Here is a 57,671-nt window from a genome sequence, read left to right on the forward strand (position 1 = left end):
ATGGACGATTTTAGCCCACTGTATTTAGACTGAATAAGCACAACCAACTTATAAGGGTTGGTTGATTACATTAAATAAAATTAGACAGAGGTGGATTGTGAAAATATTGTTTTGGTTTTGTCTGGTAGGTACCACCCAAGTTTTGTTGGCTCAACCGGCATTTTTAGGCACTGAAAATGTGGCCAATGGTTTTTCATCGCCGGTCAGTGTGACCCATGCGGGCGATGGCAGTAACCGTTTGTTTGTCACCCAACAAGGTGGGCAAATCAAAGTGGTTGAAAATGGCATCCACCTGCCCACCCCTTTTTTGGACATCAGTGCCCTCATTTCCAGCGGTGGTGAACAGGGCTTATTGGGCTTGGCCTTTCATCCCAACTACAGCAACAATGGATACTTTTATGTTAATTACACCGACAACAACGGTGACACCGTGGTGGCTCGCTACACGGTATCTGATGCAGACATTAACCTCGCAAACCCCAGTTCAGCCTATATAGTTTTGACTTTTGATCAGCCTTTTGGTGCGCACAATGGCGGCGATTTACATTTCAGTCCCAACGATGGCTATTTATATATCAGTTCTGGTGATGGCAGCGGTGACCCGATGGCTTCGCAAGACATCAACAGCTTGTTGGGAAAAATACTGCGAATTGATGTCGATGGTGATGATTTTCCAGCTGATCCCAACAAAAACCATGCCATCCCACCTGACAACCCTTATGTCGGCATCAACGGTGCAGATGAAATCTGGGTCAGTGGTTTAAGAAACCCTTGGCGATTTTCATTTGATCGGCTAAACGGCGATTTATTCATTGGCGATGTGGGCGAAGACACATGGGAAGAATTCAACCATGTACCCGCAACCAGTTCAGGCGGCGAAAACTTCGGCTGGCCCTGTTTTGAAGGTGCTGATGCCTCTGGTTTGAGTGGTTGTGACCCCAATGGACCCAATGAGTTACCCTTTGCAGCTTTACAACACAATCAACCTAACAGCAATTACTGCACAGCCGTTGGCGGCTATCGCTATCGTGGCAGTGAATTTTCAGGTCTTTATGGTTGGTATTTATTTACTGATTGGTGTGATGGTACTTATTTTGTTGCCAGGCCTCTGGGCATGGCTTGGGAAATTCATGACATGGGAACACTCATCGGCGGATTTGCGGTAACCGGCATGGGAGAAGATGAAAATGGTGAACTTTATGCAGTGGCCTGGTCGGCTTTGATGAAAATCACTGGTCCCACTGAAATGGATGATGTCATCTTTATTGATGGCTTTGAGTAAGTGGTTGATTGAATCTCAGCCATCAGAGAAACCAGCGATACAACACTTGTTTCTCTGACCTGAGTCACTTTACTCGGACACGCCATCTGCTGAGTTCAAAGTCCTTTCAGCCAAATCTTCGGCTGACTTTTCTAGCCAAACTGGCCAGTACTTGTTCTTTTTTTTCATGACACTTTCTTGGTGTTTTTCATACCAAGCAAAGTCTTTATCATTTGGGCTACAGAACCTTTATCAGGCAAAACCCAATACCATATCAAGTTCCATTTTTGATGTGTTCAGATTCGAATTGATCATGAAATTTCCTAACAATCATTGACTAAATGCCCCCTGCAACGCATACTTCCAATTTTTAATTTTTCGCTGAATAATGACTGTAAAATCTATCATCAGACACGATTGGACCATTGAAGAAGTTGAACACTTGTTTGCCATGCCTTTTAACGACTTGTTGTTTGAAGCACAGCAAATTCACCGTGAAAACTTCAACCCCAATCACGTTCAAATCAGCACTTTATTAAGCATCAAAACCGGCGCTTGTCCTGAAGATTGTAATTATTGTCCACAGTCCATTCGTTATGAAACTGAAGTCAAAGCCGAGCCATTGATGGCCGTTGATACAGTGGTTGAACAAGCAAGTTTGGCCAAAGAACAAGGGGCCACTCGATTCTGCATGGGTGCAGCCTGGCGCAGCCCAAAAGACCGAGATTTGGACCAAGTGATTAAAATGGTACAAGGGGTTAAAGCACTGGGCATGGAAACCTGTTTGACTCTGGGTATGTTGTCACCGGATCAATCCAAAAAATTATCAGATGCTGGTTTAGACTACTACAACCACAACCTTGATACATCTGAAGAATATTACAAAAAAATCATCACCACCCGGAAATTTGAAATGCGCATGGACACTTTGAAAAATGTTCAAGATTCCGGCATCAATGTGTGTTCCGGTGGCATCGTAGGTATGGGTGAATCACAACGTGATCGCGGTGGTATGCTGATGGCTTTAGCCAATTTAGAAAAACACCCCGGCAGTGTACCGATTAATGCTTTGGTCCAGGTTGAAGGCACGCCCTTGCACGGCATCGATAAACTGGATGAATTGGATTTTGTCAGAACCATCGCGGTGGCTCGAATCATGATGCCACAATCCATGGTGCGATTATCGGCAGGACGCAACGACATGTCTGAGCCGGTCCAAGCCATGTGCTTCCTGGCCGGTGCCAATTCAATTTTCTACGGTGAAAAATTACTCACCACTTCGAACCCAGAAGAAAACAAAGACATGGCCTTGTTCCGTAAATTGGGCATAGAACCGATGCCCAAACGGCATTGATGTTTGGTATCGAAACACTTGAATGCCCGCTCAAGGGTTAATGTCAATCGCACAACCCTTGAGTTTCGTTTTGCATCAAAACAATTGGCATCTGACTTCAATACTGAATATCAAAATCATCGTAATAAATCACATCATCTAATAATTCAATGGCCCCTCTGTCACAACGTGCGGTCCCATTGTGATCACCATCTTGTGCCCGCATCACACCCCTTTGGTCTACTGCTTCACAGCCTATGCCAGGACCTGGAGCCGATGGATGTGCACTGTCCACCACTGGGCTAAAAAAACCTGGTCGGTAATAACGATGCCAGTTATCAGCATCCACCTTCAAAGCAGTTAATTTTGGGTCCTCAGTTAAATTGGTCGAACCACCACTGAGACAAGACGTGTCTGAAGAAATGTTCCAATTGTCTACACTCAAATCAATGATTCCATGAGAACAATCTACATTATTGAGATTAAACACTGAATTGCGAATGTTCAGCTCCGGCACGGTGGCTCCAGGATTCACTGCAACACCAAAACCCAATTGATGATTGGCTATGGTTGAATTTCTTATAAAGACATCTGCAGCCACGGCATAAATACCCGTCCTGTCATTATCAAAAACCGTGGAGTTCCTCAGGGTTAATTGGCTGCTGTCAGCTATGGCGTCATAACCGACAAAGATCGCTTCTTGTTGATCATTGTTGAAATTTAGATTTTCAAAAACAGTGGATTGTTTGATGTCGGTGGCCCCATAAATGGTCAATGCACCCCCTTGGCTAACCGCCGCATTACCGACCAATACACTGCCAACGACCTCCAATTCACTCAAAGGACTGAGGTAAATGGCACCGCCGGAATTGGCTGTATTGTCTTCAAACCAGACTTGGTTAATTTCAACCTCATTGCCGGTACTGATGTTAATGGCCCCGCCATTGCTGTCACTTGAACCATTGATTATCTTGAAACTTAAAAATGACACCAAGCCGCTGTTTGATAACACATGAAAAACCCGATCACTCAAACCATTGGCATCGACCGTTGGAAAATCTTCAATGTCTTCAACGAATGTACCAATAGCCACAGACTCAGTGATGTCTAAATCTCCAGTGACGGCGGCATTCTCATTGGAACCAGTCCGGGTCAATCGAATGGTGGCATTCCCTGGCAGTACAATGATGTCAGTTCCTGCCAGTGCATTGGCTTCCATAACCGCTGCCCGCAAAGTACAAAAACCACCTGTAGGTATATCACAAACCCCATCTCCTGGATTGTCGTCAACATGATCTTGCACGGTTAAATTAACTTGAAAAATAGCTGCCGATGTTGCGCCAGCGACCAAAAAAAGACAGGTCAGTATCAATAATTTCATTATTTACTCCTCATTGTGCCTAAGCACGCTTTAAATTCAGATTGATCAAACTTTGATCTCCATTTTCAATGGAATGAGCATCATAATGAAAAGCGACCTTGGCTTAATGATGGTTTCCTGATGATTAAATGATGGTTGGCTCATCCTGATTTGGCTAACAAAAATCTAACGAAATAAGCGTTCAATGCGGAATAAATGGTTTTTAAAAATCCTTTAAAAAATAACTTCATTCAGCACTTTAATCCCCAGAGCCGGTACAATATTAAATAACTTAAACCAATCAACATGCCTTGAACCCAGAACAACTAGCAAAACAACTGGCAAAACTCAAAGCCGATAATTTATTCCGTGAACGCATGACCCGAACTTCTAAAGTCGGGCGATATGTATCGATTGAAGGTCGCAAAATGTTGAACTTCAACAGCAACGATTATTTGGGTTTATCCAACCACCCTGCGGTAATTTTGGCAGCACATGATGCCGCCAGTAAATTTGGCTTTGGCTCGACTGGCTCGCCATTGATGTCTGGATACACTTCTATGCATCAAGAGCTAGAGTTCGCCATGGCTGACTTTCTGAACTATCCCCGTGTGCTGTTGTTTTCAGCTGGCTATTTGGCCAATTTAGGTGTGGCCCAAGCCTTATTAAAACGCAAAGATTGGTTTATTCAAGACCGTTTGAATCATGCTTCATTGATTGATGCCGCACAAATCACAGGCGCTGAACTTAAACGTTATCCACATTTAAACAACGCAAAAGCCGAGGCATTGCTGAAAGAAGACATCAATCGATTTAAACTGTGGGCCACTGAAGGTGTGTTCAGCATGGACGGTGACAGTCACGATTTGTTTTCTGCTGCATTGAGTGCGCATACATACAATGCTTTGTTGTGGGTGGATGATTGTCATGGGGTAGGCGTGATGGGTGAGAAAGGTCGAGGTGTGTTAGACACCATGGCATTGAGCGAATCTGAAGTACCTATTTTATCTGGCACTTTTGGTAAAGCCTTCGGTACTTCTGGTGCTTATGTGGCGGCATCAGACACTTTGATTGAAACCATCATTCAAAAAGCCCGCACCTATAAATACAACACTTCACTGCCGGTACCGGTGGTGGCAGCCACCTTGAAGGCATTAGAAATCATTCGCACCGAGCCTTGGCGAAGAGAAAAAATATTGGAACTGATTTATTATTTTCAAAAAGGTTGTGAACAATATGATTTGGCCGACCAGGCAAAATTCACCAACTCGCCAATCCAACCCATTGTGCTCAAAACAGAGCAAGCGGCGATGGAAAAATCGGCTTACCTTAAAGCATGTGGCATCATCACCACTGCCATCAGACCACCAACCGTACCGAAAAACCAATGTCGCTTGCGCATCACCCTTAACAGCGAACTGGAACGTGAGGACATCGATTTATTGATCCAATGTTTGATTGGTAATTATTGATGTTGAGTAAGCAAAAAAACCAGCCATTTAATGTGACTGGTTTTTTTAAGGCTGTTGAATAATGACTTAGTTATCAAACCCATCCACAAAGATCACATCAGTGCTGCAATCATTATTGATGGTACCTACACTGACAATGATGGTTTCAATGCCATCTGGATTTCTGGCTCGCGCCTGGTATGTATATGAGGTGTTACAAGCCAAACCACTTTGCACCCAACTCAATTGATTACGCCACCCTGAATCAATGCCATTACTGACATTTTGAATCAGGTATTCTGCACCCAAACCATTGCTGTTGGCATTCAAATTGATTTGAATTTGCGAATCTGAGATCAACTCAATTGAATTTACCGCTGGTGGATTGGCCAAAGTGCTGGCCATTACAGCCGGACCTTCCACCGATACATCACCATCACCATTGCGAGCTCGCGCAGTAAAAGTATATTCTGTGGCGGCCGTCAATCCATTAGATTCCCATGGCGTGTTGTTTTGCTGCCAAGCCGAAGTGGTACCTGCTTCAACATTATTAAATTGAAGACCTGAACTACCCAGTATGATATTAGGTGGTAGAACAGCGGCTGAAACCGTGATTGAATTGGTCGCAACACCACCTATCAGCACAGCTTCTGGTGTAGGTTGACTGGTATAAGAACAAGCACTTGCCGAAGGTGCTGTCACATTAAGGGAGGCGGCACTGTCTCGAGCCCATACCCTATAACAATATTCATGGTTGCTGTCTAAGGCCAAATCGGTGTAATTACGATCATTAATCCAGCCCGAGTCTGTCCCTCCAAACCCGCCTGAAGGCGCGCTGGTAAAATCATGATAGTACTGAATCGGATCATTGTGCGTATCAAATGCGGTTTGGGCCAGCATACTCAGTTGATTCAAACCGTTGTTATTAGGCAGAGATGCGAAGCCCATTGGATTGGGAGTCGGTGGGGTGTTGTCTACCCTGACATTGATACCCATGTTCCAATTAAAAGGGCCGTAATCTTCCAGATAAGAATTGTGACTGTGTTGAACTTGTAGGTTAATCCCATCTGCCACCACAGCAGCGGCTTGGATGGTGTAGGTAACCGTGGAAGTGTTGCCTCCTTTGGCAGCTGCTGAGCCCACAACTTGTGTGTCTACACCACTGATTAAGGTAAAACCAGCAGGCAAATTCAAATCGAATTCATTGTTGTGACTGGCCAAATCAGAGTCATTTCTGAGCCAAAATTGAACATCAAACACTTCATTCGGCTCTACCTCTGTAGGCCACACAGCAATCCCTTGAAATTGCGTTGGAAAATCCACTCGAGTAAAACCATCTTCAGTCGCCAAAGCATATTCTTCAGCCGCATCGCCGTTGACAAAAGTGGTAGACCAAGCATAGACTTTTACCACCACGTCGGTATCGGTTGCGCCAGCTCCCACCCTGACCTGATGCACGTTATCAATGCCATTTAAGTCAGTATCCAGTAAATTATTGTTGTCCTCTGCATAAAGCCGTAAGTTGATGTCGCTCAAACCGAAATATTCACTGGGCGCAGTATTGGGTTCATATGTCGCACTTCGGTTCCACACCAATGTCGCCCTGTCTCGACCTTCACCAAGGATGCCTTCATCACGCATGGATCCTTTATACAATTGAAAATCCCCATCGGTATTGCGTGGTGTCACTGAGTCTTTAAAGGTGTCAAACCGATGAAAATAAGCCGCAAAAGCATTCATCACACCCCAACCCACCTGAGGGTCCCACCCATCTGAATCATCTTCAATCGAAACCGATGGCAAATTCTTTTGTGCGGTATTAATCAACAGGGCTTTGACAGCCAGCTCATCAAACAAACCGGCATCATTCAAATCCATAATCACCCCCAAAACCACAGGAGCAGAAGCAGAAGTTCCAGTAAAGTTTACAAAATCAGCGGACGCGCCTTCCCAATCATTATTAGGTGCTGAAATAAACGACCCGTACGTTGAAATGTCTGGCTTTTTTCGACCATTGGCTGTTGGTCCTACTGTACTGGATGATCGCATGATGTCGTCGTCTCTGGAAACCGTATTTCGGTCATTGGCATTGCCGACAGTAATCACATTGTAGGCGCTGGCAGTATCAGAAAAAAGGGTGTTGGTAGGTCCTGAATTCCCGGCTGAAACTGTTATGGGTGTATCGGTATAACTGGCAATCACCGCGTCCAAAAATCGTCCCACATCAGTGTCGTCAAGGGAGGTAGCCCCTCCGTAACTGAGGTTCATTCCATCAATGTCATCATTGAAGGAATTGCTGGGCATCAATGAATTGGTATTATTCAAACCGCGATCAACAATTCTATACAAATCGGAATAAAACATGCTCGCGGTTCCCGAGGTATTCAAAAATCCGGCTTTTAAATTAACCAGTTTATCAACCCCATGTGACATGCCTAAATGTGAAGTGAAACCTGAACTGCCATAACTACCGACAATCCCAGCGACGGCCGTACCATGGCCTTGTAAATCATCGGTTGTATTGGCATCATCAAAAGCAGTTGAATCATTGGCTGCCACCAGGTACCACGTTTGAAAATTATTCCTTAATGGGCTGGCGCTGTTTTGCATGGCAGGATGGTTGTCATCCAAACCACTGTCGATAATCGCCGGATCATAAATACCGCCATCTGCACCCGAATCCCATAACCCCAACAAGGAAGAATCATCAGGATCAACCATCGCAGCTGCAGGCAGGACATTCAATTGACCTTCCATCATCACATCTTCAGCTATGCGCAAAACGCCAGGAATGGTCGCAATGGTTTCAACTTGGTCTAACTTGGCTTTTACCACCAATACATTGCCAGCGATTGCGCCAAATTCAACATCCACACCCATGGCGTTTAATTGTGACTTTATCGGATGTTGAAAGCGATTGATCAGGTCGCTGATTTCAGCCACTGCTTCATTCTTTATCAATAAGGATAAGGCTTCATGTTCTGTGTTCATGGCTTTCAACTCGTCTTTATAAGCCTCATCAAACACCAACATAGAAGGGTAATTCAAGGCATCGGTTGGGGCTGCTGAATCCCTTTGACCAGCAGTCTCTGCCAACAAGCCCTGCCGTTTGAATTCCAAGGCTGTAATTTCAGCATGGTGATTTTGGATGGTTTGTTTAAACACTTGTTCATGTGGAAAGTAATTCAAATAAACCATCAATCGAATTGACTCAGTGGCATTTTGGTCGTTGTTTAGCCCCCCATTGAGCTTGGCAATTTTATTTGCCAAAGCTTGATCGATGATTGACCCAGCTTGAAAAACCGGATCGAAATGAGCTTGTCCCATTTCATCGTACTCAGTCGATTCATTGTTTTTATTGGCTTTGGTTTCTTCAGACCGACCCATGGAGCCGCTCAATGCCCTGCCTTTTATCCCATCAACAGGATGGGTTAGTAAGGTCTGTACAGAATCGTTATTAGAAACATGGACGGACTCATTGGGCTGGTCCAGTGTTTGTCCGGCACCCGCCATAATAATGGCTGGTTGGAGACTCAGCATCAATAGCCAAGCTGACTTGATTTTTTGATTAATTTTAAACATCTTAATTTCCTCACACAATTTGAAATAAGCATTAATCCCTATTACAGGCTTAATCTGTGCAGCATTTCATTAACGCTTATATATAAATTCGAAATTGGACAGTGAAAGCTGACACTCAATATGAAACCAGTGAAAATTGGTTGTTGCTATTGATCTGAACTGAAAAACCAAGCGAAAAAGTTAACTACACGATAAATCATATTGAAGCAGGGATAATTTATATACCCATAAACTCTGATAACACTGTAGTGATTTTCCTACAAACCACAGTATGATGAAAAAATTCTTGTGGCAAATCACTCGACTTAAGATCACTACAACAACTAACAATTGATAGAAAGAAAAACAAGCGGCCACTGATGTTAAATCACTTTGGCCATGCACATCCTTGAATGCAAGCTGATGGCTTTGTTAAGATAAATAGGCTGAAATTTTGCTTAGCACCTATTGATGTGTATACATAGAGTGGCTGAAGCAACACGATTTTTACATATCACCAATGAGGCTGCGCAATGAAAAACTTTCAAATGACACAAACAGTTTTCCATCGGTTTACACTGTTGTTAGCGGTTATTATTCTGATGCCCTCCTCCATCAATGCCGCTTATTGGCGCACCACCCAATGGTTGGTTCAGTGCGTTGAGCCAGTGGATTGCGAACCCGCTAACTTGGTGTTTGCCGAACAATTAAGCAAAGCCAGTGTTTGGCTGCGTGATCTGGATTTCGAAGAAGCCGCGTCTTTCAACAACCTGGACCTTGGCGATGACAGCCTTAAACACTGGATTGCCAGCATATCCGATTCTCGCGTTGATCAGGAAGAACACAGTCTGGCAGGTTTTTTTGAACCCGTTGAACGTATGATCTGGTTGCGAAATGAAAACTATTTTAATCTGGGTGATGCAGGTCAATCTTATGATGACCCTTTTTTTGCTGTGGCTCATTTAAATACTTTTGTGGCTGCTCACGAGCTTTTTCATGCAGTCCAAAGTGCCGAAAATTACAGTGTTCCTTTGGATCAGCAACACAAATGGATTTCAGAAGGAACCGCCACTGCCGTGGCAATGGACTTTGCGCTTGAAACCGAACCAGAATTGGGCGCACAATTTTTAATGCGTGAGCACAAATCGCCTCTGCATCAACCCGCAAAATTTTATGACAACTACAAAACAGCCCACTTTTGGTTGTTCATTGGCAAACAGCTGAATTCAAAACCAAGAATTGCTTACCTCAATGAGTTCTTTCTTAATCACAAATTGACTGATCACTATGGTATTGCTGGCCTTGACGCCTACTTAAAACCACAGGGTGGTTTATATACATTGTTTCCGCTGTATTTGGCTGAACTGCCTGTGCTCAATGCTTTTGGACAACCTGATACCTGGCAACTGAAGCTTCCCAATAACAAACAATCCATCAGCCAATCTTTTACAGGTCGGGTCAGAAAGCTGGCTGGATCGGCGGCTCAATTAACGGTCTCTCACAGTTCAGACAAGGATGTTGAACTCAGTATAGAAATTTCAGAGAACCCCAGCGACCTTCACTTGATTATCGATGGCGCTGTACAGGCGACTCATACTGCGGGTAACCATGCCATCTATCGAGCGCAGCTAACGGCCAGGAAAAAAGACTTTTCTGTGGTCATTGCCGAAGTGGCTAAAAATGCCATTGATTCGGTTGATCGTCATTTCAAAATTAAAGTCACACTCAAGGAAATAACGGATCCCCCCTGCGGTTTTAAAGCCGTTGTCACCGGGGGTGTGCCGATGGCGGGTGTGCACCAAGGACCGGCTCGTTTTTTAGGCAATATGATGATTTTAAATGACCTGAAAACAGGTTGGGAAGCCAGGGTAGCATTGCCAGCGAAAGCCGTTGGCAAATACACCTCAAGCTTTCAAGCCGCTGCATTCAAAGTTGACCATCCGGATTGTCCAGGTTGTGTCGAATTCTGGCAAAGCGATGAGGCAGCTATGGAAATCAAGGCCTTCAATACCGATCGAAAAAATGGTTTTGTTGTTGGCAACTTTTCCGGACAGGCCAAATGGACTGGACTGGGCAGTACCGGCGAATATACGCCCTTTCAGGTCAATGTGAGTGAGTTCAGGGCTGTCGCTCGAAGTACTCGCAATAAAAGCGCATTTGAGTCATGTGTCAACCATTGGAAAAACCGCTGAGTGTCCGTGGTTGAAAACGATCTCTATTTTGACCTATACTCATAATCAAGTCATTGCCATGAGTCACTTATGCACCAGCCTTTGATCCGACCAAAAACCACCAGCAGCCAACAGCTACTTTTCAGCAAGCTTGTCTTTATCTGCATGGTGTTCACACTGCCTCAACCCGTGTTATCTGCAGAAAGCGGCCAGTCTGCCATTGAACTGGAAATCATTGGTACATCCAGGCTGGGGGAAAACAAATTAAACCGGTGGTCGGCACAACTCTTTCGTCGCGCCACAGAATTTTCTGCTGATGGATACCGTCCAAACTCGATGGCCGGACAGCCACTCAGCAGCAACCCTCCACTGACCGAATGGGAGGTGCCAGTGGATTTTTATTGGGACTTTGGTGACGGCAGCCCTGTGTTTACCACTGGTGAACGTGTGACCGCCAGCCACATCTATAAAAATGATGGGGAATTCACGTTGAAAGTTGAAGCCAGAAACATCAATGGACAATCCGTATTCGCCAGCAAACAAATCACCGTAATCAATAAAAAGCCCAACCTGAGAAGCCTCAAATCCGTTCAGTTGGATGCTGCAAACGCCAGCTATGAGTTCACTGGCAGGGTTTTGGAAGCACCTGATGATGTGGTGCACGCCGAATGGGATTTTGGTGATGGAACCCAAACCGAAGCCAGTCAGGTTTGGTTCACCAACAACGCTTGGAAGGTGGTTCATCAATTTCCGCAAGCAGGTCACTATACGATTACTTTGAGGGTTACCGATGAACAAGGTGAGTTCAGCGAAAAAAGTCTGGAATTGTACTCAGCCGGCATCATTGATTCGACCCAAGACCTGGTGTCTGAGGTTGATCCCGACATGATTGCTGGAGCAGCACAAACCAATTTTACTGCCAAAACCTCACTGTCCATCGACAGTGATTTTTCAGGCCAAATAACACCCATTACCGGTATTTACCTGAGCCCCATTAAGCAAAATGAACAATGCAGGTTCATGTTTTCTGCCTGGGATGATGCCCAATTAATGAATGTATCCATTTTCAATGACATGCCTGGTTTGCCTGAACTAGAAGGCGCCAAGTTCACTTTTCATTCGCCCTTAGTTAATTTGATATTTTTTGCTGATAAAGCGGCTTACGACCTTGCGCGCAATGGATTAATTAATGCCTATACTGGCTCAAACCTGCGTGAAAAACTGGCCCCTGCAACGACGCTTTTGTCCGATAAGGCACGTCAGGCATTGACTGAACACAGTGGATTGGACACCACCAGGGAATCCATGGAACAGCAAACTCATGTAGCTACACCACAAACCTCTCCATTCGGACTGGATAAACAACAATCATTCACTAGCCAAACAGGCGAATTGGAACTCACCTTTATTCCTTATGACAGGGCAGTGGCCAGTTTTGACTTGGTCATGATCAACACAGACCAAACCAGTCCATACCAAAGCCTGTCATTGAAGGGTGATTATGGCGTAAACCTAGCCACGGCACGCGCGGAAGGCATCATGCTATATAACCAATGTGAACCGGCTAAATTTGAAATAGAAAAGACCTACCCTGTCGCCAACAGCCAACACCAAAGCCTGAGTGAAAACTATGCACAAGTGAGGTTCAACGAAGACTACGATGTAGCCACCTTGAATCAGCAGACCTTTCAGCTGACTTATCCAAGTGCAGGCAGTGGTGAGTTGGTTCCAGTTCAGACTCAGTTGCATCGATCAAGCCAATCTGCGACATTGGTGCCCGTTGAAGATTTATGGGGTGGCGTGCGATACACCGTTAGGGTCAAGACCGGTGAACAAGGTGTACGTGGGAAAAATGGTATGCCACTCGAAGACGAAGATGGCAGCGGTTGGATCAGTTGGGATTTCACCACCCGAGTTAAGTTGATTCCCCAAGCAGGAGATGACAGCAACCTGTCTTGTCATGTTTATCAATCGGTTCGAGATGTGCCATTGATTGCGGGCAAGCGAGCCGTTTCACGCATTTATGCAAACTGGCAGGAGAACCCATTGGTCAAATCCAGTGCACAGCTCAAAGAGTTCACTGCGCGGGTTGTGATTAAAAATGTCAAAGACAATGCATGGGTTGAAGAAGGCGCTGATTTCCACCGGTTTGTGCGTCCGGATTTGTGGCCGGTATACGGCATAAAAATGGCCGAAGCCGAACACACTGCCAATGTTTTTTGGACCCCTGAAACAGCCACACCCGACGCTTTGTTGGTCGCCATGGAAGTGCCACAACAACCGGGCAGTAGTCATGCCGAAGCTTATTGGACCCAGTGCGCCACACCAATGTGGGGCCGCCAACCTGAACTCAAGGTCGACTATTATATTTTGGGGATCAATGATTGGACCGATGAGTCACTGCGTGATTATTACCTACCGCTGGTAAAGGATATAATGAAAGTAGCCAAAGAATATGCGCTCCAGCAATATCCTTTTAAGCAAGTTCACATCCGCTATGCGGGCACCATCGAACGCAGTGAATTGGCCCTTGACTGTAATAAACAATGTGCTCGTGGTTTTATTATGGCAAACCACAGTTCAACCGCTGACATAATAGTTGGATTCATGCCAATACTCAGAGATATAGAGGGTGGTTCCACCATTCATGATGTGTTCGAAGGCAACGGTCCTGGTGCCATTGTGGTAACCGTTGACGATTTGCCTGAAAGAAAGGACCGATGGATTTTTTCGGTGGTACACGAATTTGGCCACACCTTGTGGTTAAAACACTCTCCGCAAGTCGACCTCATCGAACGCAACTTTATTGTTGCCATGAGGGAAAATGCCTGGGCCAATGGCGGATATCCGATTCACTGGCACAGAGGCATTGAAGGCTTTCGCATTGATCCAGCTGGTAACAATGGTTACAACAAATCATCAATTGAAGGCAATGCCGAACACATCAACCCTGCCATATACACCGCCGGTCCTTGGCTTGAAGAATTGATGTACCCGGCCACATTGCCATACACCCAAGCTTTTATTTCACGAAACAACTACCTGCAAATAATGGAAAAACTCGATGCGCAATCTGTCGCCCCAACCGGCAGAGATGATTAACTTTCATAAGCCATTACTGTCTTTTCAGCACATCGTTGCCAAGTGAATTGTTTGCTGTGAGCCAAACCATTGGCTTGTGCTTGGGTCAACCAAGTTTCATTTTCAAGCGCAGCCCTTAAGCCCGCTTTAATGCCTTGTACATCGAGGGGATCACACAACATGGCGTGGCCGCCGGCAACCTCTTGCATCGCAGAATGGTGGCTGGTCAGTACGGCAGTGCCTGAGGCCATGGATTCAATGATGGGCAAACCAAACCCCTCATACAAGGAAGGAAAAGCCATCACTTGAGCTGCCGCATACAGGTGTTGTAAAGCCGTTTGATCGACATAACCCAAGCTGATGATTTGCCCTTTTTTAACCAGTGATTTGATGCGCTGATTAATATCTTGGTTCAACCACCCTTTTGAACCAACCAAGACCAAAGGATAAGCTGCTCTCAATGCTTTGGGTAATTGGGTATAGGCTTGCAACAACCGAGAAAGGTTTTTTCTGGGCTCGGTGGTGGCCACTGAGAGTATGAACTGCTTGTGTTTGAGCTGATGGGCTTGCAAGCTCGCTCTGGTTTCATTGGCAGAATAGGCTTTAAATCCTGCTTCAACCCCCAAAGGCGTGACATGAATCTTTGCTGCAGGATAAGCATAATGAGACATGATTTCTTGTTTGATGAATTCAGTTGGCACCATCAAAACATCGGCCTGATTCAATGTTTTGGGAATTTCTCGATCGAGAAACTGTAAACGATAATTCGGCTGGGTTTCACGGTAGTGGACAAAGGACAAGTCATGAAAAGTGGCCACTGATTTGCCGGCAAATGGCATCAGTACAAAATTGGGGCTGTGAAACACATGATCACTTAAATCACCGGTCAACTGCTTGAAATGTTTGTTTCTGCGCTTGGCATAGGCATTCAAGGCCAGACCTTTGAAAGGAATCCAAGGTCGCAGGCGGCTGATCCATTGATTGGCTTGGGCCGATTGATTGATGTCATCAATCCAATGATCCGAAGAAAAATATTTCACCGCTTCAAGACCATTTTGCAGCGGCAATTGTTTTCCCAGGTGCAAAGTGTATTGCCCTATGCCGGTCAACGGATGGGTGATGGCATCTACATTTAAAATGACTTTCAAAAGATTAAGTCTCGCGGTTAAAATAATACATGTCCTTATTCTAACAAATATGTCTTATGGCCAATCCAATTCATTTTCCCTTTCATTTAGCCATTCCAGTGAGAAACATCGCTGAATCCAAAGCTTTCTACATCGACACTTTGGGCTGTCAACCAGGTCGTTCTTCTGACCATTGGATAGATTTGGACTTATACGGTCATCAATTGGTTTGTCATTTAGATCAATCTTTGGGTGATGAAGGGAAAGTCAATTTAATCAACAACGATGTTGATGACCACGGTGTGCCCGTGCCGCATTTTGGCGTGGTTTTGGATATGCAGCGTTGGCAAGATTTGGCCGACAAACTCAAGTCAGCAGGCATAGAATTCATTATTGAACCTTACATTCGATTCAAAGACATGCCTGGCGAACAAGCCACTTTGTTCTTTCTAGACCCTTCCGGCAACGCACTGGAGTTCAAGGCATTTAAAGACATTTCACAGCTTTTTAATGCAAATTAACGACATTTAAATGGTTTCTCATATCAATGTAGTTTTAACATTAACTCCAAACCGATGGTTTGTAAACGCTTAACCTCGTCTTTCAAATCGGCTTTGATCAATGGGTGATCCAGTAACCACTCTCGATTGATTTTTAATTCAATGCTGTTGATTTTCCAGTGAAATAATTCTATCGGTACCGGTTCAAAATGTCGGTTTCGTGCAAACACCACCGACAGACGCATGATCACCAACAGTGGGATCACCACTTCATACTGGCGTGGGGTTAAGGTGGCCAAGGCCGATTTGCTGATTTTACGCCGGTGTAAACGCACCAAAGTGGCCATCACCAATTTTTGTTGGTTTGAAAAACCCGGCATGTCAGCATGTTGAATCACATAAGCGCCAATTTTATGGTATTGACTGTGCGCAATAGATAGGCCAATTTCATGCAATTTAATCGCACCATTCAATAAAGCAAGTATGCGTTTCTTTATTTTTATATTTAACTTGGCATACAAGTCTTCACTGTGTCGCTGGACATTCTCAGCTTGAACCGTGTCCACGGTAAATTGTTCACACAGTTTTCTGATGCTGCGTTTGGTGACTGAAATGTGTTTGGGCCCATCCAACATTTCATAAATCAAACCTTCTCTCAAGGCGCCACCCGAGACATCCATTTGTTCCAGTGAAAACGCTTTCATCAAAGCATAAACTATCGCCAAACCACCAATAAAAACTGGACGTCGCTCCTCACTTAAGCCATTGAGTTGGTTCAATTGATCAATATGACCCAGTTCAATACAACGTTGTTTCAATTGCTCAACACCTTGCAGCGTGATGCCAGAAGGCGCCCATTGGTTCATTTCCAAAATTCCAGCGGTGGCCCTCATGGTGCCCGAAGCACCCACACTGTGTTTCCAACCCGAGGCTTTGAACGACTGAATAAATGGATTGAGTTCCTGTAAAGCATGAATCACCGCCCGTTTCCAATTGGCTTCATCAATAACGCCTTGTTTGAAGTATTTCTTGGTGTAACTGACACAACCCATATACAAACTTTCACGCTTTTCAGGTTTCATGCCATCGCCAATGATTAACTCGGTGCTGCCGCCACCGATGTCCATAACCAACTTCCTGGCTGGGTTGTCACTGGTGGACTGAGCCACGCCCAAGTACAACATACGTGCTTCTTCACGACCCGAAATGATTTCAATTTCGTGACCTAAAATTTGTTCTGCTTGGGCAATGAATTCTCTGGAGTTTTTAGCCACACGCAGGGTATTGGTGCCGACGATGCGAATGTGACTGTCTGGAATGTTTTGAATCCGTTCAGACATTGACTGTAGCGATTCATAGGCTTTGGCCAAGTATTCGGGAGAGATGTTTTTGTGATCGTCTAAACCAGCCGCTAAGCGAACCATGTGTTTAACTGAATCGATTGGAAATATTTGGCCCGATTTAAATTGAGCCACCAACAAATGGAATGAGTTGGAACCCAAGTCGATGGCGGCAAAATGATGTCGGTGTGTATTTGGCATTGGTTGATTGTAACCAATGCCAATTATATTGTGTTCAGAATTATCGCTTCATTGAAGTGAAAAATTCTTCATTGGTTTTGGTGTCTTTTAATTTATCCAACAAAAATTCAATCGCTTGAATGTCATCCATCGGATTCAATATTTTGCGTAAGATATGGGCTTTTTGTAAAAAGTCAGGATCGACAATCAAATCCTCTCTTCTGGTACCAGACTTGTTGATGTTCATTGCTGGCCAAATGCGTTTTTCAGCTGCCCTGCGGTCCAAATGCACTTCCATATTACCGGTGCCTTTAAACTCTTCAAAAATCACTTCATCCATCTTCGAACCGGTTTCAACCAAACCTGTTGCCAGGATGGTTAAACTGCCACCTTCTTCAACATTTCGAGCGGCGCCAAAGAATTTCTTTGGACGGTGCAATGCATTGGCATCAACACCACCGGTCAGAATTTTTCCTGATGCCGGAGTGACGGTGTTATAAGCTCGTGCCAATCGCGTGATCGAATCCAACAAGATGATCACATCTTGTTTGTGCTCCACCAATCTTTTGGCTCTTTCAATCACCATATCAGCCACTTGAACGTGGCGAGTCGCCGGCTCATCAAAGGTTGAAGCAATCACTTCGCCTTTTACGGTACGCTGCATATCGGTGACCTCTTCCGGTCTTTCATCAATCAACAACACAAACAATTTGGCTTCTGGGTTATTTAACGCGATCGAAGTTGCAATGTTTTGCAAGATCATGGTCTTACCTGCTTTGGGTGGCGATACAATCAAGCCGCGTTGACCTTTGCCTATGGGCGATACCAAATCAATGATTCGGGTGGTTAAATCTTCTCTAGAACCATCACCACGTTCCATCTTTAATTGCTCAGTGGCAAATAAAGGCGTTAAATTTTCAAATATGATTTTACCTTTGGTGTTTTCAGGTGGCTCATAGTTGATGCTGTTAACTTGTAACAATGCAAAATACCGTTCTGAATCTTTCGGTGGTCTGATTTTGCCGACAATGGTGTCACCGGTTTGCAAGCCAAAACGACGGATTTGACTGGGTGAAACATATATGTCATCTGGTCCTGCTTGGTATGAACCTTCTGGGGCCCTTAAAAAGCCGAAGCCATCAGGCAGTACTTCCAGTACACCATCACCAAAAATGTCTTCTCCTTTTTTGGCATGTTTCTTTAAGATCGAAAAGATCATTTGTTGTTTGTGAACACGAGACCGAGTTTCAACACCGGACTTTTTGGCAATGTCTGTCAACTCGGTAGTCGACATTTGTTTGAGTTCAGATAGATTCATATTGTATTTTTGAGGCAGAATGCCTGTTAGGTGGTTTTTGATTAAATAAAGTTAAAAAATTCCCTTAATATCGGCTTTGGTCCGCAAAGATTTCAGCCATTGGTTTTAATATTTAGGATTTGTGCTTTCGACAAAAGGCTTGTCGGATTTGATTCCGTATAAACTAACATGGAAGTTTGATACTGTCCAGTCTGAAAATAAAAAAACGCCTGAATCGACTGAAATTCAAGCGTTATTCTTTGATTAAGCGGTGTGTTTACTTAAAAAGTCTAATAATTGACCTTTAGAAACGGCGCCAACATGCTGATCAATGACTTCACCATTTTTAAACAACATCAATGTTGGGATGCCACGAATGGCCATCTTAACGGCAGTCTCTTTGTTGTCTTCGATGTTTAATTTTGCGACCTTAACCTGGCCATCTAATTCATCGGCTACTTCTTCCAAAATGGGTGCAATCATGCGACAAGGTCCACACCATTCTGCCCAATAGTCCACCAATACAGGTACTTCAGAATTGGTGATGTCTTCAAATGTGGCGTCAGTGGCCTTGATAATGTTTTCGCTCATAGCTTATTCTCCATATTAACCTTTGGTCAAAGGTCGGGTTATTATTTGATTGCCTATATTGGGGCAGTTATCATTGGTTTCAATCCTGAGATTGTCTCAATGACTCTTTTCATTCAAGAATTCGCAAGAACTCTTGCATATTAATGACAGTTATTTGATGGTCTGCCAATGATAATATTTCATTTTTTTTCAACTTTGTGAAAGTTCGACTCAAGGTTTCTTCTGCCAGGCCCAAGTAATTGGCCAAATCACGCTGGGACACTTGAAAAGGAAATTGACTGGCAGAAAAGCCACGTGAAAAATACAAATCAGACACGTCTTTGACAAAACTAACTAACTTTTGTTTGGCGTTGTATTCACTGTGAGTGATTTCATATTGGATGATTTTTTCACTCATCATTTTCATCACCCTGTTTTGGATGTCCTTGTGTTTCATCGCCAATTCTTGCAAAGGATAAAACGGAATCACACAGTAAGAGCCTGAACTGACTGCTTTGATCGTGGTTTTGTATTTTCCTTGGTGGATGCCATCAAACCCCATCACTTGACCTGCGATAAACAAGTCAACAATCCGCTCATCTCCTTGTGCGGTGAGGTATACCGACTTGAACATGCCTGAATGAACTGTGTATAAATTTTGGAATTTACTCCCTGCCTTAAATACCGTTTGGTTTTTTTCAATCTTGATGTGTGAGTCAATGATGCTTTCAATCGCATCTATTTCAGCTGAATCAATTCGTACCCTTCGGTTATCAACTATATGAGTACATAACTCACAATCTCCACAGTTGCTGGTTTTGTTGTTTTGTAAATTTTGCTTGGTATTTAACATATAAGTCAGGGATTTTTATCTAAACAGCCTAATCTTGACATTAATCAATTATGGCCTTGTTAAGCCTTCATTATAATTCAAGCCAATCACTAAATGGGCAAATATGCATTGATAATATGATTGATTTTAACGATAAGGTGGTCAAGCAATTCACCATCGCAACGATTTTTTGGGGCATTGTTGGCATGTTGGTGGGCGTATTGATCGCCGCACAACTTGCATGGCCGGCATTGAATTTTGATATTCCATGGCTGACTTACAGTCGATTGCGACCCTTACATACCAATGCAGTAATATTCGCTTTTGGTGGGAATGCTTTATTGGGAACTTCACTGTATGTGGCCCAAAGAACCTGCCAAGTAAAACTGTTTTCTGACCGACTGGCTAGCCTCACATTTTGGGGGTACCAATTGGTGATAGTTGGCGCAGTGTTGACCTTGCCTTTTGGGTTCACACAAAGCAAAGAATATGCCGAGCTGATATGGCCGTTGGACGTCTTATTAACCGTGGTATGGATTTTGTATGCCATCACTTACTTTGGCACCATAGCCACTCGTACGGTCAAACACATTTATGTTGCCAACTGGTTTTATTCAGCCTTTATTATCACCATTGCGTTGTTACACATCGTCAATAATTTGGCCATTCCCGTAAATTGGCACCTGTCATACCCCGTTTTTTCTGGTGCGGTTGATGCGTTGACCCAATGGTGGTATGGACACAATGCAGTGGGCTTTTTCCTTACCGCAGGTTTCTTGGGGATGATGTATTACTTTGTACCGAAACAAGCGGGTCGTCCAGTCTATTCTTACCGCCTTTCCATTGTACATTTCTGGGCCTTGGTCTCTACTTATATGTGGGCCGGTCCTCATCATTTGCAATACACTTCATTACCTGATTGGGCACAATCTTTGGGCATGGTTTTCTCGTTGATCTTATTGGCGCCTTCTTGGGGTGGCATGATCAACGGCATGATGACTTTATCTGGGGCTTGGGATAAATTGCGTTCAGATCCAATCATTAAAATGATGATAGTGGCCTTGTCATTTTATGGCATGAGTACTTTTGAAGGCCCCATGATGTCAATCAAGACGGTGAATGCTTTGTCTCACTATACCGACTGGGGTATTGGACATGTGCATTCGGGGGCTTTGGGTTGGGTGGCCTTGATGACCATGGCTTCGATGTACACCTTGGTGCCCAGATTGTGGCATCGAGCGGGTATGTACAGTACTCACTTGATTAACGTGCATTTTTGGATTGCCACTTTGGGTATTGTTCTGTACATCGCTTCGATGTGGATTGCTGGTGTGATGCAAGGTTTGATGTGGCGCGCAGTGGATGCCAATGGTTCATTGGTATACAGCCATGTTGAAAGCATTGAAGCCACTTACCCTTACTATGTGATCAGGTTAATCGGTGGTTTGTTGTTCTTGACTGGGGCTGTGATCCAGGCTTACAACACCTGGAAGACCATCAAAGGACACCAATCGACAACAGCACAAGGGACTGAGGTTGTAGGAGCAAGCGCATGAACAAGCATGACAAAATTGAAAAAAATATCGGACTGTTGGGTGTATTGGTGGCAATAGTCATCAGTTTTTCAGGCATCATTGAAATTGTGCCTTTGATGTCGCAGGCCAGTGTGGTTGAGCCCGTCGAAGGTTTAAAACCGCGCAATCCATTGGAGTTGGCGGGTCAAAATATATATGTGGCCGAAGGCTGTTATGGCTGTCACTCTCAACAAATCAGGCCATTCGTCGATGAAACCTTGCGCTATGGACATTACTCCTTGGCCGGTGAGTCGGTTTATGACCGCCCACATCAGTGGGGCTCTAAACGCACCGGGCCAGATTTGGCTCGAGTGGGTGGCCGCTACTCCAATGAATGGCATGAAATTCATTTGATTGATCCTCGTGCGGTGGTGCCCACTTCTAATATGCCAGGTTATCCATGGTTGGCTGATACGCCCGTTGATGTTGAACAAACCGTGGCCAGTATGAAAGTATTGAAAAAATTAGGTCATCCCTATTCAGACGATGAAATTGCCAATGCAGCGGCCAGTTTGACTGACAAAACCCAACTGGATGCCTTGGTTGCCTATTTACAAAACCTAGGTATTGCCATGCCTAAGAGTTACCAATAAGGAGGTCGATATGATCAGCGGAATTTATACTGGACTCATGTTGGTGGTGTTTTTGGGCATCGTCGCATGGGCTTGGAGCAGACACAACAAAGCCACTTTTGAAGAATTGTCACACATGGCACTCAAAGATGACGATCAAATAAACCATCAATCAGAACAGCAAACTGAGGAGAAAAGCCATGAGTGATTTTTGGCATTGGACTGTAATCATTGTCGTGACTGGGCACATAGTGGCGTATCTGTGGTTGTTATTCGCTACGGCAAAAAAGAAAGTCGATAAGCGCGAAGACAACACCACTGGACATGTGTGGGATGAAGATTTAACCGAATTGGATCACCCAATGCCGCGATGGTGGTTGTGGTTGTTTGTCATCACCATAGTTTTTGCTGTGATTTATTTATACCAATACCCTGGATTGGGTAATTATAAAGGCAGTAAAGAATGGACCTCGATCAATCGATTTGAAACCAATTACGCCGCAGTCAGCGATGCCAGGGATAAATCATTTGCTGGCTTTATCAACAAACCTATTGATGCGTTGATTCAGGACGACCAAGCCATGTTGATTGGTCAACGCATTTTTGCCAATCATTGTGCACAATGCCATGCTTCCGATGCACAGGGTAATGTGGGATTCCCCAATCTGACCGATGCTGATTGGAATTGGGGTGGAGAACACAGTGACATCGTCGCCAGCATAAGCAATGGGCGCATGGGTGTGATGCCCGCTTTTGCTCCAGCTTTAGGAGAAGCAGGTACCCAGCAAGTAGCGGCTTATGTCAGAAGCCTGTCAGGCATCGAACACGATGCCACACTGGCTGCTGAGGGCGCGACCAAATTCGGTATGTTTTGTGCGGCCTGTCACGGTGCTGATGCCCAAGGTCAAAAGTTATTTGGCGCCCCCAATCTAACTGATGACATTTGGTTATATGGCTCCGATGGAATCATTGAAACAGCCCTGTATGAAGGCTTGAGTGGGAACATGCCTTCGCAGCAAGGCATTTTGGATGAAAATCGCATCAAGCTGGTGGCGGCTTACGTCTATTCATTGAGCAAACAATAAGGCTGCTATAGAACCATGACAACTCAACCCATCGAAAACAACCAAGCATTTAATCAACGCCAATTAAAACGCATCTTCTGGCGGCGCATGGCCACTGTTTTGTGGGTGTCGTTTTTTACTGCCGGCGTACAGTCAATGGTGTTTTTTGCTTTGTTTGATCCTGCTTATTTAGGTCAATTATCTGTTTTTGCTGCTGAAATCTCACGACTACAGGGCTACGCTCTGGGTTTTGTTTTTTTCTGGGCTTTTACATTTTCTGCCGCTTTATTCAGTGGGTTGGTGCTGGCCTTGCCCAGAACCCGTTTAGCCAAACGCAACCCCAACGGCTGAGACTAAACCATGTCTAAACAAGAAACCAAGCCCATTGAACTGAGCTTATACAAAGCCCATGAAAAAGTTTATCCACGTGAAGTGAAAGGCCGTTTTCAATTCAAACGCAAATTGGCAGTTTGGGTGTTACTTGGCTTATTTTACTTGTTGCCTTGGATAAGTTGGGCCGGTGAACAGGCCATCCTGTTTGACTTACCACAAAGGCGATTTCATATTTTCTCATTGACCTTGTGGCCTCAAGATTTTATATTTTTGGCATTGATGTTGATCATTGCCGCCTTTGCATTGTTTTTCTTTACGGCTTTGGCTGGACGACTGTGGTGTGGCTTTGCGTGTCCACAAACGGTTTGGACCGAAGTGTTTATTTGGTTAGAACAACTGACCGAAGGCAACCGCCATAAACGCATGAAACTGGACAAAGCACCATGGTCCACTGAAAAGGTTCTCAGGAAATTCAGCAAACAGTTTTTATGGATCACTTTTGCTTTGTGGACCGGATTTACTTTCGTTGGCTTTTTCACTCCAGTCAAAGAGTTGGCCGCGCATGTTTGGCAATGGACCTTGGGACCGTGGGAAAGTTTTTGGCTGTTCTTTTATTCCTTAGCCACTTATGGCAATGCAGGCTATCTGCGTGAACAAGTGTGCTTGTATATGTGCCCCTATGCTCGCTTCCAAAGCGCCATGTTCGACCAAGAAACCTTGATCATTTCATACGATGAACAACGTGGAGAGCCCAGGATGCGTGGCAAACACCGGCGTGAGGCAGATGCCCCAGGTGATTGTATCGATTGCACCCTGTGTGTACAGGTCTGTCCCACTGGAATCGACATCCGTGACGGACTGCAGTATGAATGTATTGCTTGTGCGGCTTGTATTGATGCCTGTGATGATGTGATGGAAAAAAGCGGCATGCCCAAAGGATTGATTAAATACACCACCGAAAATGCTTTGGTCGGGAAACCAACACACCTGGTGCGACCACGAACCCTCATTTACTTCATCATCCTGATGACTTTGGTGTCATCTTTTGGTATTGCTTTGGTCAAGCGCAGTTCAATTGACATGAATGTCATCCACGACCGAAACAGTTTTTACCGGGTGGTGAATGCCAACACCATAGAAAATGTGTACACTTTAAAAGTAATGAACAAAGGCGAATCCATGACTCGATACCAGGTGAGTGCCAGTGGCATCGAAGGATTGACTGTGGTGTTGGGATTAAACCAAACCATCATTGAAGCCGAGCCTGGTCAATTGGTTACGGTACCGATTAAAATTCAAGCGGATAAAAAATGGGCCAATAAAAAAATTCACACCATCGAAGTCAGCGTGGTAAAAACCAATGATGACAGCGACCAAGCCACAGAAAAAGTTAAATATTTCGGATACGACAAATGAATAATAAAGCCAAAGAAAAAACATATAAAAACCTGCCTTGGTATAAATACCCTTGGGTTTGGTTCATGCTGTCATTACCAGCCAGTGCCGTAGTGGCGGGTCTATATACGGTTTATATTGCCCATCAAAATGCCCCGCAAGTCATCTCTAAACAAAACAAATTTCAAGTCGAACAAGACTGATCATGACCAGCTGCTTTCACTGCGGTGAAATGGTTCCCAAGGGCTGTGAACTGACGGCCCAAATAGCTGGGCAAGCCCAACCCATGTGTTGTATAGGCTGTCAAGCCGTGGCTGTCTTTTTGAATGACAACGACCATGCGATGTTTTATCAGTATCGCCAGCACCAATTCCCCGCTGAACAAGTCGAAAGTACCGGCCACAGCAATCAATGGCAACATCTAGATGCAGTTGAAGTATTCAGCCAAATTGTTCGACCAAATCCCACAGGCTCAAGTCAGGTCACAATTAAAGTCGATGGCATGTATTGCAGTGCTTGTGGTTGGTTATTACAAAAAGTGTTGCTCAACCGAACAGGGGTCTTAGATTTGCGCATCAATAGCGTCACGCAAAACATGCAAATTGATTTTGACCCTTCACAGATTAAGCTCAGTGACATTTTTAACCAAATTCAACAACTGGGTTACCAACCATTACAACAAAACAGTTCAGAAAGTCCAAACGATGGCAGCCGCAAAGATCAATTAAAAAAGATTGCGGTCGCTGGTTTTGGCATGATGTTTATCATGACGCTGGCGGTGCCCTTGTATTCACCCGATCAATTCACCGTGGCTCCACACATCCAACGTTTTTTTCTGATGATCAGTTTGTTGGTGGCCACTGGAATCTATTTTTATTCGGGTAAAAGCTTTATCCGCAATGCCATACGTGACATCAGAAACAGACACTTGGGCATGGATGTTCCGGTGGCCCTGTCGATCAGTTTGGCATATTTTGTCAGTCTGTATTTTAGTTTTATCCAACAAGGCCATGTGTATTTTGACTCGATGGCCATGTTCATATTTTTCTTGTTACTTGGCCGTTATGTGGAGTCACAAGTTCGGCACCAAGGGATGAATGTTCGCGAATCTTTATTCGCACTGGTGCCCATCAGCGCACAACGGTTGGTCAACAGCAAAGACCTGACTGCACAAACAACCGAAACAGTACCATTGAATCAGATAGTCAAAGGTGATCATATACTGATCAAAGCCGGTGAGGTCATTCCATGTGATGGTCAAGTCTTACAGGGGTCAGGCTCAGTTAATGAGGCCATTTTAACCGGTGAATCTGCACTGGTGGACAAACAGCCGGGTGATGTCATTTATGCCGGTGCTCGATTAAGCAGCGGCCAATTGATAAGCGTCACAACAGTCAACAACCAAGACAGTTTTTTAGCCAAACTGGCTGATTTAATGGAGTTGGCACAGAGTAAAAAACCAGCCACTTTACAATCAGTTGATCAGCTTGCCAGTTATTTCGTGTCGGTGGTTTTACTTTTGGCTTTAGGCACTGCCATTTGGTATGGTTTGCAACAACCAGATGCCTTGATGATTGCTGTGTTGTCTGTGTTGATTGCCACTTGCCCTTGCGCCTTGTCATTGGCCACACCAACTGCTTTGACTGCCGCGGGGGTTCATTTATTGCGGCAGGGTGTGTTGGTCAATAACACAGGTGCCATCACCCAGTTAAATAAAATAAAACATTGGTATTTTGATAAAACTGGCACCTTGACCACAAACACATTATCGATAAAAAACACCCACAAACTGTCAACTCACAGTGAGCAATCATTGGCGGCGATAACAGCTGGTTTACAAAAAATCAGTAACCACCCCATTGCCTCGGCTTTTAAACACCATCAACCCTCAGAAGTGACGGATGCCAAACAAGTTACTGGGTACGGCGTCAGTGGCATAATAGCGAGTCAAACTGAACAACAGCAATGGTTTATGGGCAGTGCTGCATGGTTAAAAAGCTTGTCAATTGAGCTGCCAGAAATCAACAATGATGCCGGCTTAACTCAAGTTTATCTGGTCTGTGAAAAAGACCTGGTGGCAATTTATGAATTACAGGTTCCCATCAGAACCGGGGTTAATGCCTTACTTAAAAGTTTAACTAAGCAAGGTAAAAATTTGACCATGATCAGTGGCGACCAGCCCGCTACGGTGGCCACTTGGGCTGAACAACTGGCCATTGAACATTATTTTGGCGGTCTTAAGGCCGAAGACAAAATTCAACACATTGCCAAGCAACAACAATTGGGCAATGCCTGTGTGATGGTGGGAGATGGTGTTAATGATGCACCAGTCTTGGCACAAGCTGATGTTTCAATCAGTTTAAAACAAGGGGCTTATTTGGCCCATGCGGCCTCTGACATGATTGTCTTGGGGAAATCTTTGGCACCCATCGAACAAGCACTTACAGTTTCCGCCAAAACCAATGCCATCATCAAGCAGAACCTAAGCTGGTCATTGGTTTATAATCTCAGTGTGACACCGATTGCCATGATGGGATTGTTGGCACCTTGGATGGCTGCCATTGGCATGTCATTAAGCTCTTTATTGGTGGTGTTAAATTCACGCCGCTTGTTATGAATAAAGTCGACATTGGGTCGCAGGATTGATACAAATGAACATGGTTTTTGTTTTGGTTTTATTGAGTTTGGTATTGGCCGGCGTGGCCGTCTGGGCTTTGATTTGGGCCATCAATAAAAAGCAGTTTGATGATTTAGACAGCCCGGCTTACTCCATCCTAGATGATGACAACGAACCCTTTAATCACCCAAAAGTCAAATCAACCGATCCAAACGAACCCAAAACCTGAGTCATGTTGTCTGCCCTCACACCCTTATTGATTGGTTTTTTTTCTGGCTTTCACTGCATTGCCATGTGTGGTGGTCTGTGCGCAGCCATTTGCCAAAAACAAAACAGCCAACAAATCGTTTTGACCAATTTAGGCAGGGTATTCACTTATGCCCTATTGGGTGCTTTGTTTGCTGGTCTGATACAAGGTGCCAGTATCCAACTCGAACTGGGCGCTTTGGGTTGGTTGCTTCGACTCTTGATGGGTACCCTATTAATCACCGCTGGTTTGGTCATTATTTTTAAGGACAAGGCCAAGTGGTTGTTGATTCAAAAACCATTGCCTTTTTGGCCTGTTGTGGCCAACAAGCTGAAGACCATTCAGCACAGTAACAGCACCCCAGCTGCCTTTTTCAAAGGCATGCTTTGGGGCTTGATTCCTTGTGGCCTGTTGTATGGCATGTTAATCATTGCCGCAACCACTGCCGACGTCTTTCGAGGCGCCAGTTTCATGTTGTTTTTTGGCTTAGGCACTTTGTTGCCTTTGCTGGTTTCGCAAGTATTCATTAAAAAGATCCTTGCCAGCCAAAAAGGCCATTGGCTCAGGGCTGTATCCGGTGGTTTCGTGTTGATTTTGGGACTATGGATTGCGCTTTCACCGTGGTTTGCTCACCGATTAATTCCAGATGACAATGTGTTTTTTACAGAATTGAATGCTGTTTTATCACTTTGTATACCTTAAAAAATTAAGTTTCACAATTCATCCACAATTGATGGTTAGAATGATTGAACTTTAAGCCCACATTGTGGTTTAAACTAAATCATACTTTTGACACATACATTTGCTGCCAAAAAACACTAACCTAAACCATCGTTAACGGGACTGCATCAAGGATGTTGGAATTAAATAAAATATCTAAAATTTACCAAACACAAGGTGAAACCATCACTGCATTGGACCAGGTGGATTTAACCATCGCTGAAGGTGAGTTCGTGGCCATTATGGGCAGGTCGGGTTCAGGCAAGTCGACCATGCTCAATATTCTGGGTTGTATGGACAAGCCCACCAGTGGCCAGTACCAACTGGCCAACCAAGATGTCAGTTCATTGGATGATGATGCCTTGTCAAAAATTCGCAATGACCTGATTGGGTTTGTGTTTCAAGGGTTTCACTTGTTACCACGATTGAGTGCATTGGAAAATGTCATGGTTCCCTTGCGATTCGCTTCACCTGAAAAACAGCAGGGTGGTGAACAACGAGCCATTGATTTACTGCAGCAAGTGGGGTTGGGTGATCGCATGCACCACATGTCCAATGAAATGTCAGGTGGCCAAATTCAAAGGGTTGCCATTGCACGATCGCTGATAAACCAGCCTGCTGTTTTATTGGCTGATGAGCCAACGGGAAACTTGGACAGTTCCATTTCTCAACAAATCATCGACCTATTGATTTCCTTGAATCAAGCCGGTCAAACCATAGTGATGGTCACGCATGAACCAGACATCGCTGAAAATGCTGGTCGCACCATTCACTTCTTAGACGGGAAGATAGTCACATGAAAAAGACCGTAATATTGCTACTCATCATTTTTAGCTGTACCTGCCAAGCAGAAATGTTTACCGGTATGGTCGAGTCCAGCCAAACCCAAGTGGTTAACATGCCGCAAGTCAGGGGTTGGCAAGCAAAAATAAGCGAAATGACAGAAGAAGGTACTTTCGTCGAACCAGGCGATTTTTTGGTGCGGATCGATGGCAGCGAACTCGACAGCACCATTGAAAGCAAAACCGAACAATTAGATGTGTTCAAAGCCAGCGCCAAGCGTGACATGATCCAAATTCAAATTGATCTAAACAATGCCAAACTGGCCCATGAAAAAGCCCAGGTGGCGCGCAAAGTGGCCCAACTCAAAGCCGACGTACCGGTTGATTTCATTGGTGAGCTTGAGTACAAGGAACGGCAATTGACCTTAAAAAAATCCATCAAGACTTTGGATGAGTCTAAAAATGAGTTGGCCGCCATTGAACAAAAACAACGTGAAAAGAAAATTGAAATAGAATTGGGCACAGAACAAAAAGAAAAAGACTTGGCTTATTGGAAGAACCAACTGGATTCGATGACCATCCATGCCAATCAATCGGGTTATGTCATTTATGCTTCACACCCTTGGACGGGTAGTAAATATCAAACCGGCGACCAAGCCAACAGCGGAATGGAAATCCTCAAAGTTTCAAAAAAACAGAACATGAAAGTCAAAGCCTGGGTCAATGCCATTGACATCCCCAATATCGCAGAAGGTAAAAAAGTCAGTGTTTCTTTTGATGCACTGCCCAATGCCCAGGTTGATGGACAAATCACGTCAGTGTCATCGGGCGGTCGAGACAAAAAAGATTGGGGCGATGGCTTATATTATGAAGTCGAAATCGGCTTAAACGATGCTGACAACATTCCCTTATTACCGGGCATGAGTGCCCTGATTATCCTGAGCGAGGGCTAAAATGAAACCATTATTAATCATGCTGCTGCTGTTCAGCATCCACAACAAAACCCATGCAGCAGATTTTGCTGCCAACGGTGAACTCAAAGCCGTCGAAACCGACAGTTATTCCCCGCCGAAAGTACGTCGTATTTGGCAATACACCATTGCTTTTATGGCACCAGATGGCAGCCAAGTTAACCCAGGCCAACCTGTTTTGATGTTTAAAACGGACCAGCTCAAAGAGCGTTTGATGGACCGACAAGGCGAGTTGAATGTCAAAAAATCAGAATTAAAAAACACCGAAGTGGGTAAAGTAGAAACCCTGCAGAATAAAGATTTGGCGATTGAAGAGAAAAAAATGTTGTTGGACAAGGCCCAACGCAAAGCAGAGTTACCCAGCAGTGTGATTGCTCAAAATGAATACCAAGAAAATCAGTTGAACTACGAGCTGGCAAAATTAGAATACCAGCATGCCATTGATGACCGGCGATTGAATGAAGAACGGTTAAAAACGGAGATTCAAATTTTAGATGCCAATATCGCCAAATTAACGGCCGAAGTTGAAGAGTTAAATAACTCAATCAAAAGCATGCGCATCATGTCAAAGCGCAAAGGTATTGTGATGCACCAAACAGATCACAACAACAACAAGTTTGCCATCGGAGATTCTGTTTGGGGTGGTGCCAGGGTCACTGAAGTGGCTGATTTAGACCAAATCATTGCCAAATTAGAAATCAAAGAAAACGACATGTCACGTGTTGCTGAGGGACAAAAAGTCAAATTTGTTCTGGACGCCTACCCTGACCTTGAATTCAATGGCGTGATTGAATCTTTATCAAAAGTTGTGCGCACCAAATCAAAAAATCAACCGTCTAAAATTTTAGATGCAGAAGTGTCGATTGATGATTTGAATTTGGACATCATGCGCCCAGGCATGAGTATCAAAGCCACCATTTTGGCAGAGGCCTCATGAACAAAATAATTCCAACAACCTGCCTCACATTTCTTTTATTATCTTGTGGCAATGAAGAAAAACTCAGCACCCCTGTGATTCAAGTGGTTGAAGACAAGGTGTTGTTTGAAATTCATGCCGAGGGTGAACTGGAAGCGGTTAAATCCACTCCAATCACCGCACCGGCCACTTCCAGAAGACCGCAAACATTGGCTTGGATCAAACCGCAATTTTCTCCAGTAAAGGCAGGTGAAGTGGTGGCCAAGTTTGATGGCTCAACGTTTCAAATTGAAGTGGACGAAACCAGCTTTGAAATCCAAAAACTCATGTATTCCATGCTGGCTAAAGACCGCGAAATTGACAACAGTAAATTCAGTTTTGGTGCAGAAGCGCAAGTGATTGATTATGAATACGACTTGGCCAAACAATTCAACATTGACGACCCCTTGTTATATACCAAGATAGAAATGATTGAAGCCGGGGACAATGAAGAATTCTTGAAAGCCAAAGCCGACCACATCGATAAGGTCGAGGAAAATTTTGAAGAAAAATCGCAAACCGAGAAAGCCGTGTTGGAAAGTTCAAAACAGGTTCAAGTGGCCAAGCTAGAGATGAACAATGCCAGCTTGAGCGCCCTGGAGGTGATTGCGCCTCATGATGGATTGTTTGTATTGGAACCCAGTTGGGACGGCTCTTTACCCGAGCCTGGCAAATCTATTTTTCCTGGTGGAAAGCTGGCTTCTTTACCAGATTTGAGTCTGATGCAAGCCAAAGTCTATGTGCCGGAAGTTGAAGCCATAGGCATCAAAGAAGGCATCGCCGTTAAAGTCACATTACATGCTTTTTCTGACACCACATTTGATGGCACAGTCAGCTCAATCAGCAAAACAGCCCAGCCCAAAGAACGTGACAACCCCGTTAAGTATTTCACTGTATTGGTGGCTTTGGATGTCAGCAACAACGAACAACTTAAACCAGGTCAAAGACTGGATGCCAGCATTCATGTGGTGGAACAAGCGCGTGGCATGGTGGTTCCCATCCAAACCGTGTTTCGTGAACAAAACAGCACTTGGGTGTACCTACAAAAGGGTGATCAATTCACCCAACAACCCATCACCACAGGTTTTTGTAGTTCCAGTTTATGCACCATAGAAAAAGGCTTGAATGATGGTGATGTCATTGCCTTAAGCCAACCCTATAAATCAACCACTGAGGCTGCTTTATGAATGCTTTAACCATCAACCTGCGTCATGCCATCTCGGAAATGTTACACCACAAATTGCGCACTTTATTGACCTTACTGGGTATGGTTTTTGGCGTTGGTGCAGTGATTGCGATGCTCAGCATCGGTGAAGGCGCGAAAGCCGAAGCCACTCGCCTGATTGAAAAAATGGGCTTGCGCAATTTGGTGATAGAGGAAAAAGTCTTTGATCAGGAAACCTTGAAAGAAATTCGTGAAGACACTTTGGGTTTAACTGTCAACGATGTCCGTGCCTTACAGGAAAGTTTACCCTTCGTAGAAAAAACTTGTGGTGAAAAAACCCTGAAAACCTGGAGCCTGTTCTCAGTCAATGCCAATTCAGATGGTGCGGTCAAAGCCGTCTCGCCCAGTTGTTTTGAAATGTCAAATTTAGAAGTTTCGGCCGGTCGATTATTCAACACCGAAGACAACAGTGACTTTAATCAAGTGGCAGTGATCGGATCAGAAGTGGCCACCCAATTATTTCCTGATGGCAACGCCCTTGGACAGCGCATCAAAATCAATCACCTGTGGGTTGAAGTCATAGGTATCCTGCGTAAAGACGAATTATCCAAAGATGAAATTCAAGGTATTAAATTAGGTGCTGAACACAATCAAATTTTTATTCCGGTGGAAACCGCCTTCAAGCGCTTAAAATCTGAAACTTTAGAAAGTCAATTAGACACCATTCGAGTTGGCTTGGATGAATCCATCAAACCGCAAGTCGCTTCTGTCGCCATCGATCGACTGCTGAAACGTCGACATGGCAACATCGATGACTATCAAATCGTGGTGCCAGCTTCGCTACTTAATCAACAAAACCAAACCCAACAAATCTTTACCATTGTGATGTCGAGTATTGCGGGCATATCCCTGTTGGTGGGTGGTATTGGCATCATGAACATCATGCTGGCCACGGTGTTAGAACGTACCAAGGAAATCGGTTTGTTACGCGCCTTAGGTGCCAGAAAAGCCGACATCAAAAATCAGTTCCTGATTGAAAGTGCCACCATCGCTGCGGTGGGAGCCGTACTGGGAATCATCATGGGCATCGTGCTGTCCTTTATCATTCAGTCCTTTGCCAATTGGCCGGTTGAATGGAGTATATTTTCCATCATTTTGGCGGTGGGTGTTTGTTTGATAACGGGTGTAGCCTTTGGTTATTATCCCGCCAAACAAGCAGCAGAACTGGACCCCATACAGGCACTGCAAAAGAATTAATCCATGCAATACAAGGACAGTACTGGACCGATCGATACAGCCAAAAAAACCCTCAAAGTCAACCATGCCGGTGAATTTTGAGCCATCAATATATACAGAGCACAGTTGTTGTCCAAGGTTTTCATGCCTGACATGAAAACCATGCTGAATGATTTTATGGTCGATAAACAACGCCATTTGAATATTTTCTGGCAGGAAATCCAAACGCGCCAAGGAATCACGTGCAAAAGCTACTGGTTGTGCGGTGTGGGTGGTTACTTCATGGGTTTTTTTCAGCCAGTCTTGGACGCTAAGGCATCATGGCCTGTACCTGGGCTGTAGAGTCTGTGGTGGTAAGCCGCCACTTAAAAGAACAACTGATTTATCTGAAAAATTCTCACGATAAACGTGCATTTGAAGCAGTGAGTTCTATCCCTGAAGATGAAGAAAACCACCGCGATACTGGGGGGGCTCTGGGTGGGAAAAACAGGCTGTTTAAGCCCATCAGATTACTCATCAGCTTATTCACTGAAACCATCATCCGTTTCGGCATGCGCTGAAAAAACAGTCCGCTTGTTATTCGCATTTTAGCAACAGCCCCTCCCCTCAAAGATTACAACAACATAGAATATTTGATTCATTGATGTCAAAACATCAAATAATTATACAATCAAAAAAATGCTTCACAAAACAACTGTTAATCTGATAGTATACTTCGTAGACGGTGAGAACGTTGATTTCACACCCAAATAAGTTAACATCAATAGTCAGCCAAACAACTAATAAAAGGATTTATCATGAGAAAAAATATACTGCTAGGCCACATCAAAAACTTGTTATTGGGAGGCTTATTTGTGGGAACTGCGAACGTAGCAGCAGCCAATACAACAGTTCAAAACGCGATTGACATAAACCCAAAAGCCTATTCGAGTATGACGGGTACCCGCCTCAAACAAACGGAAGTAACCACCGCATTGCCTGTTACCATTTACACCCGAGAGGACATTTTGCGCAGTGGCGAAAGCAATGCCGCTGATTTTATTCGCAATTTACCGATCAATATTTTTGGATCTTTCAGACCCCAATCTGGTAGCTCAGCACAAAGTATATCAATCGTCAGCATGAAAGGCCTGGGCTCCAGCCGAACCCTGGTTTTGATTGATGGCAGGCGTTTAGGCAAGTCACCAAGTACAGGCTCTGCAGATGATTTAAATTTGCTTCCGATGGCGGCCATTGAACGCATTGAAGTATTGAGGGATGGTGGCGCTGCGATTTATGGTGCCGATGCACTGTCTGGGGTGATTAACATCATCACCAGAAGTGAATTTCAAGGTGTGGAAATCATGCTGGGAGGCGCCGAAGCTTCCATCCCATCCCAAGGTGGCGAACGGGAAGAAGGGTCAGTCATCTTTGGCGCACGAAGTGATCGCTCAAGCTTGTTGGCTGGGGTTTCTTGGAATGACCGCGAACTTATCTTGAACAAAGACCTACCTTGGACTCACCAGCAGTTTTCTATCTTTGGCAATAATTTCACCACTTTATCAGGCGGCTTTGATAACTTTGATTTAACCGCCATTCCGGGTGGCTGTGAATTTCCTGAAACCGGTTTTAACCTGAGTTACAGCGGTCAAATCTGCGGCTATGATTTCGATTCACAGGCAGCTGATGAAGCGTCCATCGAAAACAAGTCATTGTTTGCCAAAGCATCCCATCAAATTACAGATGTTTGGCAATTATCTACACAAGTTGCTTTCAGACAAACCGAATCCTTTGGTCAGTATGCACCAGTGCCCGGAAACAGTGTCAGTGGGTCGCCTATTTCTGCCAACAGCCCAAACAACCCCACCAATCCCAACAGCCCATTGTATGACGCCAGCCTAGGCTTGAGTCCTCAGCCCGTTAACTGGTGGCATCGATTTGATGCTTTGGGCAACCGAGAAACCACGGTTAAAAACCAACAATTAGATTTCACCTTGATGCTTGATGGTCATTGGTCTGGTGTTGATTGGCAATACGGTGTTCGTCACTTGGATAACCGCAGCGCTGATGTGGGCCGTAATTATGTGATCAGATCGGCTGCAGAACAATTGATAGAATCTGGTGATTACAATTTAGCCAACCCCTATGCTGTATCAGAAGCTGTACTTAATGCCCTGCGCATCACCCTTTATCGCGAAAGTAAGTTTGATATCAATGAATATTTCATGGGTGCATCGTTTGATTGGGCAGACTTACCAGCAGGCCGCATTTCAACCGTTATAGGTGCAGAATATCGTAAAGAAAAGTACCTCGATCAGTACGACCCCCAATCTGAAGCCGGACAAGTTTTGGGTTCAGCAGGTAACTCAGCAGGGTCAGCCCGAACTGTGAATGCTGTCTATTTTGAAACTTTGGTTCCTCTGTTTAATCAGCTAGACCTGAGGTTAGCCGCTCGCTATGACGACTATTCAATCCATGGCGATGACATAAATTCTCACCTTTCACTGCGCTACCAACCGTTGCAAAACCTCAGCTTCCGAATGGGCTACAGCGAAAATTCAAGACCACCCAGTATGGATTTGATTTCTCAACAACCCACAACCACAACACTGTTTGCCAGAGACCCACAATCGTGTATCTATCAAGGACTGGATCCCGGCTGTTCTGCTCCTTTTGAACAAGTTTCTTTTGCCAATCCAGAACTGACAAGTGAAGAATCAACCCATGCCTATTTAGGCACAACCTTTCACCTCAAAGAATGGTTTGAATTCAATCTGGATGTATACGACTTGGCTGTAACCAACAGAATCAGGGCCTTTACCTCACAGGATATTATCAACGCAGGCATCAGTGGTGAACCTAACATCCCTGGTTTGGGTTGTCTGCGAGCTCCGACGGGGCAAATCATTCGATGCTTAGTCGGATTTGGTAATTCAGGGCGATTAGATGTGTTGGGGGCTGATGTGTCGATGAAATTTAAATACGGACTGTTTGGCGGTGATTTCAGCCACCAATTGCAAACCAGTTACATTCACAAAACCTCTGTAGATAAGGGCAGGAATTTAATCTCCAACCCCGGATTACCCAAAGCCAGGGCAACCATGAACAACAATTACACCCATGGTAATTGGCAAATCAACCACTTAATCAATGCAATCGACCAACAACAAGCTGATAGCTTGGATTCTGCAGCGCCTACTTGGGTGACCCATGATGTCCAGTTCAGTTATCACACACCTTGGCAAGGGGTGTTTGCTGTTGGCGCCCAAAATGTCGGGGAGAAAATGCCGCCAATTGGGCAAGGCTTCATAACCAGTCGAGATTATGATTTTAACTTATACAACGGCTTTGGCCGCATTGTCTATGCCCGCTATACGCAAACTTTTTGATCAGGTATGACAGAAAACCGAAGCTGAATGACTCGGTTCAGCTTCGGTCTAGAATGGCTTGAATATTGGCATCCGCATCTTCAAAACCTTTATCAATCACATTGGCAATCCAGCCATGGTATAAGTCGGTATCTCGTTTGATTTGTTCCATGGTCAACAGACTGTGGTTGATACAACCCAAGCCAATCCTGGCGACCATCACGATGGGGAGGTTCAGCGCCTTGACCAAATCTTTCAGCATCAAATCATCGCTCAAGGGTACACACCAACCACCCACCCCTTCAACCAATACCCGATCATACTTTTGTAACAGGTGTCTGAAGTGTTGTATACAGGCAGCCAAGTCAAAAGTCTGCTGCTTGTCAGCAATGTGGGGAGATGCCGGTGCTTCGAATGTATAAGGATTGATTTCTGACAGGGATTGACCGGTTACTTGAGCCAACGCCAAAGCATCTTCACTGACCAGTTTGTCATCTCGCCAAATGGCGCCTGAAGCAATCGGTTTATAGGCAGCCACAGACCATCCTTGTTGTTGCCATGCTTGTAGAATTTCGCACGAAACATGGGTTTTCCCCGCATCGGTATCGGTGGCGGTGATGAAACAACTGGGTAATTTCAGGTAATTGTCGATCAACACGCTTGTTCTAATAACAGGGTTAATTGTTCGTATTGTGCCACAGAGATGGTTTCAGCACGCTGTCCAGGGTCGATACCCACCGCTTCCATTTGTGCCAAGGAGACCATTTTTTTCAAATTATTCCAAATGGTTTTACGCCGCATGGCAAACGCCTGTTTCACCAATTTTTCTAAGGCGGGTAAAGGCACATTTGTGGGGTCTTTTTTGGTCACCAACTGTACAATTTGTGAGTCCACTTTAGGCCTTGGGATGAATGCTTCTGGTGGAATGCTCAAATGGCCGATACACTCAAAACGATGCTGCAGCATGACTGACAAACGTCCAAACAGTTTTTCACCAGGCGTGGCACAAATTCTTTTAACCACCTCTTTTTGTAACATGAATATCATCTGGGAAACTTCCGTAGATTGATACAACATGCTGATGAGCAAGGGGGATGAGATGTTGTAAGGTAAGTTACCAACCACTTTAAAAGGACCGCCCTCAAGTTGTAACTTAAGTGCATCCATATGATGTAAGGTCACATTGTCATGAACAGCAAACTGTTGTTGCAGTATGGGTATCAGGTCATGATCCAACTCGATCAATTGTAAATCGGCCCCACTGGCTTGTAAGTATTGAGTGATGGCCCCTTGTCCAGGACCAATTTCAATGATTTTTTCTCCGGCTTGTGGATTGATGATTTTTACAATGTTATGAATCACACCTTCATCTTGTAAAAAGTTTTGACCCAATGCCTTTTTTGCTTTCATATTTTAACCTGCAAATGTTGCTTGTGACCTTGCCACACATGATTTAGCAAGTTTCAAGGCAGCACGTAAACTGCCGGCATCAGCCAGTCCTTTACCCGCAATGTCTAATGCAGTGCCATGATCAACACTGGTTCGAATGAGCGGCAAACCCAATGTGATGTTAACTGATTCGCCAAAGCCTGCATATTTCAAAGGTGCCAACCCTTGGTCGTGATACATCGCCAGAATGACGTCATAATTTTTTACTTTTGCTGGGGTAAATAAGGTGTCCGCTGGGATTGGTCCATGGATATCCATGCCCTGTCGTTTGAGGTCATCCAATGCCGGAATTATGGTGTCCAATTCTTCCCTGCCGATGTGTCCAGCTTCACCGGCATGAGGGTTTAAACCACAAACAGCTATTTTGGGTTGATTGATACCAAACTTCGATTGCATGTCTTGATGCAATATTTTCATCACTTGTTTGATTTCAGTGTCGGTAACATGAGCTGACACATCTTTCAGTGGGATGTGCGTGGTCAGCAAAGCCACCCGCATCACTTGATTGAGTAACATCATCACCACTTTCGGTGTCTCGGTTAATTCAGCTAAATATTCTGTGTGTCCGGAAAATGAAATCCCGGCATCGTTGATGACGCCTTTGTGGATGGGACAGGTCACCATTGCTTGGAACCGGCCTGTGACACAACCCATGGCTGCGATTTTGATGGTTTCCAAAACATAGGCTGCATTGCTCACATCCAACCGCCCCAATTGATGCGGCACGGCCAGCGGTACATGATGTATGTTCAATGACTTGGATGATGGTATTGATTGGTGGATTAAATTTTCATCACCAATCAATACACAATCATTCAACTCGTCTTTGGCGGCTAATTGTGCGACCAATTCAGCACCTATACCAGCAGGCTCTCCCAAGGTGATTGCTATCATTGGATGGCTGCCGTTACTATCACGTGTTAGATTCTGATGTCTACGTAAGCTTCACCTCGAATCTCTCGAATCCATGATTCAATCAACTCTTGAACCTTACGCTCACGAATGGCATTGCTGGCCTGTGATCGCTTTAACTCTTCCGTGATGTCTGCTTCTTTTTTACCCAAGAACTTAACAATGTGCCAACCAGCATCTGTTTGGAACGGCGCAGATATTTCACCCACATCCATGCCTTTAATTACTTCGCCCATTCTTGCGCCAAATTTATTGATTTCAAACCACCCCATGTCACCACCCAACGGTGCTGAACTGTGGTCATCTGAATTTTCTTCGGCCACTGTGGCAAAATCTTCACCATCCAGAACCTTGTCATATAAACCATTGATTATTGCCATGCCGTCTTTAGGCGAGACCACTTCATTGGTTTCTACCATGATGTGAAGGATGTTGTATTGGTCTTGGGTTTTGACTGTATTGCTTTTTTGAGCCAATAATTTCAAGATATGAAATCCGCTGGGCGATCTGATGGGGTGTGTCACTTCACCATCCGACATCGACTTAACCTGATCAGCAAACAAGGGTGGTAACTGGTTGATTGGACGCCAACCCAAACGCCCCCCTTCTAAGGCATTTTGGCCGTCTGAAAACTGCGTGGCCAAAACAGCAAAGTTTTCACCGGCTTGAATTTGGTCATATAGGTCATTGGCTTCTTTTTGGGCCTTTTCAGTTTCTGCCGCATCGTTGTCCGTGCTGGTAGCAATCAATATATGTTGCAGCTCAACTTCACCTTGATCCAGTTCATTGTCGGCCAAAAACAAATCAATTTCATGCTCACTGATTTTTACATTGGAATTGGCATAAGCATACCTGACCCGCTCCGCTTGCATGTCTCTGCGCATGTCACGACGAAATTCAGCAAAACTGAAACCATCGACTTCGATGGCTTGTTGCATTTGGCTCAATGACATGCCATTTTGTTGCGCAATGTTGGTCAGCGCCGCATCGAGTTCACCGTCAGAAATTTTAATGCCCACCAGCTCTGCCCGATCAATCTGAATTTCTTGAACGATCAACCTTTCCAATACTTGGCTGTTTAAGATGTCTGCAGGTGGAATTTGATTGCCACTGGCTTCAATTTGTTTTTTGATTGAGTTGACTGATCGATCCAGCTCTGATTTCATGATGACAGTGTCATCAACCACAGCAACGATTTCATCCAACAATTCTTGTGCATAAGCTGGAATTGATGTCAGCAATAATAAAGTCATGAGTTTTTTCATTTTAAAAGGCCTCTTGGTATCCTGGTATTGATTGTTTTAGTATGCGTCTGGGGTTCCTACCAATGGATCCCAAACCATTCAATTGAATTTCTGCGTAAATGCCATTATTCGACTGTCCTTGCTCATCGGTAATATAGTGTCTGGCCATCAGTCTGAATGCCCAGCAACAATTTTTCCTTTCATAGCCAAATAATGCTTCAATGGTTTTGTTACTGCGTGTTGAGTAATTCCAACGAGCAATGAGTCGATGTTGGTCCTTAATGGGTATGACAAATGAAGTATCAAACTGTTCCAATTGATTTCTTCGAAAACGATAAGCAAAATTAAACACACTTTGGTTATCACCTTTTCTTTGTACCCTGAACAAACCCCTTTCTACTTCAGACTGAGCTTGGTCATAATGGAGACTTAATCCTGCATTCCAATAGCGACTCAAGAAATGATTGTATTCAATCACCAATGGAGATTTCGTTAAATCTTCAGGTTGATTGTTGATTTGTACCATTTGATCGTCAAAATATTTGATTTGTCCCACTGTCAAATTCCATTGTTCACGCCCATTGGGGTCAAAACTTCGGTGGGTCAGTGCAGCAGAAACTTGATTCATGTCTGACTGCCTGTCAGCACCAGAAAATCGATTGGTTTGAAACAACAAGGATGAACCAAACGTCAATTCCCTGCTGTCAAAAATAGGGATGTCAGTCTGATTACGCTCTGGGGCATAAACATAAAACAGCCGCGGCTCCAGTGAATTAAACCCGCCGTCATCCAACTGCTTTTCAAAGCTCATACCCAAATCCATTGATGCAATCGGTAAGTTCCTGCTCAGATCAGTTCGGTTGTCATCAAATTGATAATGGGTGCTGCGGTATTGCAACTTGGGTTTGACATAACCCCAGGCATTTGACCATTGTTTTTCAACCCAAGGTCTGATGTCACTGCGCCATGCACCGCCAGAGTCTTCACGGTAAAAGTTAATAAGCTCTGTGCTGACACCATAGTTAAGCTGCTTTTGATAATCGTATTGGAACCAATTGAATCCAAGCTCTGGCAGTGTCTGGTAAGGTTCGTTTTGGGTGGTGATTGACTGACTTAAAACCTGAAAATCATTGATACCAGCAAAAAATTGCCAATTGTTTCCTGAACCTTGAACATTAACGGTACTGCTTAAATAAGGGGTGGACGTGATGTAAGAACTGGAAGAAAAATCTTCATAATACTGAGAGTCAGTGACATGGTTCAGGTTGCTGTTGAAGCGCCACCCTCTGGCCAACCTGGTTTGGTGCGTGTAATTGATCAATCCCCTGTCTGAATTTCTTAAATTGTCACTTGGCAAATACGCCCCTTCAAATACACCACGACTGCGAGGCGATAAGTAGCGAAATTCAGCACCCAACATCAAACCATGTTCCTGTAAGTATCGCGGGGTTAATGTGGCATCAAACTGAGGTGCTATATTGATGTAATATGGCAATGATAAATCAATCCCGGTATTGTCTGAATAAGAAAAGCCCGGAATCAGCAATCCTGTTCTTCGGTCATCATTCAACGGCAGCTTGGCCCAAGGCAAGTACAAAATAGGCACGTCTTTGAATCGCAAACTCATGCCTTTGAAAGTTCCCACCCCTTCCTCATGATTTAATTCAGCTGTTTTTGCGACAATTTCCCAGTCCCTTTGTTGCGGGGCACAGGTTGAAAAAGTCAAACCTGTTAAGCTGGATTTACTTTCGTTCAACAACAAATGACTTGCTTTACCATTCATCGCTGAATCGAGAAAAAAGTAATCAACCTGATCTAAATTTGCCGTCATGTCGATGGAGTTGAACTTTGCACTTTTGGCTGCAATTCTTTGGTCTTTGTTTTGTAACAGCACACCGCCATTGGTATCAAATATTTTTTTGGCTTGGTGGTAATAGATTTCAGGCGTCAACATCCGCAGGTCATTCTGCATAATACAAACATCACCTGACAACAAAAACTCGCCTTCACTGATGCGCTGTGAATGGCTGGCGAGAAGGTTAATTTTGTTGTTATTAATTTCTTGATTTAAGCACTGTTGTTGTACCGGTGACAACAAAATATCAGCCACTGGGCAGTCAACCAAGCTGGCTTGGCTTGTAGGCATGTACCACAGAACCATAAAGCCACACAAAAACATTTGGGCATAAACTGACCTCAAAGACCGCTTGGCCAGCCAAGTAGAATGAGTGGATTGTGTGCTACAAGTGTTGGTGTCTCTTACTGTGCGAGCATTCTCTTGCATAGGGAATGGTTTAAAGCAAAACACTTTTCCAAATCTGTTTTTCAAATTAATCTCAAGGCAATTGTAAACTTTTATAATATCTGTTTTACATTATGAATCGCGTATTTTAATATGGATGGAGGAAAATGTCCTGTGTGGATATTTATTATTTGTATTAAGTGGTTCCTGTGTGCAGAACATTACAGGTGATGACCACACTATTTGGAGTCAACTATCATGGCAGGAAAATTTTGTATTACTAAAGGCAAAGACGGCAAAGATTATTTTGTACTCAAAGCAGGCAATGGCGAAGTGATCCTACAATCACAAGGCTACAGCTCGGCTTCTGGATGTGAAAATGGCATTGAGTCAGTCAGAACCAATTCTCAAGATGAATCTAAGTTTGAGTGCAGAGAAGCCAAAGATGGCCGCACTTATTTCGTGTTAAAAGCCAACAATGGTCAAGAGATTGGCCGGTCACAAATGTACAAAACCGACAGTGGCTGTAAAAACGGCATGGCTTCGGTGGCAAAAAATGCCATTGATGCAACGGTAGTTGATGAAAGATAAGAACGAGTTAACAACTCAAACAAAGGACATTTATGCAAGTAAATGTCCTTTTTTTTGCTTGTAGATTAATGATCATGAAGACTCAGCTCAGAGCATTTATTGCCCTACCATTCTGGCCAACACTGCGACCGCATTTTCTACATCCGCACCCATTTCTGTCGCAATCAAGGGTGAAATATAAACATGAACTTGACCGGCTAAAACATGTAAACCACCGCCTGCAATTTGAGTCCAATAAGCAGCGTCCCCCACATGATCGATGGCCGTGTTTAATTGATTCTTCTTAATCAGTGACTGTTTTTTCTTTTCTAGTAACTTCTCAAGTTCAGAGTGATCCATCGACTGATTTCGATCAGTGGTTTCCGCTTTTAATTGTTCAATCTGGGCTTCAATTTCTGCTTGGTTCAGAATTTCAGGTACAAAATTTACCGCCGTTTTTTCAGTGGCTGATAAACTGATTATCAACCTGGCTTCATTACTGATGGCACGAGCACTGTATTTACTCGCTTGCCCAAAATCATAACTTTTACCGTTGTCAGTGGCTTGTTTTCTGTCCTTTAAAGTTTTGTAGCTCCAACTGTATCTACAGGTAACAGCACCGCTGTGCTCTACTTCTGTGGTTATTTCACCGGGTATATTGAACATTTGATGTAACGCATCTTGACTCAAAATACCACAAATCGAGTCCTTATTCATATAAGCGCTGAAATCGACGCCTTGGGTAGACACCGGTGGTGTGTTCAGTTGGCTGGATTCAGCTTGGCTGGTTTTGTTATTGGCTGTTTGTTTGGTGGTTGATTGTTGGTTAGCAGTCGGCGCTTCACCACAACCCATTAACAACAACACGATCAAAACCATCACACTTTTTTTCATCAACTTGCTCCGACATAAAACCATGATTATACAAATTCAGGGCATGCCATAACAAGTTTCAGTCAGCAACTTGATCAGCGGCCAATGGGCTGACGGTCAATGAACTGTGCCCACTGAACATGAAATCAAATGAGTCAGTCTAAACTCGCCACATATTCTTGAATAAATACATTATTTTTCAGTAAACCAATGGAATGCATTTAAAATAGCCACTTTTCTTAATTCAAAAATATCGATGTCTTGGTTTGATAACAATGAAATGTGGGAAGTGTTCTACGATTGTATGTTTGACCGCGAAAGTTTCGCAGTGGCCAAAACACAATGCCAACAAATCATCAACTTGGTTGATCATCCAGTCAAATCAGTGTTAGACATGGCATGTGGTCCAGGCCGACATGTTTTGGGTTTTGCAGCCATGAATATTGAAACCACTGGGGTTGACCTCAGCGGTTATTTATTGAATCAAGCTGCCAACCAAATTGATCATGAAAAACTGTCAGCAAACTTGGTTCACAGCGACTTGCTGGCTTATCAACCCAATAATAAATTTGATTTAATCACCAACCTCTTCACTTCTTTTGGATACTACAACAACCCCGCTGAAAACCAACAAGTACTGAACAATGCTTACCAATGGTTGAACCCAAAGGGCACTTTCATCATTGATACTTTTGGCAAAGAACAAGCGGCACATGCGATGGAACCTGTTCATTGCACCGAATATGACAATGGTGACCTGCGTTTTGAAAGGCCTTTGTTGGTAGATAACATGAACATATATTCCAATGAATGGATTTTGGTGCGGGACAACCAAGCCCATCGGTGGGAGTATGAACACTTTGTCTACACGGCCCAAGAATTGACCGCCATGTTGCTTCAAGCTGGCTTCAAAAATATTGAAATCTACGGTTCATTAAACAAAGCCGATTATGACTTGTCGGCAGAACGCTTGGTGGCGGTGGCCAGAAAATAAAAAGGCCATGTGATGACATGGCCTGATTCATGTTAGGCGTCTTATCCGGTTTAACTTTCCTTAACTTGATGTAAATGTACGTCTGTTTGTGGGTAAGGGAAACTACAACCACCCGCTTCAATATTGAGTTTTATTTGTTCCATCAAATCACCATAAACAGTCCAGTAATCCTCAGTTTTAACCCAAGGACGAACCACAAAATCAACACTGGATGCGCCCAAGTCTTTCAACATCACCACTGGTTTGGGTTCCTGTAACACCATTTCATGTGCCGAAATGGTCTCCATCAAGATTTTTTTCGCTGCTCTGATGTCGTCGTCGTAACTGACCCCAATCACCAAATCAATGCGGCGCAGTGCTTCGGTGGTGTAATTGACAATCACATCTGAAGTAATTTGACCATTGGGTATAATCAGTTTTTTGTTGTCTGTCGATTGTAGAATGGTGCTGAACAACTTGATCTCAGTGACTTTGCCAGAAGTGCCAGCTACGTCAACAAAATCCCCTCGTTTAAAGGGTCGGGTCAATACCAGCATCACGCCAGAGGCCAAGTTTGACAAAGAATCTTTCAATGCCAGACCGATGGCCAAACCAGCAGCACCCATCACAGCAATCAGCGATGTGGTCTGCACACCCAATTGACCCAATGCCATGACAATCACGGCGGCCAAAATAACATAATAAATGATGTTTTTAATGAAGTTAACCAAAATGACTTCATTACCGGTTTTGGTCAAGCCTTTACCGGTCATGTTGCTGACTAATTTCGCGATGCGCTTACCCACCCAATAAATCAACAAGGCCAAAACCAAGGATTGGGCCACATCTATCAGCATTTCAGGATTGGTCAAGTATTCAGAAAATTGAGATTTGATTTGTTGAAACAAACCCTCATTGTTTTCAGTGTTCTCTGCCATTTAATGCTCCAATATAAAAATAATAAGTATCTTAACAAAACCGCCGTACATTGCATTGTGAAGATCTGGGAAATTTTTTGTAAAATGTCCTTGGGTGCTTACTCAGACAGAAAAGCCAAGGTCAAGTCTTTGGCTTGTTTGTTGCGCAACAAGCCGAAATGGCTGCTGTGTATTTCGAGGTGCTGATCCAACCATTCAGCTTGAGTTTCTGCCACTGCAACGGTGCCGTCACTGGGCCCCAATTTGGGTTCAATGAAACGCCCAAGCCCATAGGGAGAGGTGCCAGCAATCATCAGTGTGTCACGGTATTTAATGGCAGCACCCACACCCAGGGTTAATGGCTTGGCCGCATGGTTGAGTAAACTTTTATCCCAGCCTTTTTGCTGTAATTTCTGAGCCACTTTGGAACCATTCAACGGTGTTCCCAACATCACCAGCTTACCCGCTTTATTGATTTTTGGCAGTGCACCGATACTCAAAATACCACCCATGGAGTGCGCCACAATATGCACCGTTTGTTCAGGTCGTGAATTAACAAAAGCCGTTAATTGCATCAGGGTTAAAGCAAAAGACTGGCGGGTGGTTTTGTAACCAAACAAATAAACCTTGAACCCATGGCGGCTCAAGAATCGACGATAGGACACCCAAGTCCATGGCTTCATATACAAGCCATGGACCAGAACTACAGCAGGTGTTTGATCAGTCATCCTTTTCAGGTTCAATGACCTGAACATGCACATCTGCCAATTGTGCGGCTTCGATGGTTGATGGTGCATTGGTTAATGGACATGCGCCACTTGACGTTTTTGGAAACGCAATCACTTCACGAATAGACTCTTCACCACACATCAGGGTTGCCATGCGATCGACACCAAATGCGATACCACCATGCGGCGGACAACCAAACTGCAAAGCTTCTAACAAGAATCCAAATTTTTCTTCGGCTTGTTGTTCACTGATGCCTAATAATTCAAGCACTGATGATTGCATTTTCTGGTCATGAATACGGATCGACCCACCACCCAATTCAACGCCATTTAAAACCATGTCATAACCTTTTGATAAGGCCTCACCCGGGTTGTTCTGAAGCGCTTCAACTGAACCCGTTGGTGCGGTAAACGGATGGTGCAAAGCATCCCAACGTTTTTCGTCTTCATTGAATTCAAACATAGGGAAATCAACCACCCACAAAGGTTCCCAAGTGTCACTGACGCGGCCAATGTCTTGGCCTACTTTAATCCGCAAAGCACCCATAAACTGAGTCACTTCATTGAATTTTCCGGCGCCGAAAAACAACAAATCGCCGTCTTCTGCTTGGGTTGAAGACAAAATACCAGCCAAAGCATCATCACTGAGAAACTTAACAATGGGCGACTGTAAACCGTCTTTACCGGCTGCTTTGTCATTGACTTTAATCCAAGCCAGTCCCCTTGCACCAAAACGACGGGCATAAGGTTCATACTCATCAATTTGTTTGCGGGTAAAATTGGCACCGCCTTGTGGCACTTTCAACACAGCAACCCTTCCCTTGGGGTCATTGGCTGGTGCCGAGAATACCTTAAACTCTGAGTCTTTAACCGCATCAGCAACATCGACCAACTCTAAATCAATTCTTAAGTCTGGCTTGTCTGAGCCATAGCGGCGCATGGCTTCGGCATAAGTCATTCTTGGAAACGGATTGGCCAATTCAATATCCATCACTTCTTTGAAGGTATCGCGAATCAGTTTTTCAGCCATTTGCAGCACATCTTCTTGTTCCACAAAGGCCATCTCAATATCCAATTGAGTGAACTCAGGTTGACGATCAGCACGCAAGTCTTCATCACGGAAACACCGTGCAATTTGATAATAACGATCCATTCCAGACATCATCAACAATTGTTTGAACAATTGAGGCGATTGGGGCATCGCATAAAATTGGCCTGGGTTCATCCGTGATGGCACCAGAAAGTCACGGGCGCCTTCAGGTGTGGCTTTGGTTAAAATTGGGGTTTCAATGTCTAAAAATTCACTTTGGTGTAAATGATTGCGCAAAGCATGGGTCAACTTGGAACGCAGGCGCATGTTGTGTTGCATGTTGTCGCGTCGCAAGTCTAAATATCGGTATTGTAAGCGAACGTTTTCACCTGGGTTTTCATCCAACATGAAAGGCAAAGGCTTGGATGGGTTCAATACATGGTACTCATCCACCACCACTTCGATTTGACCGGTGGCCAACTTTGAATTCCCTTGTCCATCGGGGCGGTTTCTGACCATACCCTTAACCCGCAAACAGTACTCATACCTGGCACCATCAGCAATTTTAAAGGCCGCTTCATTATCCGGCTCAACCACCACTTGTACCAATCCTGTGTGGTCTCTTAAATCGATAAAAATAACGCCGCCGTGGTCGCGTCTGTTGCCAACCCAGCCACAAACTTCAACTTGTTGATCCAGGTATTTTTCCGTGACCTGACCACAAAATTCATTCCGCATGATAATTAAACCTTAAAGTTTATTAAAAAAGCAGGCAATTTTACCTTATCCCCACCTTCAGATAACACCTATTTATGGCCAAAAACGTCCAAATAGCGGTAAGAAAGGGTAATTAAAAGTGATGTGCTTCACAAATCTGCTATTTTTAGGTTAAGCTGATATTCAAACCATATACTTACAATGTAAGCTCGAACAAAGAAAAACCGAGTTAATTGGTTTGGGAAAAGATTATGCCAGAAGAAAATATGAATAAAAAGTTTGGTCACTACGAAGTGGTTTCAGAATTAGGTCGAGGCGGCATGGGTGTTGTTTACAAGGCCTGGGAACCTTCTTTGAACAGACATGTGGCGATCAAGGCTTTGGGCGAGCATTTACTCGGTGATGAAGGTTTGATAGAACGTTTCACCCGTGAGGCCAAAAGCATGGCAGCCATCAACCACCCCAACGTCATTCAAGTGTTTTTTATTGGCATGGAACAAAGACAACCCTACTTTGCGATGGAATTCATTGAAGGTGTTTCATTGGACGATTTGTTGCGCGGAAACAATGTGCTTTCAGTCCCTCATGCCAAAGAAATTTTACGCCAAGCTTGTTCAGGTTTAGCCGTAGCCCATGATCGCGACCTGGTCCATCGGGACATCAAACCTGCCAACTTAATGATATGTGATGATGGCACCGTTAAAGTGGTCGATTTTGGCATTGCACAAACCCGTGAATATGGCGATAAATTAACCAACACCGGCGAATTTGTTGGCACCCCAGGCTACCTGTCACCAGAAGTTTGCACCGGTAAAGAAGTGGACGCCCGTTCTGATATTTTTGCTTTGGGCATCGTATTTTACGAAATGCTGGCTGGCAAAGTTCCGTTTGAAAATGAAAGCCCCTTGGGTCTGATGCTTGAAGTGGTTCAGGCAGAAATCCCTGACATTCGAGCGATCAACAAAAAAGTCGACAAAAAAACCAGTTACATCTTGGAAAAAATGATTGCCAAGAACCCAGAAGAACGCTGTCAATCATGCCAAGAAGTCATTAAATTTTTGGGCCCCGCTGTGGCTGATTTAAGTTTGGCAGACATCAAACAAAAAGCCATTTCAGTCAAACCAGCAAAGAAAACCGCACAGATATCACAACAAGTCACCATGCAATCAAGCACAGTAGACACCATGGTGCCTCAACGCAGGAAAAAATCAAACAAAGCTGTGTGGGGTGTTTTGGCTCTGGCTGCTGCCGTTGGCGTCGGCGCCATTGGTATTCATGAAGGCTACATTCCTTCACCGTTCAAATCGAACGACTACCAGGCCATGACCTTATTGGGTAATGACAGTGATGAAATGCAATTACAAGATGTTAAGCTCAAATCCAAACAAGAATTGGCTGACATCAGCGATGAGTTGAATGCACAAATTGATTCGGCCAATCAACCCAAAACCCCAGACTCAAATCAGGAAGTGAGCCATCAGCAGTCGGTATCAACAATCGCCGCTCAAAACACCAAGCCGACTCAATTGGATTCAACTGTTGCCAACGACAATACAGTGATGACTGACCCGTTAAACCAACAACCAGCCATCATCACTGAAAAAACCATGGCATCCGTCGACAATTCGACCAAACAGCACAATGGCAACCTTGATCAATTCATTGAAAAGCAAACCAAGCCAGTAATCAGCAAGCCCAAAGTGGTGAAAAAAGACAAAGGCGTGGCAGTGTTGGTATTTGGTGACCCCGCTGTTGCCAATCCGATTGAAAAAATCATTGAAGCTGAATTGAAACGGGATAACATCAAAGTGTTGAATGAGCAGTTCGTTCCCGGCATGGCGCAAATCATGGCACAGGGCGTTGATTTGGCCACCATCAAAAGTAAATTAGATGCTTACGGCGGACAAGCCATGATCATTGCCAACGTCAATCACATCGGCCAACAGACCTTAGAATACTACGGCCGTCAATCCGTCATGGTCAGCGCCCAATTGGACGTGGACAGTTATGATTTAGCCACCGGCGATTCTATCGGCAATGGTTATGGTTCAGAATTAAGTTATACCAGCCTAAATGCCACCGAAACAGCACAAGATGCCGTGATGGAATTCGTTGATCGACTGAAGCAAGACATCAAAAATAAAAAATAGAAGACTGCAAAGTGCTTTGCAGCCTATTGCTTGGTTGCAGATAAATTCATAAAATGACACCAGTGGTGCCAAAAATACGGTTTAATAAGCGGTCAATGCATTTCACCCACAGACGGGCGTAATGAGAACCTATTTTTTTGATGACTTGTTTATTGGCTGACCCACTCACTTGCTGGCTATGAAAAAAAAACGAATCCTGCTGTTATCGGCCTATGACGCCCTGTCACATCGCTATTGGCATCAAAACTTAATCAAACAATTTCCACAACACGACTGGCATGTGTTGGCACTTAAAGACCGCTACTTTGCATGGAGGATGGGGGCGAATGCTTTGAACTTCAAAGCCCAATATGACGCACAATTAAGTGTTGAATATGACTTGCTGATTGCTACTTCAATGACGGACTTGAGCACCTTGTTAGGACTCTATCCACATTTATCCAAGTTGCCAAAACACCTTTATTTCCATGAAAATCAGTTTGCTTACCCAGTTAATGACAATCAACAAGGCCTACTGGAAATTCAAATCCGGACGATTTATGCCGCCTTGGCCGCAGATCAACTGACATTCAACACAAATTATAACTTGGCGACTTGGCAACAAGGCGTTGCAGCATTGTGCCAAAAGATGCCCGATGGTTTACCGAAAGATTTGCTGGCGCAGTTAAGCCAAAAATCGAGCTGTCTGGCTGTGCCAATCGACGATGACTGTCAGCCGAACAACCATTTGAAGCTCAAAAGTTCTGATGGTTTACAAGTCGTATGGAATCACCGCTGGGAACATGACAAGGGTCCAGAAACACTGCTGGAATTGATGCGTTTGTGCCAAGATAAAAAGCCAAATATTCAGTTTCATGTGCTGGGACAAAAATTCAGAAAAATTCCTGAGGCGATGAAAATCATTGAGCAAAATCATCCGCAACAGTGTCTCAACCTGGGTTTTATTGATTCTCGAACACAGTACATCCAAGTGTTACAAACTGCTGACGTGGTACTTTCAACCGCTTTCCATGATTTCCAAGGCATCGCCATGTTAGAAGCTTCGGCCTGCGGTTGTTTGGCCATAGCACCCAACCGGCTGGTTTATCCTGAATGGTATCCAGCGACCAACTTATACCCTTCAACACCATCTGACCCCAAGGCGGAAGCCCATGCCATCTTCGCCTTGCTGCAAAATTCGCAAAAACTCCAAGCAACCCAATTTCACCCTCATTGGCAAACCATGAAACCAAACTATCAAAATTGGTTGTCCAGTCAATCACCAAACTCATGAACAAACACACTGTCATCAAGTTGCTTGCTTGGGCCATGCTCATCACATTGGTCATATTGTCATTGGTGCGAGTGCCTCAGGTTTCATCATCCATTGAAAACAGTGACAAACTACTGCATTTGGGCAGTTATTTCATCCTGACCTTTTGGTTCTTACATGCCTACCCAAAGCGAATTATATGGGTGACGTGCGGACTCGTTGTTTTAGGAGGTCTGCTGGAATACCTCCAATCATTGACCGCTTATCGATTCACCGAATGGCTGGATTTCTGGATGAATCTAACAGGGGTTTTGTTGGCCGTTTTGTTGTTTTCTGTATTTAAACGCCACATCAAGTTTCTAATGACCCGCTAATTGAACAGCTTTTGTTTTGAAAATTAGTTAAAATACATTTTTTTACTGCTTCGAACCTATGCCCTCAGTCGATATCATTGTCCCAGTTTTTAACGAACAAGAGGTCTTGCCCCTGTTTGAACAACGCATCAAAGCTGTGATGCAAGATTGTGATGTGGACTGGCGTGTGGTGTTTGTCGATGATGGCTCAAGTGATGACAGTTTAAAGGTGATGAAATCGATTCATGAAGCCGATCGCAAATTCGGATTTCTGTCTTTGAGCCGTAATTTTGGTAAGGAGTACGCCCTCTCCGCTGGCTTAGATCATGCCTCAGCCGATTCGGTTGTGGTGATTGATGTAGACCTACAAGACCCACCTGAATTGATTCCCGAAATGATTGCCCAGTGGCACAGTGGTTATGATGTGGTTTATGCCACCAGAAAAGCACGTCACGGCGAATCACTGGCAAAGAAAGCCACGGCCAATTGGTTTTACCGCATCATCAACTCCATGAGCAAAATAGACATCCCCAAAGACACGGGAGATTATCGACTGATGTCCAGAAAAGCCTATTCAGCTGTTAACAAGCTGCGCGAACAAAATCGCTTCATGAAAGGTCTGTTTGCATGGGTGGGTTTCAAGCAGAAACAAATTTACTTTGAGCGGGAACCCAGGGCGGCTGGTGAAACCAAATGGAACTATGCCAAGTTGTGGCGTTTTGCTTTGGACGGCATCACGTCTTTCAGCTACCTACCACTGCGGTTTGCCACTTGGATTGGTTTAAGCGTTGCCTTTTTTGCATTTATTTATGGAGCCATCATCATCGCCAAAACCTTGGTATTGGGTAATGACGTCCCCGGTTACCCCTCCTTAATGGTGGTCGTGTTATTCTTGGGCGGCATCCAACTCACCGCTTTGGGCATCATTGGTGAATACCTGGGCCGCATGTTCAACGAAAGCAAACAACGTCCACTTTACCTGGTGGATGAATACCAACCACCGGAATAAATCGTCATGCCCGATATTTTTACTCAACTCAAACAAAACCTGCCCAAGCCTATTTAGAATGTGTCCCCCTAACTATAGAACAACCACTGCTGCTATTTATAATATTGATCAGCAATACAAACCATGAACCGAAAGAAACAACTTTTTGCAGCCTTCGTCCTTGTTTTAAGCCAGGTTTTGATTCTTTTTCCTGTCATCACTTGGACTCAAAATCAATTTAACATCAACACGCCATTTATTGAAGGGCTTTCACTGTTATTTATTGTCCTTGTCAGTGTGCTCCTGATATCTACAATTTTGACATGGGTGGTACCTAAGTTTTTGCGCGAAAAACTGCTATCACTGATGGTGCTGCTGACTTTATTTGTCTTTATTCAACAAAACATCTTGGTTTCTGATTATGGTGTATTGGATGGCAAGGAGATTCACTTTTCGGAGGCAGGTTGGATAAGTTGGGTTGAGTTTGCCATGTGGGGCTTCGGTTTATTTGTGTTGATATTTCTCAATAAAAAGGTCCTTAAGCACGCATCACTGATCCTTACTTTTTCTGGCCTGGCATCTGTGGCGGTAACTTTCAGCTCACTATTTTCTTATGATTTTGCTGGCAACAGCAGGTCTTTTGCTATATCTGAAAAACAAAAATTTGATTATTCAAAAAACAAAAACATCCTGGTGTTTTTATTGGATGGCTTTCAATCAGATTTATTTACTCAAATCATTGAAGATGAACCAGAAATCAAAAGTGAATTTTCTGGATTTGATTATTATCCCAATACCACAGCCGTTTTTTCCAAAACATACCCAACCATTCCATTGCTTCTAACTGGAAAAACCTATCAAAAAAAACAAGGCATACATGAGTTTTTAGTCTCTGCATATCAAGAGTCTCTGTTAACTGACTTAATTGATGCCGGTTGGCATGTGGGCCTTTTTCCACACATTAAAAAACTATTACCGGTTAAAAACAACATCATGAGCAATGCGATCGATGAAAATGGATGGCCAGAAATAATAAAAAATTATTCCCAAACATTGGACTTGTCATTATTAAGGACGGTGCCTCATTTGATAAAACCCAGCGTTTATAACCAAGGGAAAATGTTACTACAAAAGCCTGCTGCACAGTTCATTGAACAACAAAAGTGGTTTGATGATCCATTAACCACATTGCATAAAATGCCAAAAGTAAACAACCATCAAGGTCTCAATTTTTTGGCCAACTTAAAACAACATGGCAGCACATCACAAGATCGACCGACTTTTATGTTCTATCACTTAATGATGCCTCACAGTCCTTTCTTATTGGACCGCAATTTAAGTCCAGTTGAAAATTTGCATAATTTCAACGCCTATCATGACTATGCTTATGCCAGTTTGAGGTTGATGATTGCTTATTTGAAAGAATTAAAAGCTCTTGGGATCTACGATCAATCGGCCATCATGATCATGGCAGACCATGGTGGGGGTGAATACACCAACTTAAAATTTGATTCAGATATCAATTCGTTCATTCCGGTTAATAACCATGGCTACGAAAAGGCTTCGGCCAAGCCCCTCATGTTGGTTAAGGACTTTCAAGCCAACGGTACTTTTTCTGTATCACAAAAACCCGTGTCGTTATTGGATGTGATGCCCACTTTGGCTGACTTCAGTGGCTTGCCTTTCGAGGCGGATGGTCTGCCGATTAAACTGATCAAAGAAAATCAGGCCCGAGAAAGGTTTTTCTATTATTATAATTTCACCGGCTTTGATTCCAAATACTTGCAAGACTTTAATATTTTTCAAATTAAAGGACACGTCAATGACGAAGCTTCTTGGCGACACAAAGGGATATTGACAGTGAGTGATGTTGCAAAGGTTAAAAACAATGAAGCCTATCATTTGAATCAAATTATCAGGTTTGGTACCGACATCAAACAAGATGCCGATCACAGCAATCGATTTATCACCAGCAAAAACCCCTTGTACAACAATTCTAGTTTGACCTTAAACCAGACAAAAACAAAGTTGACAATTCCAATGGCATCACCATTAATTCAAGGCGACACTTACCAACTGATTTTAAACATGTCATCCAAAGAACAAACTCAATCATTAAGGGTTAAATTCAATGATGACTGGAGCAATCCTGTCAGTGTTGAGGGGGAATCAATGGACTACCATATACCCTTTATTTTTCGTGGCTCAGATCTTAAGAAGCTTGATATCACCATAGATCAAATGAAAGACAAAGTAGACGCATCTATCAGGGTTTCTAAGTTGTTGTTAAAAAAAATCAATGTTGTCGGGTTGAATTCAGATGGAACTGATTTGTTTTTTGACTTTTCTGAGGATATCAGTGCCATCCACCCAGAGGGGTTTTGGTCAGCTGAAAAATGGGGCCGCTGGACTGCCAAAGAAGAATCCTCCGTTTTATTTTTGGGAACCAAAGATTTTTGTCACAACAAAACGGTGCAACTTAATGTGCTAAAATTTCAAGTTGGAGTCATTATTGATCAGTTTAAAGTGTTTCTGAATGATCAAAAACTTACCTTGCTGAATAAAAAAACCTCCAATCAAGGCATTCAATTAACCTATGACTGCCCGATTACTTTCAACCATACAAGCAACTTAATTAAGCTAACATTTGAAACCAATACAACCCTTGCCCCGTCTGAAATCAGCAACAGCAAAGACGTCAGAAAACTCGGCATGGGAATCAGGAATTTCGCAATTAAAAACAATCAGCTCAATTAAAGTTCTGTTTGCACTTTTTTAGTTGAGTCACTACTTCTGACCAACTAAACTAAATTTGATTGATTTAGATGTAGAGAAAAGTTTTGTCTAATAAAATGGATATTGATGAATAAACAGTTTTTTATGCTTCTGGCACTTTTGCTGCCTCTTTTAGGCGTGCAAGTTCTCCACCACCCTACCTTAAATGCAATCATAATTCATGCAAGTGTTTCGCTGTGTTTGTGGGTTTTATTTATAGGCAACCAACAGCTGAATGGATGGATTAGACCGATGAATAAAGCGCTACTGATTGGTTTTTATTTCATCTACTTATTCATCACGCTATTTGAGTCTACACTGTATGACTTTACTGGCAAAGGGTTTAACAATGAGGTGTATTTTCATATAGAAATTGAGTCTTTGCGCATTGCATTCACTCAATACCCCATAGAACTATTTGGTTTTTTTATTTTGGTTTTCTGTTATTCCTGGCTGATTAATTTTTTACTCAAAACAACCACAAAACCCATCAAAAAACCCATGGTGTTTGGTGCTCTGGTGATGTTGTGTTTATTAACAATCTATAGTCCAGTGGGAAGATTTGCCAGTGGTTTATATGAATACAATAAACAATATGCAATCATTGATCAGTCATTGATTCAACAGTATATTGATCTGAATATCATCAATTCGATTGAGATTACACCCAATCAATTGCTAAAAACACATGCCCCTGAGCCGAAAAATTTAATTTTAGTATACTTAGAATCCTTTAATGAAGGATTGATGTTGCAAACTCAATACCCTGATTTGACGCCAAATTTGAACCGCATTGCAGATGAGTTTCAAGTCTTGACACACCTCAGTTCGGCATACATCACCATTGAGGGCATTATCTCAAGCCAATGTGGCACCATGTTACCCATGACAGCTGATAACAATACTTTTTTAAACAGCGGTCAACTGATGTCACACATGCCTTGCATGGGAGACATATTGAAGCAAGCTGGCTATACCCAATACTACCTTGGCGGTGCCTCAATGGCATTTGCTGGCAAGGGTCGCTTTCTAGAGGAACATGGATATGATTATATTTGGGGATCCGAACATTGGTTTTCTCATGGTTTTAAGCGTCAAAAAGGGGTGTGGGGATTAAGCGATACAGAATTATTCGAAAATGCTTTATCAACGATTAAAACTGCCGCCCAGACTCCACCTTACAATGTCACATTGCTTACTTTAGGCACTCACCTTCCAGGCTATAGTTACCCTGGCTGTGAATCCTATGCTTACAGTGACGAGCCTTTTATCGATGCGATTCATTGTACCGATCAATTACTGGGTAAATTTATTGATGCACTTAAGGCTGAGAAATTATTGGATGAGGCCATTTTAATGGTGTTGGCAGATCATGGTATTTTCCAAACCGATAAGATGGAAGCATTGTTTGGGGACATGGCCAAGGACCGGCGTTTGATTGCATTAACAAATTATC

The 57,671-nt window shown here is 43.8% G+C and carries 46 protein-coding genes and 2 pseudogenes (1 of these 48 running past the window's edge); 31 read left to right on the forward strand and 17 right to left on the reverse strand.

Annotation, left to right across the window (positions count from 1 at the left end; translation table 11 throughout):
* The first annotated feature begins 97 nt into the window (after positions 1–97).
* Together CCS90_RS00445 and bioB are read left to right on the forward strand one after the other, a co-directional pair.
* On the forward strand, positions 98–1,282 hold the full coding sequence (locus CCS90_RS00445) for a PQQ-dependent sugar dehydrogenase (protein ID WP_211336966.1): 1,185 nt from the start codon (positions 98–100) through the stop codon (positions 1,280–1,282).
* Positions 1,283–1,649: 367 nt separating this feature from the next.
* Positions 1,650–2,615 carry a biotin synthase BioB gene (bioB, locus tag CCS90_RS00450; RefSeq protein WP_099017544.1) on the forward strand — a complete coding sequence of 322 codons (966 nt, stop codon included), beginning with the start codon at positions 1,650–1,652 and terminating at the stop codon, positions 2,613–2,615.
* A 97-nt stretch (positions 2,616–2,712) separates the two neighbouring features.
* Here bioB and CCS90_RS00455 read toward each other — a convergent pair whose 3' ends face one another.
* Complete coding sequence (locus CCS90_RS00455; RefSeq protein WP_099017545.1) at positions 2,713–3,975, reverse strand: right-handed parallel beta-helix repeat-containing protein; 1,263 nt, start codon at positions 3,973–3,975, stop codon at positions 2,713–2,715.
* Positions 3,976–4,265: 290 nt separating this feature from the next.
* Between CCS90_RS00455 and CCS90_RS00460 the strand changes: the two genes are divergently transcribed.
* The gene (locus CCS90_RS00460) at positions 4,266–5,426 is read left to right on the forward strand and encodes an aminotransferase class I/II-fold pyridoxal phosphate-dependent enzyme (protein ID WP_099017546.1); all 1,161 of its coding nucleotides are present in this window, start codon (positions 4,266–4,268) and stop codon (positions 5,424–5,426) included.
* Between the two features lie 66 nt (positions 5,427–5,492).
* On the opposite strand, the gene CCS90_RS00465 is transcribed toward CCS90_RS00460, so the two are convergent.
* Complete coding sequence (locus CCS90_RS00465) at positions 5,493–8,987, reverse strand: S8/S53 family peptidase (protein ID WP_099017547.1); 3,495 nt, start codon at positions 8,985–8,987, stop codon at positions 5,493–5,495.
* A gap of 512 nt (positions 8,988–9,499) precedes the next feature.
* Here CCS90_RS00465 and CCS90_RS00470 point away from each other — a divergent pair.
* Together CCS90_RS00470 and CCS90_RS00475 are read left to right on the forward strand one after the other, a co-directional pair.
* Positions 9,500–11,158 carry a hypothetical protein gene (locus tag CCS90_RS00470; protein ID WP_099017548.1) on the forward strand — a complete coding sequence of 553 codons (1,659 nt, stop codon included), beginning with the start codon at positions 9,500–9,502 and terminating at the stop codon, positions 11,156–11,158.
* A gap of 69 nt (positions 11,159–11,227) precedes the next feature.
* Positions 11,228–14,239 (forward strand): PKD domain-containing protein, encoded by a 3,012-nt coding sequence (locus CCS90_RS00475; RefSeq protein WP_099017549.1) that lies wholly within the window; start codon positions 11,228–11,230, stop codon positions 14,237–14,239.
* On the opposite strand, the gene CCS90_RS00480 is transcribed toward CCS90_RS00475, so the two are convergent.
* Positions 14,236–15,366, reverse strand: coding sequence for a glycosyltransferase family 4 protein (locus CCS90_RS00480; RefSeq protein ID WP_099017550.1), 1,131 nt, complete (start codon positions 15,364–15,366; stop codon positions 14,236–14,238). The two genes, CCS90_RS00475 and CCS90_RS00480, sit on opposite strands and share 4 nt — an antisense overlap.
* Before the next feature lie 56 nt (positions 15,367–15,422).
* Here CCS90_RS00480 and CCS90_RS00485 point away from each other — a divergent pair, with 56 nt between their 5' ends.
* Positions 15,423–15,866 (forward strand): VOC family protein, encoded by a 444-nt coding sequence (locus tag CCS90_RS00485; RefSeq protein ID WP_099017551.1) that lies wholly within the window; start codon positions 15,423–15,425, stop codon positions 15,864–15,866.
* A gap of 23 nt (positions 15,867–15,889) precedes the next feature.
* Here CCS90_RS00485 and CCS90_RS00490 read toward each other — a convergent pair whose 3' ends face one another.
* From CCS90_RS00490 to CCS90_RS00505, 4 genes and pseudogenes are all read right to left on the reverse strand, one after another.
* The gene (locus CCS90_RS00490) at positions 15,890–17,386 is read right to left on the reverse strand and encodes a Ppx/GppA phosphatase family protein (RefSeq protein WP_099017552.1); all 1,497 of its coding nucleotides are present in this window, start codon (positions 17,384–17,386) and stop codon (positions 15,890–15,892) included.
* A 40-nt stretch (positions 17,387–17,426) separates the two neighbouring features.
* A pseudogene (gene rho, locus CCS90_RS00495) lies at positions 17,427–18,680 on the reverse strand (transcription termination factor Rho); the annotation flags it as partial.
* Positions 18,681–18,926: 246 nt separating this feature from the next.
* Positions 18,927–19,253 (reverse strand): thioredoxin TrxA, encoded by a 327-nt coding sequence (gene trxA / locus CCS90_RS00500; RefSeq protein WP_099017554.1) that lies wholly within the window; start codon positions 19,251–19,253, stop codon positions 18,927–18,929.
* A gap of 109 nt (positions 19,254–19,362) precedes the next feature.
* Entirely contained in the window at positions 19,363–20,085 is a 723-nt protein-coding gene (locus CCS90_RS00505; protein ID WP_099017555.1) for a cyclic nucleotide-binding domain-containing protein, read from the reverse strand.
* Positions 20,086–20,201: 116 nt separating this feature from the next.
* Here CCS90_RS00505 and ccoN point away from each other — a divergent pair, with 116 nt between their 5' ends.
* From ccoN to CCS90_RS00580, 15 genes are all read left to right on the forward strand, one after another.
* Complete coding sequence (gene ccoN, locus CCS90_RS00510) at positions 20,202–21,620, forward strand: cytochrome-c oxidase, cbb3-type subunit I (protein ID WP_099017556.1); 1,419 nt, start codon at positions 20,202–20,204, stop codon at positions 21,618–21,620.
* Positions 21,617–22,231 (forward strand): cytochrome-c oxidase, cbb3-type subunit II, encoded by a 615-nt coding sequence (gene ccoO / locus CCS90_RS00515; RefSeq protein WP_099017557.1) that lies wholly within the window; start codon positions 21,617–21,619, stop codon positions 22,229–22,231. The genes ccoN and ccoO overlap by 4 nt, the downstream gene beginning before the upstream one ends.
* A 10-nt stretch (positions 22,232–22,241) precedes the next feature.
* The gene (locus tag CCS90_RS00520; protein WP_099017558.1) at positions 22,242–22,418 is read left to right on the forward strand and encodes a cbb3-type cytochrome oxidase subunit 3; all 177 of its coding nucleotides are present in this window, start codon (positions 22,242–22,244) and stop codon (positions 22,416–22,418) included.
* On the forward strand, positions 22,411–23,295 hold the full coding sequence (gene ccoP, locus CCS90_RS00525) for a cytochrome-c oxidase, cbb3-type subunit III (protein ID WP_211336965.1): 885 nt from the start codon (positions 22,411–22,413) through the stop codon (positions 23,293–23,295). The genes CCS90_RS00520 and ccoP overlap by 8 nt, the downstream gene beginning before the upstream one ends.
* Before the next feature lie 15 nt (positions 23,296–23,310).
* Positions 23,311–23,625, forward strand: a complete 315-nt coding sequence (locus CCS90_RS00530) for a hypothetical protein (RefSeq protein ID WP_099017559.1) — start codon at positions 23,311–23,313, stop codon at positions 23,623–23,625.
* A gap of 9 nt (positions 23,626–23,634) precedes the next feature.
* Positions 23,635–25,023, forward strand: coding sequence for a cytochrome c oxidase accessory protein CcoG (gene ccoG, locus CCS90_RS00535; protein ID WP_099017560.1), 1,389 nt, complete (start codon positions 23,635–23,637; stop codon positions 25,021–25,023).
* On the forward strand, positions 25,020–25,205 hold the full coding sequence (locus CCS90_RS00540; RefSeq protein ID WP_099017561.1) for a hypothetical protein: 186 nt from the start codon (positions 25,020–25,022) through the stop codon (positions 25,203–25,205). The genes ccoG and CCS90_RS00540 overlap by 4 nt, the downstream gene beginning before the upstream one ends.
* Before the next feature lie 2 nt (positions 25,206–25,207).
* The gene (locus CCS90_RS00545; protein ID WP_099017562.1) at positions 25,208–27,619 is read left to right on the forward strand and encodes a heavy metal translocating P-type ATPase; all 2,412 of its coding nucleotides are present in this window, start codon (positions 25,208–25,210) and stop codon (positions 27,617–27,619) included.
* A 34-nt stretch (positions 27,620–27,653) separates the two neighbouring features.
* A complete protein-coding gene (gene ccoS / locus CCS90_RS00550) occupies positions 27,654–27,848 on the forward strand; it encodes a cbb3-type cytochrome oxidase assembly protein CcoS (RefSeq protein ID WP_099017563.1) in 195 nt (64 codons plus the stop codon).
* Between the two features lie 3 nt (positions 27,849–27,851).
* Entirely contained in the window at positions 27,852–28,568 is a 717-nt protein-coding gene (locus tag CCS90_RS00555; RefSeq protein WP_099017564.1) for a sulfite exporter TauE/SafE family protein, read from the forward strand.
* A gap of 152 nt (positions 28,569–28,720) precedes the next feature.
* Entirely contained in the window at positions 28,721–29,386 is a 666-nt protein-coding gene (locus CCS90_RS00560) for an ABC transporter ATP-binding protein (RefSeq protein WP_099017565.1), read from the forward strand.
* Positions 29,383–30,321 (forward strand): HlyD family secretion protein, encoded by a 939-nt coding sequence (locus tag CCS90_RS00565; protein WP_099017566.1) that lies wholly within the window; start codon positions 29,383–29,385, stop codon positions 30,319–30,321. The genes CCS90_RS00560 and CCS90_RS00565 overlap by 4 nt, the downstream gene beginning before the upstream one ends.
* A gap of 1 nt (position 30,322) precedes the next feature.
* Positions 30,323–31,276: an HlyD family secretion protein gene (locus CCS90_RS00570; protein ID WP_099017567.1), complete on the forward strand. Its 954-nt coding sequence runs from the start codon at positions 30,323–30,325 to the stop codon at positions 31,274–31,276.
* Positions 31,273–32,481 carry an efflux RND transporter periplasmic adaptor subunit gene (locus tag CCS90_RS00575; RefSeq protein ID WP_099017568.1) on the forward strand — a complete coding sequence of 403 codons (1,209 nt, stop codon included), beginning with the start codon at positions 31,273–31,275 and terminating at the stop codon, positions 32,479–32,481. Before CCS90_RS00570 ends, CCS90_RS00575 begins: the two co-directional genes overlap by 4 nt.
* Positions 32,478–33,716, forward strand: a complete 1,239-nt coding sequence (locus CCS90_RS00580) for an ABC transporter permease (RefSeq protein ID WP_099017569.1) — start codon at positions 32,478–32,480, stop codon at positions 33,714–33,716. The genes CCS90_RS00575 and CCS90_RS00580 overlap by 4 nt, the downstream gene beginning before the upstream one ends.
* Here the strand turns inward: CCS90_RS00580 and CCS90_RS15035 are convergent.
* Positions 33,713–33,850 (reverse strand): hypothetical protein, encoded by a 138-nt coding sequence (locus CCS90_RS15035; protein WP_218961644.1) that lies wholly within the window; start codon positions 33,848–33,850, stop codon positions 33,713–33,715. The genes CCS90_RS00580 and CCS90_RS15035 overlap by 4 nt on opposite strands.
* A gap of 7 nt (positions 33,851–33,857) precedes the next feature.
* Here CCS90_RS15035 and CCS90_RS15155 point away from each other — a divergent pair.
* Positions 33,858–34,255, forward strand: a pseudogene (locus CCS90_RS15155) (demethoxyubiquinone hydroxylase family protein).
* A gap of 237 nt (positions 34,256–34,492) precedes the next feature.
* Entirely contained in the window at positions 34,493–37,063 is a 2,571-nt protein-coding gene (locus CCS90_RS00595) for a TonB-dependent receptor plug domain-containing protein (RefSeq protein WP_099017572.1), read from the forward strand.
* A 37-nt stretch (positions 37,064–37,100) separates the two neighbouring features.
* On the opposite strand, the gene bioD is transcribed toward CCS90_RS00595, so the two are convergent.
* The 5 genes from bioD to CCS90_RS00620 are packed head-to-tail and all read right to left on the reverse strand — an operon-like array spanning position 37,101 to position 42,976.
* Positions 37,101–37,700: a dethiobiotin synthase gene (bioD, locus tag CCS90_RS00600; protein ID WP_162846743.1), complete on the reverse strand. Its 600-nt coding sequence runs from the start codon at positions 37,698–37,700 to the stop codon at positions 37,101–37,103.
* Positions 37,694–38,452 carry a 16S rRNA (adenine(1518)-N(6)/adenine(1519)-N(6))-dimethyltransferase RsmA gene (rsmA, locus tag CCS90_RS00605; RefSeq protein WP_099017574.1) on the reverse strand — a complete coding sequence of 253 codons (759 nt, stop codon included), beginning with the start codon at positions 38,450–38,452 and terminating at the stop codon, positions 37,694–37,696. The genes bioD and rsmA overlap by 7 nt, the downstream gene beginning before the upstream one ends.
* Positions 38,453–38,455: 3 nt before the next feature.
* Complete coding sequence (pdxA, locus tag CCS90_RS00610; RefSeq protein WP_099017575.1) at positions 38,456–39,385, reverse strand: 4-hydroxythreonine-4-phosphate dehydrogenase PdxA; 930 nt, start codon at positions 39,383–39,385, stop codon at positions 38,456–38,458.
* Between the two features lie 26 nt (positions 39,386–39,411).
* Complete coding sequence (locus tag CCS90_RS00615; protein ID WP_099017576.1) at positions 39,412–40,668, reverse strand: peptidylprolyl isomerase; 1,257 nt, start codon at positions 40,666–40,668, stop codon at positions 39,412–39,414.
* 1 nt (position 40,669) lies between these two features.
* Entirely contained in the window at positions 40,670–42,976 is a 2,307-nt protein-coding gene (locus CCS90_RS00620) for an LPS-assembly protein LptD (RefSeq protein WP_133566435.1), read from the reverse strand.
* Positions 42,977–43,147: 171 nt separating this feature from the next.
* On the opposite strand from CCS90_RS00620, the gene CCS90_RS00625 reads away from it, so the two are divergent.
* Positions 43,148–43,480 carry a YegP family protein gene (locus tag CCS90_RS00625; protein ID WP_099017578.1) on the forward strand — a complete coding sequence of 111 codons (333 nt, stop codon included), beginning with the start codon at positions 43,148–43,150 and terminating at the stop codon, positions 43,478–43,480.
* Between the two features lie 96 nt (positions 43,481–43,576).
* Here CCS90_RS00625 and CCS90_RS00630 read toward each other — a convergent pair whose 3' ends face one another.
* Positions 43,577–44,353 carry a hypothetical protein gene (locus CCS90_RS00630; protein WP_099017579.1) on the reverse strand — a complete coding sequence of 259 codons (777 nt, stop codon included), beginning with the start codon at positions 44,351–44,353 and terminating at the stop codon, positions 43,577–43,579.
* A 235-nt stretch (positions 44,354–44,588) separates the two neighbouring features.
* Here CCS90_RS00630 and CCS90_RS00635 point away from each other — a divergent pair, with 235 nt between their 5' ends.
* Positions 44,589–45,326 (forward strand): class I SAM-dependent methyltransferase, encoded by a 738-nt coding sequence (locus CCS90_RS00635; RefSeq protein ID WP_099017580.1) that lies wholly within the window; start codon positions 44,589–44,591, stop codon positions 45,324–45,326.
* A 50-nt stretch (positions 45,327–45,376) separates the two neighbouring features.
* Here CCS90_RS00635 and CCS90_RS00640 read toward each other — a convergent pair whose 3' ends face one another.
* The 3 genes from CCS90_RS00640 to aspS form a co-directional block, all read right to left on the reverse strand.
* Entirely contained in the window at positions 45,377–46,243 is an 867-nt protein-coding gene (locus CCS90_RS00640; protein ID WP_099017581.1) for a mechanosensitive ion channel family protein, read from the reverse strand.
* 98 nt (positions 46,244–46,341) lie between these two features.
* On the reverse strand, positions 46,342–46,950 hold the full coding sequence (locus CCS90_RS00645) for an alpha/beta fold hydrolase (RefSeq protein WP_099017582.1): 609 nt from the start codon (positions 46,948–46,950) through the stop codon (positions 46,342–46,344).
* Positions 46,943–48,718, reverse strand: coding sequence for an aspartate--tRNA ligase (gene aspS / locus CCS90_RS00650; RefSeq protein ID WP_099017583.1), 1,776 nt, complete (start codon positions 48,716–48,718; stop codon positions 46,943–46,945). Before aspS ends, CCS90_RS00645 begins: the two co-directional genes overlap by 8 nt.
* Before the next feature lie 245 nt (positions 48,719–48,963).
* On the opposite strand from aspS, the gene CCS90_RS00655 reads away from it, so the two are divergent.
* The 6 genes from CCS90_RS00655 to CCS90_RS00680 form a co-directional block, all read left to right on the forward strand.
* Positions 48,964–50,847 (forward strand): serine/threonine protein kinase, encoded by a 1,884-nt coding sequence (locus CCS90_RS00655; RefSeq protein ID WP_180236478.1) that lies wholly within the window; start codon positions 48,964–48,966, stop codon positions 50,845–50,847.
* Positions 50,848–51,025: 178 nt separating this feature from the next.
* Entirely contained in the window at positions 51,026–52,120 is a 1,095-nt protein-coding gene (locus tag CCS90_RS00660; protein WP_099017585.1) for a tRNA-queuosine alpha-mannosyltransferase domain-containing protein, read from the forward strand.
* Entirely contained in the window at positions 52,117–52,473 is a 357-nt protein-coding gene (locus CCS90_RS00665) for a VanZ family protein (RefSeq protein ID WP_099017586.1), read from the forward strand. The genes CCS90_RS00660 and CCS90_RS00665 overlap by 4 nt, the downstream gene beginning before the upstream one ends.
* 58 nt (positions 52,474–52,531) lie before the next feature.
* A complete protein-coding gene (locus CCS90_RS00670; RefSeq protein ID WP_099017587.1) occupies positions 52,532–53,461 on the forward strand; it encodes a glycosyltransferase family 2 protein in 930 nt (309 codons plus the stop codon).
* Between the two features lie 123 nt (positions 53,462–53,584).
* On the forward strand, positions 53,585–56,197 hold the full coding sequence (locus CCS90_RS00675) for a sulfatase family protein (RefSeq protein ID WP_099017588.1): 2,613 nt from the start codon (positions 53,585–53,587) through the stop codon (positions 56,195–56,197).
* Between the two features lie 123 nt (positions 56,198–56,320).
* A protein-coding gene (locus CCS90_RS00680) for a sulfatase-like hydrolase/transferase (protein ID WP_503417536.1) crosses the window boundary here: on the forward strand, positions 56,321–57,671 show its 5' portion. 728 nt of this gene lie beyond the right edge of the window; only the first 1,351 of its 2,079 coding nucleotides appear in the window; its start codon is at positions 56,321–56,323; the stop codon falls past the right edge of the window.

The organism is Marinicella litoralis (assembly GCF_002591915.1).
Lineage (GTDB): Bacteria > Pseudomonadota > Gammaproteobacteria > Xanthomonadales > Marinicellaceae > Marinicella > Marinicella litoralis.

Bases quoted from the DNA above. Each gene is read 5' to 3' on its own strand.
- bioB (WP_099017544.1), top strand. From the start codon at position 1,650: ATGACTGTAAAATCTATCATCAGACACGATTGGACCATTGAAGAAGTT.
- CCS90_RS00455 (WP_099017545.1), bottom strand. From the start codon at position 3,975: ATGAAATTATTGATACTGACCTGTCTTTTTTTGGTCGCTGGCGCAACA.
- CCS90_RS00465 (WP_099017547.1), bottom strand. From the start codon at position 8,987: ATGTTTAAAATTAATCAAAAAATCAAGTCAGCTTGGCTATTGATGCTG.
- CCS90_RS00470 (WP_099017548.1), top strand. From the start codon at position 9,500: ATGAAAAACTTTCAAATGACACAAACAGTTTTCCATCGGTTTACACTG.
- CCS90_RS00475 (WP_099017549.1), top strand. From the start codon at position 11,228: ATGCACCAGCCTTTGATCCGACCAAAAACCACCAGCAGCCAACAGCTA.
- CCS90_RS00485 (WP_099017551.1), top strand. From the start codon at position 15,423: ATGGCCAATCCAATTCATTTTCCCTTTCATTTAGCCATTCCAGTGAGA.
- CCS90_RS00490 (WP_099017552.1), bottom strand. From the start codon at position 17,386: ATGCCAAATACACACCGACATCATTTTGCCGCCATCGACTTGGGTTCC.
- trxA (WP_099017554.1), bottom strand. From the start codon at position 19,253: ATGAGCGAAAACATTATCAAGGCCACTGACGCCACATTTGAAGACATC.
- CCS90_RS00505 (WP_099017555.1), bottom strand. From the start codon at position 20,085: ATGTTAAATACCAAGCAAAATTTACAAAACAACAAAACCAGCAACTGT.
- ccoN (WP_099017556.1), top strand. From the start codon at position 20,202: ATGATTGATTTTAACGATAAGGTGGTCAAGCAATTCACCATCGCAACG.
- ccoO (WP_099017557.1), top strand. From the start codon at position 21,617: ATGAACAAGCATGACAAAATTGAAAAAAATATCGGACTGTTGGGTGTA.
- CCS90_RS00520 (WP_099017558.1), top strand. From the start codon at position 22,242: ATGATCAGCGGAATTTATACTGGACTCATGTTGGTGGTGTTTTTGGGC.
- ccoP (WP_211336965.1), top strand. From the start codon at position 22,411: ATGAGTGATTTTTGGCATTGGACTGTAATCATTGTCGTGACTGGGCAC.
- CCS90_RS00530 (WP_099017559.1), top strand. From the start codon at position 23,311: ATGACAACTCAACCCATCGAAAACAACCAAGCATTTAATCAACGCCAA.
- ccoG (WP_099017560.1), top strand. From the start codon at position 23,635: ATGTCTAAACAAGAAACCAAGCCCATTGAACTGAGCTTATACAAAGCC.
- CCS90_RS00540 (WP_099017561.1), top strand. From the start codon at position 25,020: ATGAATAATAAAGCCAAAGAAAAAACATATAAAAACCTGCCTTGGTAT.
- CCS90_RS00545 (WP_099017562.1), top strand. From the start codon at position 25,208: ATGACCAGCTGCTTTCACTGCGGTGAAATGGTTCCCAAGGGCTGTGAA.
- ccoS (WP_099017563.1), top strand. From the start codon at position 27,654: ATGAACATGGTTTTTGTTTTGGTTTTATTGAGTTTGGTATTGGCCGGC.
- CCS90_RS00555 (WP_099017564.1), top strand. From the start codon at position 27,852: ATGTTGTCTGCCCTCACACCCTTATTGATTGGTTTTTTTTCTGGCTTT.
- CCS90_RS00560 (WP_099017565.1), top strand. From the start codon at position 28,721: ATGTTGGAATTAAATAAAATATCTAAAATTTACCAAACACAAGGTGAA.
- CCS90_RS00565 (WP_099017566.1), top strand. From the start codon at position 29,383: ATGAAAAAGACCGTAATATTGCTACTCATCATTTTTAGCTGTACCTGC.
- CCS90_RS00570 (WP_099017567.1), top strand. From the start codon at position 30,323: ATGAAACCATTATTAATCATGCTGCTGCTGTTCAGCATCCACAACAAA.
- CCS90_RS00575 (WP_099017568.1), top strand. From the start codon at position 31,273: ATGAACAAAATAATTCCAACAACCTGCCTCACATTTCTTTTATTATCT.
- CCS90_RS00580 (WP_099017569.1), top strand. From the start codon at position 32,478: ATGAATGCTTTAACCATCAACCTGCGTCATGCCATCTCGGAAATGTTA.
- CCS90_RS15035 (WP_218961644.1), bottom strand. From the start codon at position 33,850: ATGTCAGGCATGAAAACCTTGGACAACAACTGTGCTCTGTATATATTG.
- CCS90_RS00595 (WP_099017572.1), top strand. From the start codon at position 34,493: ATGAGAAAAAATATACTGCTAGGCCACATCAAAAACTTGTTATTGGGA.
- rsmA (WP_099017574.1), bottom strand. From the start codon at position 38,452: ATGAAAGCAAAAAAGGCATTGGGTCAAAACTTTTTACAAGATGAAGGT.
- pdxA (WP_099017575.1), bottom strand. From the start codon at position 39,385: ATGATAGCAATCACCTTGGGAGAGCCTGCTGGTATAGGTGCTGAATTG.
- CCS90_RS00615 (WP_099017576.1), bottom strand. From the start codon at position 40,668: ATGAAAAAACTCATGACTTTATTATTGCTGACATCAATTCCAGCTTAT.
- CCS90_RS00625 (WP_099017578.1), top strand. From the start codon at position 43,148: ATGGCAGGAAAATTTTGTATTACTAAAGGCAAAGACGGCAAAGATTAT.
- CCS90_RS00630 (WP_099017579.1), bottom strand. From the start codon at position 44,353: ATGAAAAAAAGTGTGATGGTTTTGATCGTGTTGTTGTTAATGGGTTGT.
- CCS90_RS00635 (WP_099017580.1), top strand. From the start codon at position 44,589: ATGTCTTGGTTTGATAACAATGAAATGTGGGAAGTGTTCTACGATTGT.
- CCS90_RS00640 (WP_099017581.1), bottom strand. From the start codon at position 46,243: ATGGCAGAGAACACTGAAAACAATGAGGGTTTGTTTCAACAAATCAAA.
- CCS90_RS00645 (WP_099017582.1), bottom strand. From the start codon at position 46,950: ATGACTGATCAAACACCTGCTGTAGTTCTGGTCCATGGCTTGTATATG.
- aspS (WP_099017583.1), bottom strand. From the start codon at position 48,718: ATGCGGAATGAATTTTGTGGTCAGGTCACGGAAAAATACCTGGATCAA.
- CCS90_RS00655 (WP_180236478.1), top strand. From the start codon at position 48,964: ATGAATAAAAAGTTTGGTCACTACGAAGTGGTTTCAGAATTAGGTCGA.
- CCS90_RS00660 (WP_099017585.1), top strand. From the start codon at position 51,026: ATGAAAAAAAAACGAATCCTGCTGTTATCGGCCTATGACGCCCTGTCA.
- CCS90_RS00665 (WP_099017586.1), top strand. From the start codon at position 52,117: ATGAACAAACACACTGTCATCAAGTTGCTTGCTTGGGCCATGCTCATC.
- CCS90_RS00670 (WP_099017587.1), top strand. From the start codon at position 52,532: ATGCCCTCAGTCGATATCATTGTCCCAGTTTTTAACGAACAAGAGGTC.
- CCS90_RS00675 (WP_099017588.1), top strand. From the start codon at position 53,585: ATGAACCGAAAGAAACAACTTTTTGCAGCCTTCGTCCTTGTTTTAAGC.